Annotated in this window: 53 protein-coding genes and 2 pseudogenes (1 of these 55 cut by a window edge); 21 read left to right on the top strand and 34 right to left on the bottom strand. The window is 60.8% G+C overall.

The features are described from left to right. Positions 1–314: 314 nt before the first annotated feature. A pseudogene (locus LQD11_RS14475) lies at positions 315–442 on the top strand (IS5/IS1182 family transposase); the annotation flags it as partial. 15 nt (positions 443–457) lie between these two features. On the opposite strand, the gene LQD11_RS14480 reads toward LQD11_RS14475, so the two are convergent. The 15 genes and pseudogenes from LQD11_RS14480 to LQD11_RS14550 form a co-directional block, all read right to left on the bottom strand. Further along, complete coding sequence (locus LQD11_RS14480; RefSeq protein ID WP_276315719.1) at positions 458–814, bottom strand: glycosyltransferase; 357 nt, start codon at positions 812–814, stop codon at positions 458–460. Between the two features lie 153 nt (positions 815–967). Then, a complete protein-coding gene (locus tag LQD11_RS14485; protein WP_238618184.1) occupies positions 968–1,612 on the bottom strand; it encodes a sulfotransferase family 2 domain-containing protein in 645 nt (214 codons plus the stop codon). Between the two features lie 479 nt (positions 1,613–2,091). Then, complete coding sequence (locus LQD11_RS14490) at positions 2,092–3,471, bottom strand: flippase (protein WP_338081500.1); 1,380 nt, start codon at positions 3,469–3,471, stop codon at positions 2,092–2,094. Positions 3,472–3,509: 38 nt separating this feature from the next. Then, positions 3,510–3,848, bottom strand: a pseudogene (locus LQD11_RS14495) (ABC transporter ATP-binding protein); the annotation flags it as partial. A 345-nt stretch (positions 3,849–4,193) separates the two neighbouring features. Then, complete coding sequence (locus LQD11_RS14500; protein ID WP_238618186.1) at positions 4,194–4,736, bottom strand: hypothetical protein; 543 nt, start codon at positions 4,734–4,736, stop codon at positions 4,194–4,196. Positions 4,737–4,739: 3 nt separating this feature from the next. Continuing rightward, on the bottom strand, positions 4,740–5,129 hold the full coding sequence (locus LQD11_RS14505) for a helix-turn-helix domain-containing protein (RefSeq protein WP_238618187.1): 390 nt from the start codon (positions 5,127–5,129) through the stop codon (positions 4,740–4,742). Further along, entirely contained in the window at positions 5,126–5,536 is a 411-nt protein-coding gene (locus LQD11_RS14510) for a hypothetical protein (protein WP_238618188.1), read from the bottom strand. Before LQD11_RS14510 ends, LQD11_RS14505 begins: the two co-directional genes overlap by 4 nt. Positions 5,537–6,010: 474 nt before the next feature. Next, positions 6,011–6,352 (bottom strand): MarR family EPS-associated transcriptional regulator, encoded by a 342-nt coding sequence (locus tag LQD11_RS14515; RefSeq protein WP_238618242.1) that lies wholly within the window; start codon positions 6,350–6,352, stop codon positions 6,011–6,013. Positions 6,353–6,741: 389 nt separating this feature from the next. Next, positions 6,742–7,482 carry a retron system putative HNH endonuclease gene (locus LQD11_RS14520; RefSeq protein WP_238618189.1) on the bottom strand — a complete coding sequence of 247 codons (741 nt, stop codon included), beginning with the start codon at positions 7,480–7,482 and terminating at the stop codon, positions 6,742–6,744. Then, the gene (locus tag LQD11_RS14525) at positions 7,479–8,780 is read right to left on the bottom strand and encodes an AAA family ATPase (protein ID WP_238618190.1); all 1,302 of its coding nucleotides are present in this window, start codon (positions 8,778–8,780) and stop codon (positions 7,479–7,481) included. The genes LQD11_RS14520 and LQD11_RS14525 overlap by 4 nt, the downstream gene beginning before the upstream one ends. Continuing rightward, positions 8,752–9,117, bottom strand: coding sequence for a DUF4160 domain-containing protein (locus LQD11_RS15735; protein ID WP_238618191.1), 366 nt, complete (start codon positions 9,115–9,117; stop codon positions 8,752–8,754). Before LQD11_RS15735 ends, LQD11_RS14525 begins: the two co-directional genes overlap by 29 nt. Before the next feature lie 37 nt (positions 9,118–9,154). Next, positions 9,155–9,760, bottom strand: a complete 606-nt coding sequence (gene nusG, locus LQD11_RS14535; protein ID WP_238618192.1) for a transcription termination/antitermination protein NusG — start codon at positions 9,758–9,760, stop codon at positions 9,155–9,157. Beyond that, positions 9,760–11,367 (bottom strand): MraY family glycosyltransferase, encoded by a 1,608-nt coding sequence (locus LQD11_RS14540; protein WP_238618193.1) that lies wholly within the window; start codon positions 11,365–11,367, stop codon positions 9,760–9,762. Before LQD11_RS14540 ends, nusG begins: the two co-directional genes overlap by 1 nt. 93 nt (positions 11,368–11,460) lie before the next feature. Continuing rightward, positions 11,461–13,704, bottom strand: coding sequence for a polysaccharide biosynthesis tyrosine autokinase (locus LQD11_RS14545; protein ID WP_238618194.1), 2,244 nt, complete (start codon positions 13,702–13,704; stop codon positions 11,461–11,463). After that, entirely contained in the window at positions 13,704–14,945 is a 1,242-nt protein-coding gene (locus tag LQD11_RS14550) for a polysaccharide export protein (protein ID WP_238618195.1), read from the bottom strand. Before LQD11_RS14550 ends, LQD11_RS14545 begins: the two co-directional genes overlap by 1 nt. Positions 14,946–15,302: 357 nt before the next feature. On the opposite strand from LQD11_RS14550, the gene LQD11_RS14555 reads away from it, so the two are divergent. The 3 genes from LQD11_RS14555 (at position 15,303) to LQD11_RS14565 (ending at position 18,295) form a co-directional block, all read left to right on the top strand. Continuing rightward, entirely contained in the window at positions 15,303–16,436 is a 1,134-nt protein-coding gene (locus LQD11_RS14555; RefSeq protein WP_238618196.1) for a PEP-CTERM sorting domain-containing protein, read from the top strand. 141 nt (positions 16,437–16,577) lie between these two features. Next, on the top strand, positions 16,578–17,756 hold the full coding sequence (locus LQD11_RS14560; protein ID WP_238618197.1) for a lipocalin family protein: 1,179 nt from the start codon (positions 16,578–16,580) through the stop codon (positions 17,754–17,756). 101 nt (positions 17,757–17,857) lie between these two features. After that, positions 17,858–18,295 (top strand): low molecular weight protein-tyrosine-phosphatase, encoded by a 438-nt coding sequence (locus LQD11_RS14565; RefSeq protein WP_238618198.1) that lies wholly within the window; start codon positions 17,858–17,860, stop codon positions 18,293–18,295. A gap of 16 nt (positions 18,296–18,311) precedes the next feature. Here the strand turns inward: LQD11_RS14565 and rfaH are convergent, their stop codons facing one another. Further along, positions 18,312–18,818: a transcription/translation regulatory transformer protein RfaH gene (rfaH, locus tag LQD11_RS14570; RefSeq protein ID WP_238618199.1), complete on the bottom strand. Its 507-nt coding sequence runs from the start codon at positions 18,816–18,818 to the stop codon at positions 18,312–18,314. A 181-nt stretch (positions 18,819–18,999) separates the two neighbouring features. Here rfaH and LQD11_RS14575 point away from each other — a divergent pair, with 181 nt between their 5' ends. Next, entirely contained in the window at positions 19,000–19,851 is an 852-nt protein-coding gene (locus LQD11_RS14575) for a hypothetical protein (RefSeq protein ID WP_238618200.1), read from the top strand. Positions 19,852–19,881: 30 nt separating this feature from the next. Here LQD11_RS14575 and LQD11_RS14580 read toward each other — a convergent pair whose 3' ends face one another. Together LQD11_RS14580 and LQD11_RS14585 are read right to left on the bottom strand one after the other, a co-directional pair. Next, complete coding sequence (locus LQD11_RS14580) at positions 19,882–20,058, bottom strand: hypothetical protein (protein ID WP_238618201.1); 177 nt, start codon at positions 20,056–20,058, stop codon at positions 19,882–19,884. Between the two features lie 338 nt (positions 20,059–20,396). After that, the gene (locus LQD11_RS14585; RefSeq protein WP_238618202.1) at positions 20,397–27,869 is read right to left on the bottom strand and encodes a hypothetical protein; all 7,473 of its coding nucleotides are present in this window, start codon (positions 27,867–27,869) and stop codon (positions 20,397–20,399) included. A gap of 464 nt (positions 27,870–28,333) precedes the next feature. Here LQD11_RS14585 and LQD11_RS14590 point away from each other — a divergent pair, with 464 nt between their 5' ends. Continuing rightward, entirely contained in the window at positions 28,334–29,419 is a 1,086-nt protein-coding gene (locus LQD11_RS14590; RefSeq protein WP_238618203.1) for a polysaccharide biosynthesis/export family protein, read from the top strand. Positions 29,420–29,454: 35 nt separating this feature from the next. Further along, positions 29,455–31,803 carry a polysaccharide biosynthesis tyrosine autokinase gene (locus LQD11_RS14595; RefSeq protein WP_238618204.1) on the top strand — a complete coding sequence of 783 codons (2,349 nt, stop codon included), beginning with the start codon at positions 29,455–29,457 and terminating at the stop codon, positions 31,801–31,803. On the opposite strand, the gene LQD11_RS14600 is transcribed toward LQD11_RS14595, so the two are convergent. The 3 genes from LQD11_RS14600 to LQD11_RS14610 are packed head-to-tail and all read right to left on the bottom strand — an operon-like array spanning position 31,752 to position 36,571. Further along, the gene (locus LQD11_RS14600; protein WP_238618205.1) at positions 31,752–33,059 is read right to left on the bottom strand and encodes an HlyD family type I secretion periplasmic adaptor subunit; all 1,308 of its coding nucleotides are present in this window, start codon (positions 33,057–33,059) and stop codon (positions 31,752–31,754) included. The genes LQD11_RS14595 and LQD11_RS14600 overlap by 52 nt on opposite strands. A gap of 1 nt (position 33,060) precedes the next feature. Beyond that, positions 33,061–35,208, bottom strand: a complete 2,148-nt coding sequence (locus tag LQD11_RS14605) for a type I secretion system permease/ATPase (protein WP_238618206.1) — start codon at positions 35,206–35,208, stop codon at positions 33,061–33,063. Beyond that, on the bottom strand, positions 35,201–36,571 hold the full coding sequence (locus tag LQD11_RS14610) for a TolC family protein (RefSeq protein WP_238618207.1): 1,371 nt from the start codon (positions 36,569–36,571) through the stop codon (positions 35,201–35,203). The genes LQD11_RS14605 and LQD11_RS14610 overlap by 8 nt, the downstream gene beginning before the upstream one ends. A 395-nt stretch (positions 36,572–36,966) precedes the next feature. Between LQD11_RS14610 and LQD11_RS14615 the strand changes: the two genes are divergently transcribed. Continuing rightward, positions 36,967–37,587, top strand: coding sequence for a hypothetical protein (locus LQD11_RS14615; RefSeq protein WP_238618208.1), 621 nt, complete (start codon positions 36,967–36,969; stop codon positions 37,585–37,587). On the opposite strand, the gene LQD11_RS14620 is transcribed toward LQD11_RS14615, so the two are convergent. From LQD11_RS14620 to gvpA, 12 genes are all read right to left on the bottom strand, one after another. Next, positions 37,548–38,372 carry a GvpL/GvpF family gas vesicle protein gene (locus LQD11_RS14620; protein WP_238618209.1) on the bottom strand — a complete coding sequence of 275 codons (825 nt, stop codon included), beginning with the start codon at positions 38,370–38,372 and terminating at the stop codon, positions 37,548–37,550. The genes LQD11_RS14615 and LQD11_RS14620 overlap by 40 nt on opposite strands. Beyond that, the gene (locus tag LQD11_RS14625; RefSeq protein ID WP_238618210.1) at positions 38,369–40,549 is read right to left on the bottom strand and encodes a CDC48 family AAA ATPase; all 2,181 of its coding nucleotides are present in this window, start codon (positions 40,547–40,549) and stop codon (positions 38,369–38,371) included. The genes LQD11_RS14620 and LQD11_RS14625 overlap by 4 nt, the downstream gene beginning before the upstream one ends. Positions 40,550–40,578: 29 nt before the next feature. Next, a complete protein-coding gene (locus tag LQD11_RS14630) occupies positions 40,579–41,205 on the bottom strand; it encodes an Hsp20/alpha crystallin family protein (RefSeq protein WP_238618211.1) in 627 nt (208 codons plus the stop codon). Continuing rightward, on the bottom strand, positions 41,186–41,584 hold the full coding sequence (locus LQD11_RS14635; RefSeq protein WP_238618212.1) for a gas vesicle protein: 399 nt from the start codon (positions 41,582–41,584) through the stop codon (positions 41,186–41,188). Before LQD11_RS14635 ends, LQD11_RS14630 begins: the two co-directional genes overlap by 20 nt. Positions 41,585–41,594: 10 nt before the next feature. Next, positions 41,595–41,897 (bottom strand): gas vesicle protein K, encoded by a 303-nt coding sequence (locus LQD11_RS14640; RefSeq protein ID WP_238618213.1) that lies wholly within the window; start codon positions 41,895–41,897, stop codon positions 41,595–41,597. Beyond that, positions 41,878–42,087, bottom strand: a complete 210-nt coding sequence (locus tag LQD11_RS14645) for a gas vesicle protein (RefSeq protein WP_238618214.1) — start codon at positions 42,085–42,087, stop codon at positions 41,878–41,880. Before LQD11_RS14645 ends, LQD11_RS14640 begins: the two co-directional genes overlap by 20 nt. A gap of 51 nt (positions 42,088–42,138) precedes the next feature. Continuing rightward, a complete protein-coding gene (locus LQD11_RS14650) occupies positions 42,139–42,516 on the bottom strand; it encodes a hypothetical protein (protein WP_238618215.1) in 378 nt (125 codons plus the stop codon). A gap of 29 nt (positions 42,517–42,545) precedes the next feature. Continuing rightward, positions 42,546–42,857, bottom strand: coding sequence for a gas vesicle protein GvpG (locus LQD11_RS14655; protein ID WP_238618216.1), 312 nt, complete (start codon positions 42,855–42,857; stop codon positions 42,546–42,548). Between the two features lie 10 nt (positions 42,858–42,867). Then, entirely contained in the window at positions 42,868–43,650 is a 783-nt protein-coding gene (locus LQD11_RS14660; RefSeq protein WP_238618217.1) for a GvpL/GvpF family gas vesicle protein, read from the bottom strand. 27 nt (positions 43,651–43,677) lie between these two features. Further along, positions 43,678–44,007 carry a hypothetical protein gene (locus tag LQD11_RS14665; protein ID WP_238618218.1) on the bottom strand — a complete coding sequence of 110 codons (330 nt, stop codon included), beginning with the start codon at positions 44,005–44,007 and terminating at the stop codon, positions 43,678–43,680. A 34-nt stretch (positions 44,008–44,041) separates the two neighbouring features. Then, entirely contained in the window at positions 44,042–45,031 is a 990-nt protein-coding gene (gene gvpN, locus LQD11_RS14670) for a gas vesicle protein GvpN (RefSeq protein WP_238618219.1), read from the bottom strand. A 115-nt stretch (positions 45,032–45,146) separates the two neighbouring features. Continuing rightward, positions 45,147–45,365 (bottom strand): gas vesicle structural protein GvpA, encoded by a 219-nt coding sequence (gene gvpA, locus LQD11_RS14675; protein WP_238618220.1) that lies wholly within the window; start codon positions 45,363–45,365, stop codon positions 45,147–45,149. Between the two features lie 413 nt (positions 45,366–45,778). On the opposite strand from gvpA, the gene pilM reads away from it, so the two are divergent. The 13 genes from pilM (at position 45,779) to LQD11_RS14740 (ending at position 56,893) form a co-directional block, all read left to right on the top strand. Then, a complete protein-coding gene (pilM, locus tag LQD11_RS14680; RefSeq protein ID WP_238618221.1) occupies positions 45,779–46,747 on the top strand; it encodes a pilus assembly protein PilM in 969 nt (322 codons plus the stop codon). Between the two features lie 6 nt (positions 46,748–46,753). After that, positions 46,754–47,356, top strand: a complete 603-nt coding sequence (locus LQD11_RS14685) for a PilN domain-containing protein (RefSeq protein WP_238618222.1) — start codon at positions 46,754–46,756, stop codon at positions 47,354–47,356. Between the two features lie 3 nt (positions 47,357–47,359). Next, entirely contained in the window at positions 47,360–48,010 is a 651-nt protein-coding gene (locus LQD11_RS14690) for a hypothetical protein (protein WP_238618223.1), read from the top strand. A 2-nt stretch (positions 48,011–48,012) separates the two neighbouring features. Further along, entirely contained in the window at positions 48,013–48,369 is a 357-nt protein-coding gene (locus tag LQD11_RS14695) for a general secretion pathway protein GspB (protein ID WP_238618224.1), read from the top strand. A gap of 102 nt (positions 48,370–48,471) precedes the next feature. After that, the gene (mshL, locus tag LQD11_RS14700) at positions 48,472–50,121 is read left to right on the top strand and encodes a pilus (MSHA type) biogenesis protein MshL (protein WP_238618225.1); all 1,650 of its coding nucleotides are present in this window, start codon (positions 48,472–48,474) and stop codon (positions 50,119–50,121) included. A 17-nt stretch (positions 50,122–50,138) separates the two neighbouring features. Further along, the gene (locus tag LQD11_RS14705; protein ID WP_238618226.1) at positions 50,139–51,899 is read left to right on the top strand and encodes a GspE/PulE family protein; all 1,761 of its coding nucleotides are present in this window, start codon (positions 50,139–50,141) and stop codon (positions 51,897–51,899) included. Next, positions 51,899–53,119: a type II secretion system F family protein gene (locus LQD11_RS14710; RefSeq protein WP_238618227.1), complete on the top strand. Its 1,221-nt coding sequence runs from the start codon at positions 51,899–51,901 to the stop codon at positions 53,117–53,119. Before LQD11_RS14705 ends, LQD11_RS14710 begins: the two co-directional genes overlap by 1 nt. 293 nt (positions 53,120–53,412) lie before the next feature. Next, positions 53,413–53,817 (top strand): prepilin-type N-terminal cleavage/methylation domain-containing protein, encoded by a 405-nt coding sequence (locus tag LQD11_RS15540; RefSeq protein WP_240545052.1) that lies wholly within the window; start codon positions 53,413–53,415, stop codon positions 53,815–53,817. Between the two features lie 96 nt (positions 53,818–53,913). Next, on the top strand, positions 53,914–54,264 hold the full coding sequence (locus tag LQD11_RS14720; protein ID WP_238618228.1) for a type IV pilus modification PilV family protein: 351 nt from the start codon (positions 53,914–53,916) through the stop codon (positions 54,262–54,264). A gap of 20 nt (positions 54,265–54,284) precedes the next feature. After that, the gene (locus LQD11_RS14725) at positions 54,285–54,725 is read left to right on the top strand and encodes a pilus assembly FimT family protein (RefSeq protein WP_238618229.1); all 441 of its coding nucleotides are present in this window, start codon (positions 54,285–54,287) and stop codon (positions 54,723–54,725) included. Continuing rightward, positions 54,722–55,513, top strand: coding sequence for a type II secretion system protein (locus tag LQD11_RS14730; RefSeq protein WP_238618230.1), 792 nt, complete (start codon positions 54,722–54,724; stop codon positions 55,511–55,513). Before LQD11_RS14725 ends, LQD11_RS14730 begins: the two co-directional genes overlap by 4 nt. After that, on the top strand, positions 55,510–55,947 hold the full coding sequence (locus LQD11_RS14735; protein ID WP_238618231.1) for a hypothetical protein: 438 nt from the start codon (positions 55,510–55,512) through the stop codon (positions 55,945–55,947). Before LQD11_RS14730 ends, LQD11_RS14735 begins: the two co-directional genes overlap by 4 nt. 49 nt (positions 55,948–55,996) lie before the next feature. Beyond that, the gene (locus LQD11_RS14740; RefSeq protein ID WP_238618232.1) at positions 55,997–56,893 is read left to right on the top strand and encodes a DUF6701 domain-containing protein; all 897 of its coding nucleotides are present in this window, start codon (positions 55,997–55,999) and stop codon (positions 56,891–56,893) included. 51 nt (positions 56,894–56,944) lie between these two features. Here LQD11_RS14740 and LQD11_RS14745 read toward each other — a convergent pair whose 3' ends face one another. Further along, a protein-coding gene (locus LQD11_RS14745; protein WP_238618233.1) for a PleD family two-component system response regulator crosses the window boundary here: on the bottom strand, positions 56,945–57,253 show its end. It continues 348 nt past the right edge of the window; only the last 309 of its 657 coding nucleotides appear in the window; its start codon lies off the right edge, out of view; it ends in the stop codon at positions 56,945–56,947.

Consider the following 57,253-nt stretch of genomic DNA (forward strand, 5'->3'; position numbering starts at 1 on the left):
CAGCTTGTGACGAGCCCATCAATTCCGACTCCACATCTGAGCGTCATCCAGTTACTGAACATCCTGTCTGAGTACAACCCTCGCGCTGGAAAGGTCGCTGGAGACCGACCTGCAATTAGAATCTTAAATCCTGAAGAGGGTGACGATAGGGTTCCGTTGAAGTTTCCGAAGAACGCCGGGAAGCATTGCTCAAGAAGCTGTTCACGCCCAACACCTGGGCTATCTATCTCCCAGGTGGCAGAGGAAGAAGGGATCAGCGCGGCCACTCTGTATCTCTGGCGTAAAAATGCCTGTGATGATGGCCAGCACTGCCTGAGAATGGGGCGATCAGGGAGGGCAAGATGCCCGAAGCTGGGAGGACAAGCCGCACCAGTTGCGGCAGAAAGACCGTGACACCCGCTGGACCAAGAAGCACAAAAGGACCTTTTACGGCTACAAGAACCAAAATCTAATGGTTTTAGAGATTATCACTGGTCGACAGAATAGCCTCTTCCCAAGCGGCAAAAACTGAATCCGGATTAAATAACGGTAAGTCTATAAACGCATTTTCTGCGAACGTCTGTCGCTTTGCTGGATTCGATAAAAGATCTGAGAGAGCAGCAGACAACCCCCTTGCATTTAGAGGCTCTACTAATAGTCCATTCACTTCATGACGTACTAGTTCGGAGGGTCCAACTATATCGAAACTTATCACCGGCGTTCCAAGTGAAAACGACTCAATCACAACGAGACCAAAGCCTTCGAAACGTGAGGACAAGACAAAAATCTGTGCGGATGCATAGTCTGCAACAACATCGTATACAATCGATGCCAATGATTTGATATTTTTTTACCGTAAACTGCCCGCCAATATCGATCAAACTCAGATTGCTCTGATGCACTAATCTGGTTAAACCTACCGCTCAATACTTGAAAAAGGTCAGAAACTACAAGTCGTACCTACAACCCCTCCTTTGCAGCCCACAACCTATTCAAAACTATAATTAAAAGCACTGATATCATGAGCGTAAAGCTGCTGCACAATATCGATCATCCCGGGATTCAAGTATGCATTCCGAAAGTCGTACCTGCTATCTTGTGTGACATTCGACCTAGGAAGCTTTAATGAGCGGCCCAGCTTATTCTCTACTGCCTTTATATCGACTTCAAGATCCTCCATCTTTCCCAAGTAGTCTACAATGACTTCCTGCGTGCACTCAGGCTCACAAACAAAACGGGTCTGCGGCTGAAACACGTAATCTGCCTTATGCAAATCCTGATAAACGAGCCACTCCTGCAGAAAGCGCTCAAAGGTCGAAAATTCGGGTATTTGATATCGTTCAGGATGGGCTATACCCATTGAGTCTGTACGACCAACCTTCGCGAAACGATAGGCAGAAAGCAATCTGTCCCAAGGATTTCTTACCACAGAAAAAACAAATGAACGACTGTACAACCTCGGAAACCTTGACCTAATCTCTACTGCGGTGTAATGCCCGATGGTACGCCCATAGAGCGCTTTGTTGATGCTGGTCCCGGCTGCCTTTGGGACATGCACAAAAACAACTTTCTCACGACTCCAGTAAGGATAGCGTCGATATAAATTTAAATTTTTACGTAAATACCCCATCATGTGCATAAGTCAACCTTTTTTATCTGAAGGGCACCTCGAAAGATTAACCCACCGGAGCATCACAATGGCGAGCCTCCCACCCTGATGTATTTTCTCCATCTAATCCGGATTCCGTGACCTAAGACGCAGTTAAGCCCTGCTGTAGAAACCGAATGATGCAATTTTAATCGCATGGTGAACTGGCAAGACTTTTGATTAGGCTTACCAAGGTTCATGACGTGACTCGCAAGAGCCGTGCATGATCAAGTTGTGAAGATCATTCTTCTCACTAGTGCCGGAGGCAGGATTGTCTTGTAAAACTTGGGACAAGAACTCAAGTAGGCAGTCTATCTGTAATGAGTGACGGCACAGACATAATGATTCATGCATTTCCAGTATGCATAGAAAATAATATGGCGCTCCTGAGGACCTCATTGTCTTTTCATTGAATCTGCTGCTGATCATCTGTCTCGTCTTCCCCTTCCATATCTGGAAGTTTTTTATAAGGTGCGATTTTTAGAAACTCCCGAGTGCAAGCCTTTATTGGGTCCGATTGCAACACTCTCAATGCCCAGCCTTTTAAACACATAATATCTCAGGATCATGTTCCAGATCAGGAGTGTCATAGCAGTGGAAATTGCCGCACCATTTAGGCCGAATGGAGGGATCAGCACAAGATTCATAACAACATTACATACAGCTGCAATCGCTACGCCTCGTACCGTATCTCGCTCGTGCCCAGTCATGTTCAGCAGCATACCCACTGAACCCATGGCAGCATTAATAAGCTGTCCGATAGCCAGGATACCGAGTGCTAAAACACCAAGGCGATACTCAACCCCAAAAAGCAACTCTAGCAATGGCCCGCCAAACACTACCATCACGAGGACCGGGGGAAGAGCGAGTAATAGAATAATGCGCGCGCTCCTTGTAACCAATCGTTGTAGCCGCGCCAAGTCATTCTGCGCGTACAAGCGGGCAAAATGTGGTTGCAGTACTTGATTCATGGCGTCCAGGCCGAACACAACCAATGTAGCCACCTGGAGGACAATGCGGTAAACACCGACCTCTTCGTCGGTTCGAATCGTGCCCAGCATGATTATGTCGGTATGGGAATTAATAAGGTGCAGTCCCGCAAGCATAGCGAGCGGCACAGCAGCACGGCGCCAATAAGCCGATTCATACTGGGGCTGCGGGTTTGCACGTAGCGCTCTCGGTCTAGCGCGTAGGAGCAATACAACTCCTACCAAAAAAGCCGCTAACGCCGCTAATCCGTGCAAACCCATTACGCTGGCCGGCGTCAATACCTCTGCGTTCCACCACCACACGACCGCCAGAAGCATGGCGAGGAGAAGCCCGGGGCGCAGTATGCTCTCCGGCAGTTGTCCCAGGACAACACGACGCAGCCCCCTGAGTGCCGCCCCGCGCACATTCCCCAGCGCGATTAATGGCACCAGCGCAAACCCTACTACCAAGGTCTGCCAGCGTTGATCACCTAGCCATTCGCTGCCCAGCCAGAATGCCATTCCCCCGAGCGTCACCACTACTACAGAAAAAAGGGTTACGAAGAGGTTGCTCCATCGCCAGAGGCCCCGCATGAGTCCCCAGTTGACGTTCGCTTGGGCCTTGGCGGTTTCTCGCACGACAAGCTGCGGCAACCCGACCTGTGCGGGGATGGCTAGCAGCATGATTAGCGATAGAACGAACGCATAAACACCGTAGCCTTCCGCACCTAGAGTCCTGGCCAGCACGATAGCTGTAACGAAAGCTAAGGCTACACTGGCAAGCTTGACGACCATGCTCCCTGCGCCGCCTCGGATCAGTTGCTGCCGCAACGTTGCCGTCACATATTTACGGTCGTCCAAGCAGTTCTCAGTCACGGTATGAGCGTCAAAGATGAGGGCAACACAACAGGCTACTCGCTGAGACTGTAATGGCGCATCTCGATGAAACGGTTCATCACGTAATGGGTGAGGATGCGGAACGCGGCGGAGAAGAGCATGAGGGCGAAGATGGCGCCGCCCAGGGCCATGAGAAAGCCCTGGGTGCTGGTGAAGCGCAGGCCTTCGTAAAGACTGGAGAGGATAGCGTTGGTGTACACCACCTCGGGATTACCGAGCACGGCCAGGAAGGGCATGATGGACGCCACGCCGGCGGTTTCCAGCAGGGCCATGAGGATGACCATGGCCAGCACGAGGCTGCCCCGGCGGCGTTCTCGGGGGGTGAGCAGGGCCAGGGCCTTGGAGAACACTGTGATCAAGGTGTGGGGTCCGGGTTCATGTGGGCGGCTGTTGTGGGGGCTTTCAGGCACGCTACCGCCATCCCCGTGCACCCTTGAGTGCAAGGAGTTACCTGCCCCGTGGGCGTTTGCAAGCCCTGTGGTGCGGGTCGGCGGCTGTCATGCAGCCCGTATCTTTCATCATCGGGGGGAACTGCGAGGTAATTTCCCGGCGCATAGCTCCATCACGGGGTTGATCACGCACTCGTCCAAGCGCTGTCTTGCCGGAGCCATTCTCCCCAATACAAAGTGGCAGCCGTGGACCGAGAGGCACTGCGCAGTGCCCCCACACGCGGTAATTTTCGAGGATGACCTGGCGGAGTTTCACTTGGTGGGCTGACAGGATTCTGATGCTTCGTTGGAGTCGCGAGCCTTGAGCATATACATGGGAATGGGGATGGGGGGGATACCCATACGGGCACACGTGCCTTGTACGTATTCCCGCCAGTAAGGCCAGATGTGATAGCCCACGTTGTAGCGCGAAAATTCTTCAAGCGCGGGTTGCAGCGTTTCGTCTTCGATGCCGTCACGGATGTCGTATTCGGCGCAGAAATCCGCCGTGATCTCCAGGTACACGTCCTCTTCATCCACTGGGGCAGTTTCCGTCACACTGGCATTGTTCACAAGACGGACACCGGCCTGGAAGTGGCACATGGCTATGCGGCGCGGGATCGCTTTCGTCTGCTCCTCAAAGCCCAGGATATCGATCCTGGCGCCCGGCTTGCCACGGAACTGGGGTGTGAGATCCAGTTCATCATCAAGATACGGCGGAAGAACGCCCTCCTTGCAGCGGATGTGGCCGCCGCGCAGGTGAACCGCGCGGATACTCAAGGCCTTGGTGGCGATCTCGATGAGTGAGCGATCCATGCTTCAGGCTGCGGTCTTCCAGCAATCCATGGGATGGAGCACGTTGCCGGTTTCCGTGTAGCGGATCCTGGGGTGCCCACAGGTGAATTTTTCAACGGGCCTGAATTCCCAGCCGTCCGCCTCGGCGCCATTCAGGGAGAAATCAGGGCTTTTGCCCAGGGCGAAGCAGATATCCGCCAGGGTGCGCAGGGTCATGTTGCGGGATCCACTCAGGATCTGGGAGATGTAGCCTCTGGTGGTGCCCATGCGGGCTGCCAGGTCGGCCTTGTTGACTCCAGCCTCTTCCATTTCCTGCCAGAGTGCCTCCGTGACTTGGGTAATGAGCCGTTCCTGGGCTACTAGCCGGGCGTTTTCCGGGCTTTCGGCAGCCCAACGGTCCAGAAAATCGGTCATGTCTGTGACTCCTCAATCTTTCGCCAGTTCTCGATCACGCGATGCGTGTCCTTTTGAGCGAGCTTTTGTCCCTTCTTGAAAGCGAAGTGACTGACGTAAAACACCCCACCATGGCGATTTGAGTACCATCCATAGGCCCGGATCTTGTCCACCTTGATGGCATAGAAGTTCTTCCCATTGGGTAAGTCGCCTTCGGTATTCCAGTAATCCGGCGACCTTAGCCTGCCTGTGTCGGCCAATTGCCTGCGGCGGTTATAAAAGCGCGCGAGCCAGCTGGCATGCTTGCCGGCCTGGATTGACGAGAGGGCCTCCTGCAGACTCGGCGGCATCCAGGCCTCAGCACCGCTCCCCGGCGGCGGTTGTTCGCAGTAGCGAATGGTCAGCTTGGCACCTTGGTACTCTTCCATGGAGTTTACCAATAAGTAAACAAATGTCCAGGCTTGCGTGCAGGAGTCCGGTCAGAGGCTAGAAGGGGTAACAAGCCCGTGCTTGGGAGATAGTGCCCGCCGCCTTCCCGGGCAAAAGGCACGCTCCCACAAGGACCAGCCCCCGGACAGGACACCTCGAGCGCCCGTGCCGATGTCCGGGAAAGCAGAAAGGGACTCATTCCGCTACCAAATCTGCCCTTCCGTCCTTCAGACCCTTGATCTCGCCTCGCAGGGCGAATGCTTCGATTTGTTCCGATTGTCCTGCGGTCAGCTCAGGAAGCTCTTTGCCCACGGGCTCGTTGGCACTCTGGATGGCCATGAGGCACGCGACGATCGCCCACTCCGTAGGGCACATGCCTCCATTTGCTCCTGACTCTGTATGAAGCCTGGCTGCCACGGCGCTGCTGTCGCAGCGATTCGCTGGCAAGGCCAGCTCCACGAGGGTGAGACTTTTCAGCGCCCTGGCTTGCGTGGTTGTACGGCCTTGTCCGACTCTGTTTTCAAGTCGCTGCCCAACTCTTTTTTCAACACCTCAATCTCCCGCTGAATCGCCTCGCATTCCTTTTGCTTGCGCGCCAGGAAGGCGCGGGTGATGTGCAGCTTTTCCGTGAGGCCCTTGGGGGTGAGCAGGTAGGCGTAGGCGCGTTTGTTCTGGCTGTTGCGGAAGTTTTCGGCCTTCACCAGGCCCTTGTCGATGAGGGCGCGCAGGCTGTAGTGGGTGGCGCCCAGGCTCACGCCCAGCGCTTGTGCCAGTTCCCGCTGGGTGAGCTGGGGGTTGTCGGCCAGCAGACGCAGGAGCCGCAGGCGAATGGTATCGCTGTGGGTGTCCAAGGTGGAGCTTGGCGGGCTGGGTATTTGATGGCTTGAGGGGCTGCAGGCATGCTGCCGCCATCTTCGTGCATGTTTGGGGGATGCATGAAGGAAGCGGGTCCGGTCCCTGGGGATTCAGGGGTGGTCGCTCGACCGCGGGTGCGGTTTTGGTTGTTCAGGGTTTGAACGGTACTGTTTTTTTTGGGGGGTTTCAAGGGGGAATTTGGGGGTGGGCCTTGAGGGGTTCATCATGGCCGGTATTTCTGAATGGCGTGGCCGGGGTGCGGTGGCCCGGTAGCCGATGAACAGGATATCGTGGCGCTTGTCCCCGAGCATTCGTTTATGGGGCTGTTGGGTGCTCTAAGTGGGGGCTGTCATAACAATTCTGGTTGGTCATGTCGGAGAACATCTTCGGCAATAGGGCCGAAAAATTGTCGTGTCATGCTGAAAAAGGATTTGAGTTTTCCAGAAACAGGGGAAAGATCCACTTTCGCCAGGCTGTGCAGATCCATTTCGTTATCCAGGTGTTCGTTAAACAATTCGCTCAGCTCATCCCACCACTGTTTGCGTTCGCTCTGCAAAAATTGGCTGTTGAGATTCAGAACATCGATGGTGTACTGGGCCCGCTCGCTGTCCCACTCATTCAGATTTTCTTTGGGCACAATGCGTCCATCTGAAAGGTAAGAGAAGAATCTGGAACAATCGGGCTGATGGGGTGAGACAAATCTTTGTATATCCACAGCACCTTGTTTACCCGGTGCGTGCCCCCCGAAAAGATCAGTTGGCACACCGGCTGCCTGCTGGCGGCCTTTTAGAACCCCGATACGCTGTGCATCTATGGCACTGGCCGCGAGATTACTGTAATCAAAAGTCCGTCCCGGGTTCTGGCTTTTGTTCTCAACATGCTCGATGTGAAAGCCGATACCATAGGCGTTCGCGTCTAATTCGCTATAACAGCACAGATGGTATTGCTCATCCAGCAGATATTTCATCACTTCCGGTTTGTGATTGAAGCGACTCCATCGGCTTGTGGCTTGTGTAGTGGTTTTTGGAGGCGTTTGGTTTGCCTGATTCAGATGATAACCACCATTTCCCTGTTTTTTTATTTCCCTCATCTCTGAAGTGCCTTCTGCCTTTCAATACTGCGCTGCAGGCGCTGCAGTTGGGCGTGTTTTTCACCCAGAATCTCTTCCAGGTGAGATCTCAAGGCTTTTGCTTCACTACTTTCATAAAGCCCTTGATCCACCAATTCGGTCAGGCGCTGAAGGTCTTTTTTCTCGGCAACCGGTGGCTGTGGATCCACCAACATCACACCCTGTAGCACGGTATTGCTCGGTTCACCATAGGTTCTGGCCAGCGGTCGCTCTGCTGTCGCGCCACCCGCGGTATCACTTTGGATAACACGGATATTTTCCCGCCGAATGGTACTCAATACCTGGGGGCTATGTGTGGTTACAACAAACTGGATATGGGGAAACGCCTCGCGCAGGGTTTGAATGACTGTTTGTTGCCACTCCGGATGCAGGTGCATGTCCACTTCGTCAATCAAGGCGATACCTTGTGTCTCCTGCTGTGCCCTTGCGCCCATTTGGGGGTTGAGTTTTGCGCAACGCCACGCCATGTCGGCGACCAGAGAGACCATGGCACGTACACCGTCGCTGAGTTGCGAAACGGGTAACACGCCCATATCCGGGTGGGTCATGGCCAACTCTTCATGTTGAACACTATAGTGAAAGCCACTCCAACCCTCGTTTTTCAGCACTTTATCCACCGTGTTCCGGATGCCTTCAATCTGGTCCGGCAGTGTGTAGTTTTCGTAGGCATCCATGCTTTTCTGTTGCAATACGGCCAGTGTGGCTTTTGTCATCCACTGTTGAACCTGGGTAAAACTGGATGCGGAGCTAAAACAGTCTTCGTAACCCATGGTGCGGCTGGTGCTGAGCACTGCTTTACGGCTGATGTTTTTGTGAGCATTCCACAGACGACCGGAGCTGTAGTACGCCAATAGTGGTAAGTCGACCGGCTCCAGTCCGCGCACACGGTCCATGAGCGCTTTACCCATGTTTGTCAGCTCGGCGGCACCTTTAACCGTCGTTCGCCCTTTAGCTCCCAGCTCACGGACTACGGGGGCATTCAAGCAGTCCAGGGTTGCTTCAATACGAACCGGGAAAACTTGCTCATTATCCGAGCGGCCTTGAAGACGCTGGTATCTGGCATCACGGTATTCGATGGACTTGGATTTACCCAAATCAAAAGCTCCAACAAACGTGCCCAGTGCCACCGTGGCTGCATCCAGCACGCTGGTTTTTCCCTGGCCATTCCTGGCAGCCAAAACAGTCAGTTCTGGATGAAAAGTAACCTCCAGGCTTTTAAAGCGCCGGAAATTAGTCAGTGTCAGCGTGTCGAGCTTCATTTGCCTGGCTCCTCAGGGAGCGGTCTTCGATGGAGTCCGGGCTTTTCGGCAAAATAACTGCTCCCCGTGGGAGCGGGCCTGCCATCAAGCCGTCCTGGCGAAGCCCCGCCCATGCCAAGGCCATTTTCGTCTGCCACTTCGGAAGATTGCCTTCGATAATCTCGCATGTGCGAATGTCTACCGTCGCTTTTTGCTGCCCATGGTAGACGTGAAGGCAGGGACTGCCAACTGACCTGCCATCGGGAACCGGAGAACTCGCCTCCTGCCGGCGATGCGCTGCGATAGTAGCGCCCTGGCGATGCTTTATGCCCGCAGCCTTCGCGGGCGAGGCCCGCACCCAGCCTTGGTGTCACACGGCTGGCTCCCAGGGGGGGCTATGGAGCGTGCGTAATGGCGTCGATGGGGACAGTGACGGGGCTGTGCTGGCCCAGGAGGGTCATCATCACGGTGACGCGGTCCTTGGCGCAGGTGGAGATGATGCCAGTGTGGCCGGCCAGGGGGCCGTCGGTGAGGCGGACGGTGTCGCCGGGCCTGAAAAGGCTGGCGGCGGTGTCCGGGTCCAGGTGCTGCAGGGTCTGTTCCAGGGTGTGGAGTTCCTGGAGCAGACGGGGGGCGATGGTGGCCGGGGTGTGGCCAAAGCAGATCACTCGGCTGACGCCGCAGGTGCTGCGGACGGGGGCGATGCCCTGCTGGGGGTGGGCGGGGCTGAAGAAGGCGTAGCGCGGGAAGTAGACCTCGCGGACGCGGGTCCAGCGGCGTTGGCGACGTTTCCAGCAGGCGTGCAATGGCAGGTAGGTATGGTAGCCCTGCTCCGCCAGGTGGCTGACGGCGATGTGTTCCTGGCGCGGCTTGGTCTGGACCACATACCAGGGGGTGCCGGTGTTGAAGTCCCGAACAAAGGTGCCGATGCCGGGATCACGCACGGAGGCGCGGGTGTCGAAGCGCCGTTGGGTCGGGCGGGTTTGCGTAGCGGTCGGCATCAGGTGTCTCCCTCCGTCTTGATGCGTTCCTGTGCGGCCAGCCCTTGGGGGCGGGTTTTGGGAAGTGCCTGGGGATCAGGGTGGGAGAGCCAGTCCATGTCCCGTACCTGGCCGTCCACGATCAGGCCGCGCTGGACGAAGGCGTGGGCTTCGAAAACCAGGGTGCAGGCATGGTGGATCCGCCGGTCGCGGCAGCGCTGGTTGGCGTTGCGGGCCAGGTTTTCCTGGCGGGGGTCGTTGTCGCGCTTGCGGGCCACCAGGGCGCGGACGGTCAGGTCCTGGTGGATGCTCAGGTTGTTTTTCAGGCGCCGGGTGTAGCGGGTGACGGCGTCGGAGTTGGCTTCTTCGTCCTCCAGGGGGATCTCCACCAGGGCGTAGCGGATGCCCGCCTGGGGGGTGCCGGGATTGTGTTCATAGATCCGCAGGCAGAAGGTTTCGCTGGGGTCCAGTTCCTCGGCCAGGGCGCGCATGAGGGCCTTGGGGTCGCGGGCAGCCTTGTCGCCGATGTAGATCCCGGTGGTGGTCGCCGGCACCAGTGTCATCCGGGTATGCAGGCGGCGCAGCGTGGGGACGACCCGCCAGGGGCGGACGGTGAGGTAGAAATACCCCGCGAACAAGGCCAGGAAGCCTGCCAGCATGAGCCATTCCGGGACACCCGCATGGAGCAGCACCAGGCCGGCGGTGGCAAGCACCAGATGCAGCAGGGTGATGAACGCCACTGCGTGATCCACCCGGAATCCGGCCCGCTGCAGCAGGTGATGCAGGTGGCTGCGGTCGGGGGTGAAGGGGGAACGGCCCAGCCACAGGCGGCGCAGGATCACGCTCAGGGTATCCAGCAGGGGGATGACGAACAGAGACAGGGCCGCCACCGGCTGGATCACACTTCCCTCCCCCTGGGACAGGCCCACCAGGATCCAGGCAAACAGCAGGCCCAGCAGCATGCTGCCGTTGTCGCCCATGAATACCCGGGCGCAGGGCTGACCGTGATGGCGCAGGTTGAAGTACAAAAATCCCGCCAGTCCGCCCAGCAGGCACAGCACCAGCATGTAGTAAGGAGAGCCGCCGGCCAGGGCGATGAGCACGGCGATCAGGGCCATGGTGACGAAGGACAGGGTGCCCGCCAGACCGTCGATGCCGTCCATCATGTTGAGGGCATTGATGCCGCCCACGGTGGCAAAGAGGGTGAACGGGATGGCCAGCATGGCCAGGTGCAGGGGGTGGCCGAGCAGGAGCGGCCCCAGGTCGATCAGGATCACGCCGGCGCCCAGGGTCATGACCAGGGCGGCGCCGGTCTGGACCAGCAGGCGAAGGCGAAACCCCAGCCGGATGAGGTCGTCGGTGAGGCCGGTGATGAAGATGGCGAACGCCGCCGTGGCCATGAGGAGCCACTGGAAGCGCAGTTCCGGGTGGGTCTGGTCCAGGATGACCACCCCCAGGGCAAAGGCACTGAGGATGCCGAAGCCCCCAACGAAGGGAGTGCTGCGCTTGTGGGCCTTGTGGTCCCCGGGATGGTCCACCAGACCATAGGCCTCTGAAAAGGCCATGGCCAGTCGGATGGCGGCCACGGAGAAGAGCGCGGCGGCCCCAATGATCAGCAAATCCAGCACGTTCTGTCTCCTTGGAGCATGTCCGTTCTCCGGCACTCCGACGGCGGGGTCGAAGGTGACTGCATAAATCCCTGACAGGGGCGCTTGATCAGGTCATGACCGATAGCCGTAGCGATACACGTAGCCGCGATACCCGTAGCGGTAGCGCTGGCGATTGACGTCCAGGTCGTTGAAGATCACCCCCTTGACGTTCACCCCGGCCTGGGACAGGCGCTTGACCGACTGTTCGATTTCCTGGATCGGATGCCGCCCTGCCCTGGCCACCAGCAAGGTGGCGCCGCCCAGGTTGCGGGCGATGATGGCGGCGTCGGACACGGCCAGGATGGGCGGGGCATCGACGATGACGATGTCGAACATGCCCGAGAGGGTGTCCAGCAGGCTGGTGAACCGCTCGTGCATGAGCAGTTCCGAGGGGTTGGGCGGGATCTGGCCGGTGGTGACTACCTTGAGTCCGTCCTGGGGCGTGGCGCGGATGATGCGCGGCAGTTCGATGGTGCCGGCGATGTATTCGGTGACGCCCCCTTCCCGGGAGATGGAAAACTCCCGATGCATGTGGCCCTTGCGCAGGTCGGCATCCACCAGCACCACGGTCTTGCCGGACTGGGCCAGGACCACGCCCAGGTTCTTGGAAATGAAGCTCTTGCCCACGCCCTGGGAGGGGCCGGTGATGAGCAGCGAGCCACGGGAGGAGTCCAGCAGGGCGAAGTGGATGGTGGTGCGCAGGCTGCGCAGGCTTTCCACGGCATCGTCGGTGGGGCGGGTGATGGCCAGCAGTTCACCGGAGATGCGGCCGCGACGGGATTGCCGGGAGATGTCCTCTTCCGCCTTGCTGTGGGGAATGGTGGCGTACACGGGCAGGCCCAGGTGTTTTTCGATGGTTTCCGGGTCTTCCACCACCACCCGCAGGGCGCGGATCAGGAAGACCAGGCCCAGACCGGCCATCAGGCCCAGGAGCACGCTGATGAGCAGGATCCGCTGCTGGCTGGGGGCCACCGGGCCACGGGAGACCACGGCGGAATCGATGATGCGGGCATCGCCCACGGTACCGGCCCGGGCCACGCGCAGTTGCTGGGCGCTGTGGAGCAGGCTGGTGTAGAGGGCGGTGGAGACTTCCACGTCCCGGCGCAGGCGCAGGGCGGTCTGCTGGGTGTCCGGCAGTTCGGAGACCTGGCCTTCGAGCTGATTGCGCCGGGTGCTCAGACGGCGGATCTGGGCATCCAGGGCCACCATGCGGGGGTGTTCCGCGGTATAGCGCTGGCGCAGTTCTTCCCGCTGCTGCTGGAGGCGGATGATGTCGTTATCCACCTCGACGATCGATCCCAGCACACTGCGGGTTTCCATGGTGAGGTCCACGGAGCCGCGGGTCTGGCGGTAGTTGTTGTAGGCGGCCTCGGCGGCGTCGAGCTGGCTCTTGAGCAGGGGCAGCTGGGATTCCAGGAAGACCAGAGTGTTTTCCGCTTCGGCGGAACGGTGTTCCACGTTCTGGCGCACGTAGGCGTTCATGATCTCGTCCAGCACCGTGGTCAGGCTGGCGCGGTCGGGGCCACGCAGGGCCAGTTCCAGCACGCCGGACCCCCTGCCCCGTTCCCGGACCTCGAACTGGCCGCGCAGGGCATCGATGGCGGCACCCCGGCTGCGACGGCCGACGATGAATTCCGTGCCGGGGCGGGCATGGAGTTCGGAGACGAAGATCTGGATGTCGCTGCCGGTGGCGGGTTCCCCCACCCGGCCGGTGACCAGGATGCGGCTGTCCCGATCCCGCAGGGTGTACATGCCGTTCTGGCCGGTGAGCAGGGTCATGCCCTGGCCGATGCGGCTGGGGGGCACTTCCAGGCTTTCGATGCGGATGCGCTCGCCGCCCCAGGCGTAGCGTTCCATTCCGAACCGGGCTCCGGCCAGTTCGCTGCCGCCGTGGCGTCGGGCGAAGGCATCGCCGAATACGGGGGGGTAGGCCGGCCGAGCGAAGATTTCCAGCCCCAGGCGGTCCACCACCCGGCCCAGGATCATGCGCGAGCGCAGGATTTCCAGTTCGGCGCTGACGGTAACGCTGTCAGACATGATGGCCTGCACATCCTGCAGGGCGGAGAGGCTCTTGCCCTTTTCCTCCACCTGCAGCAGGGCATCGGACCGGTAGATGGGGGTGGCGGTGAAGGCGGAGAAGATGCCGCCGCACAGGGCCAGGGCGGTAACGGCCGCGATGAGCCACTTGTACTGCAGGACCGTGCCGATCAGTTCGCCGATGTGGATGGTGTCGCCGTCGTCTTCCACCGGCGCGGCGGGCGGATGGCCCACGCGGGGTGGTTCGTTGACGGGGGTATGCGGCGGGGGACGGTTCATCACTGACGCCCCCCGAACAGGGGATAGCGCACGCCGCTGACGGTGTTCAGCAGGCTCCAGGTGGGCTGGATGTTGGCGATCACCCGGTTGAAGCGAACGATGTCGGCCACGTCCACATAGACGATGTCACGGGGCTGCAGGTGGAAGCGTTCCGCCAGCAGCAGGGCGTCGGGGGATTTGGCGTTGAGATGGTAGAGCCGGGGTTGCCCGCCCTCCTCGTCACGCATGACGAAGATCCAGCCGGGGTCGGAGCGGTCCTGGTCGACGAAGCCGGCATCGCTGAGCACTTCGGCCAGGGTGGCGCGGCGACGGTTCATGACGTAGGAGCCGGGGTTTCTGACCTCGCCCAGGACGAAGATCTTGTTGAACTGGCTGTCGAGCACGTTGACGATGTCGCCGTGCTGGAGCAGCGGGTTCTGGGTGATGTCGCCGTCCTCGTACAGGGCCTGGACGTTGACCCGGTAGGTGGCGCCGTCGCGGGTGAGCAGCACATTGCCGTGGTCGGCCTGATCACTGAAGCCGCCGGCGCGGTTGACGGCTTCCAGCAGGGTCATGGGGATGTCGTCGATGGCCTGGATGCCGGGTGAGGCCACCTCCCCCACCACGTAGACGCGCTTGCTGCGAAAGGAGACCACGCGCACGTCCAGTTGGACCCGTTCGATCACCCGGGAGAGGTGTCGGATGAGGACCTGGCGCAGTTCGCGCACGGTCATGCCGGCCACTTCGATCACGCCCACGTAGGGATAGAAGATGGTGCCGTCCTCGGCCACCAGGGTGCCGGCCTGTTCGGCGGAGCGGAAGGAGCCGGCGGGGATGGTCAGTTCCGGGTGGTCCCAGACGATCACGCTGATGATGTCGCCGGGGCCGAGCCGGTAGTCCTGGTGTTGCAGGCCGAAATCCGGCAGGGCGGCGCCCATGACCTGGGTCTGGGCGGCGGCGGCGCGTCCGGGGAAGGCGCCGATGCCGTTGTTGAGCTGCTGGATGATCAACTCGGCGGTGATGGGCCGCACGCTGATGTTGGCGGCGGTGAGTTGGTCGTCCTGGATCACCGGCAGGGGGATGGATGAGGTATCCCGCATGCCGCTGGCGGTGGTACCCGGCGCCACGGCACAAGCGGACAGGCTGAGGATCAGCCCGATCGGGATGACGAGGGCAAGCCAGGCTTTCCAGACCCGACCATGGGTATTCCCGGGCTTGACCCACGAGGTCGCCGCCTGCCCGGGGCAGTGTCTAAGCCACATCCAAGCACTCCGCATTGAGATGGTTCCATCAGGCTATGTCGGGACTGCGCCTTGCCCACGGGTCACCGGGTTTCCGGTTGTGCCGTCGTTGGCCTGGGCAAGGGGTATGCCTCCGCTGAAAGTGCTGGGAGGTGATGTACCTGGGCAGTCCGTTCAGTTTTCAGTAGCGGCTATCGCTCAGCAAGAGATGGGCCACTTTTTGTATTTTTTGAGGAATGATTGGCTTTTCAGAAGGTTATGATTTTTTGAGGACTGAATAATAAAACAGTCAATCGGTGGGGCCGCTGGTATTTGTAAAATATTCTGACATTATTTGTGTGGGTATTTATCTATACAAAGGTTTACGAGCATCAGTGCATGGTTGATGAGTCGTCGCCCTCCTGCATCGTCATGCCCGCGAACGCGGGAATCCATCAGCTCCGGGATAAACCCCTGGACTCCCGCTTTCGCGGGAGTGACGGTGTTATTCCCGCGAACGCGGGAATCCATCATTGGGCACGGATTCGCCCCAAGACATGTCGACCTTTTTTACACCTACTTTTTTTAAAGTCTTTCCCTATCGAGCAGCGACGGGAAAATTCCTTTATTTTCAAAATGAATGATGGAATGGTACAAATTTTGCTGACCGCACGGCTGTACATGAGCTTTGCACTCACGAATCAAGGACAAGGAAAGGAAGAACGCATGAAAAAGCTACTGACTGCGGCATGCATGACCACCGCTCTGGCGGTCGCGGCACCGGTTTCCGCGGGCTGGATCCCGGTGACGGATAGTTTGACTGGGAACTTGTTGATTTCAGGACTGAATGATAGTGATGGAGCGTTCACTATCACGGCAACGAATCTTGTCGGGGATGTCAATTTTGTTGCCCTGCCGGAGACCCAGCTGAAGGGGGTGTATGTGAAGGGGGAACTGGATTTGTATGCGCCACTTCCATTACCGCAAACAGCTCCAATCTTTTCGGTCACCTCTGCCGGCTTCATGAATATCTTCAAGGGCATGCTCGGGATTCCGGATCCAGGATTGAGCGGCATGGAGATTATTCCGCTGTCATTTGGTCCACTGTCAACCCAAACCGGATTCGGCTCTTTCGATATTGTTTATGATGGTTTCACAAGCAATGCCTTCATTACCGCGATCAACAATAGCATCGGGACCATGCTGGTCAATACACAGGGATCAGGGGTCGTGACGGTTGATTACACCTACAACGGCAACTCTGTGAACCTGGAGATTTCCGAGACATTTGCGGACTGGATGGGGTTTGAGCGCCTGCTTGATCTTGCTGGTGCGTATTTGAGGGAATCGATTGTTGACGCCCTCTCACCTCCTCTTAATGCTATGGTCCCCCCCTACACCGGCATCATCGCCGGTGGATTTTCGCTAACCAATGCAGAGATCAAGTTCGTGCCCGAGCCCGGCAGTCTGGCCCTGTTTGGTCTGGGTATGGCCGGTCTGGCGGCTGCGGGGATGCGGCGGCGGCGCGTGTAGGAGCAGTCCAGCCTTTGGGAGCAGTTCCTGACTCCGAGGGCAGTCCCGACCGTGCGGGAGTTCTGACTCTGTGGGCAATCCTGCCCCTGTGGGAGCGGACCTGAGAAGGCCCGCTCCCACGGCCGAGAGGAAATCAAGCGGATGACTCAGGAAGGTCAAACCACACCCCGACGCAGCGGGCGTTCCCGACATTCCAAAAAACGCCTCCCCCTCTGGCGGCGATTCCTCGGTCCCTTCATTGCCCTGACCCTGATCGCCACGGTTATCCTGCTGTACTGGGTACTTCTGGTTCCAGGCCCGGATGGTCAGGCACGGCATCACCACGAAACCCCCATGCCGCCGGCACGGGAACGCACTTCGGCCCTGCCGCCGCTCGTGCTCCCCCGAGATGAAGCCCCCCATGTCAGCGCCACCGAATGGTGGTACTACAGCGGCCACCTGTTCGGCGAACAGGGCGAGCATTACAGCTTCCATGTCACCGTCTTCCTGCGCGACGGCATCGTGCGACATACCGTCTTCCATGGCTCATTCACCGATCATGACAACGATCGCCGCCATACCGCTCAGCACCGTACCGCCGGTATCCCATCCCCGGTCAACGCCGAAGGTTTCGATTTCCGTTATGCGGACTGGCGGGTATCGGGGTTTGGTGACGACCATGTGGTCATCATGAACGAGGACGCATTCCATCTGACCCTGGCCCTGACGGACCCCTGGCCGCCAGTCTTGCACAAAGCTCACGGCTCGGCCACCCCGGGCCTGCTGGACTTCGGGGACGCGGGCATCAGCTATTACTACTCACGACCGCGCATGCGGGCCCGGGGGCAGGTCCGGGTAGGCCGGGACGCCCCGGTCCCGGTGACCGGAGAGGTCTGGTTCGACCACCAGTGGGGGGATTTCGAAGCCACCAGGCTGGGCTGGAACTGGTTTGCCCTGCATCTGGAGGACGGCACGGAGCTGATGATTTACGAACTCTACGATCAGCACGGCAGCCCGCTGACGACCCTGGGTACCCGTTCCCGCCAGGGACTTTCGGAAACGATTTCATCCGGAGATATCCGGGTTCGCAGCCTTGGGGAATGGACCAGCCCGCAGTCGGGTCTGCGTTATCCCGCGGCCTGGGAGATCGAACTGCCGGAGGGTCGATTGCAGATCGAACCCTTGCGTGAGAACAGTGAGTTCGACGGTCGGGAGAGCATCTTCATGCTCTACTGGGAAGGCGGGGTGCGAGTCAGCGGTGCCCTGGAAGGCATGGGTTTTGTGGAAATGAGCGGCTACGACGGTATCGTCCCTGCCCCCGGCATCACCCATGACCATTGAGCCGCCAGTGCCATCCTTGTGTGCCGGCCTCTGCCGCACACGTTTTCGTTCGACATGTTAAAACACTGTCTCACCCTCTGAATCAGACCTTCGCTGGCCCCATGTTCAAACACTTGCTGATCCTCTGTACCGGTAATATCTGTCGAAGCCCGTTTGCCGAAGCCTGTCTTAGGCAACAGTTGGAGACGGCGGGGCGGGATGTCCGTGTCGAGTCGGCGGGGATCGGGGCGCTGGTGGGTCATCCGGCGGATGAGATCACCCGGCGGCTGGCGGCGGATCAGGGGTTATCTCTGGAGGAGCACAGGGCGGTGCAGGTGACCGAGGATCATGTCCGCCGGGCGGATCTGATTCTGGTGATGGAGCCGGTGCATCGTCAGTATCTGCTGGAGCTGTCCCCTTCCGCCCGCGGCAAGGTCTTTTTGCTGGGGCATTGGTCGGAGCGGGTGATCGAGGATCCTTATCGGCGGTCGGAGTCGGTGTATCAGCGGGTCCACGAGGAAATCCGGCAGGGCGTCGGGGAGTGGCTTTCCAGGGTGTAAGGCCGGGCTGGGCGGGTCAGGCAATCCTTCGGATGTCTTCCAGGTTGATGCGGGCGCGGGTCTGTTTGCCTAGCCAGTCCAGGAGGATGAAGACGCGGGTTTCTCCGGAAAGGGTTTCGAAGATGCCTTCCAGACCTTCCAGCGGGCCTTGGGTGATGACCACCCGCTGGCCGGGTTGGGGGAGATCCGCCGGCAGGTGATGACAGCCGGTGGCCGGGTCTTCCCTGCCCCGCAAAAGGCTGATGATGCCGGCATCGATGTACGGGTATTGCTCGCCGAAACGGACCAGGCTGGTGACGCCCACGGTGGAACGGATGGGTGCAATGCTCTGGTCCTCGTGGCTTGGGGCGGCGAACAGGTAACGGGGAAACAGGGCCTCTTCCAGCTCACGAATCCGCCCCGCGCGACGAACGCGACGCTTGAGTCGCGGCAGGTAGATCCGGTAATCCTGCGCCCGCAGTCTCGATGCGGCCAGGGCTTCCTGCCTGGGTTTGCAGTAGACCAGATACCAGTGATTCAGCATAACGGCATGCATTGTTCCTACACGAACATTGAATCCAGGATAGCGGCTACTTCTCACCCGATGACGGCAACATCATCCATATTGGTTGATTTTTACTTCCATGGCGGACTCAAATTCACTATCTCGGGGAGCGACCCAGGGTGGACCATGATGGCTAAAACCGATTGGAGTTTTGTGCCTGATGAAAGCGCTGACCATCCACCGTGGTATCTGTCGTGATCGCCTGAAATCCTCTGCCCTAGTGACCCTGCCACTGATGTGCTCAGCGCTGTGCGCCGCCCCGGTGGCGGCAGCCGGTACCGAGCTGACCGAGGCGCAGTTTCTGGACTCCCTACGATTGCTGGCGGCGCCTCCCCCACCGCCGCCGCCGCAGGCGGGGCAGTTTGGCGTGACCTCCGGGTTCGGCATGCCTCACGGGACGGTCTTTGCCGCCGGAGTGCTGACGGATCGTCGCGAGCGCTCCGCCGCCCGGGATTACGACGGGTCTGCCGGCGTGGGCCTGGGGCTGGGTGATGCCCGGCAGTGGGTGGGTCTGGATGTCACGCTGGGCATCATTAGCACCACGCCTTCCCAACTGGGTGAGGACGGCAACTTGAATCTGAAGCTGCACCGTCAGCTCCCGGGCCTGACAGCGGGTGGGGTGTCGTCGGTGGCGCTGGGGGTGGGCAACCTGATGCGCTGGGGCGATGCCCGGGAGGCGGATCAGAATCGCTATGTGTCGGCAAGCACCCTGCTGGATCTGTCCACCTCCGGAGGGCGCCCGATGCCGGTGATGCTGACTGCGGGGTACGGCACGGCAATCAGCGGCCTGGGTCGCGATGAGGATGGTTTTTTCGGTGCCGGGGTGGGGCTGACGTCACGTTTTTCCGCCTCGGCCTCGTGGGTCGGTGACGAGTGGATCACCGGAGTGACCTATCTGGAACGTGATCTGAACCTACAGGTCACCCTGGCCGTGGGAGATGTCACCGACCGCCTAGGTGAGGGGCAACGCTACATCCTGGCGGTGGGGTTTGTGTTCGGCAACGTGTTTTAGCCATGCATCTGGTATCCGACGCAGTCGGGTTTACCTCGACTGCGCCTGCTTGATGTCGTTGAGAAGTCGCTGCAGGGATTCGCGCACTTCCGGGCTGTGATGTGGCTGTTCCAGTGCCTGTTCCACCAGAGTCGAGGCCTGGCTGAGACCCTGGGGCGTGAGCTGGGATACCGGAAAATCAAGCACGGCCGGCGGTAACACGGGCATGTCGGCGGCACGCGCAGGCCCATCCCCTGCCCTTCCGCCTCCGGTATCGGGAGTTATCACCGGCGGTGATAACTCGGTCCCCGGCGGAGGCCCTACCACCGGCGGAGGCCCTACCACCGATGGGGGTGCTACCACCGATGGGGGTGCTACCGCGGGCGGGGGCGGGGGCGGGACGGGCACCACGATGATGGCCTCCGGGGGAACGACGGGGACCTGGCCGCCCCAGACAGGCACCACCGGCAGGATGACCAGCAGGCCGATCAGTCCCAGTCTGCATCCGGGCCGCGTGACGCCCGGGTGCAGGGAGGGTTGCGGTTTTTTCACCAGGGAGTTGGGCATCACAGTACCTCGGGTTGCGTTGGAACATCATGCCAGAGGCAGGGGCCCTCCAGACAGATGGGCTGAGTATCGAAAGATCCCGCCTGGGTCGTGTCACCGCCGGAAAGATCCAGCAGATAGGCTTGGCCGTCATCACCCTGTATCCAGAGCTGGCCGGCGTCCTCGGTCTGGAGTTCCGAGTCCAAAAAGGCCATGAAGGTGCCACCCTGTGCCGCGTCGGAATCGGTGCTCATGGACATCATTGAGATCATGGACATCATGATCGGTGGTACTTCCACCAGCCCGATGTCTGCACCCAGCGTGAGATCCAGCTGGCCCTCCAGGAAGCCCCGAATGACCACATCCGCGTCCCAGCCCGTGAAGTTATTGCCGGCCGGCACCGTCACCACGGCCTGGAACTCGCCGTAGCCGTCGATAAGCTCGCGACGGATATCCAGTCCCAGTTGCTGGATGGTACCGGTGCTGTCCACCCACTCGGTGACGAACTCGTTATCGATGAACGATACTGTGCCCTGCAGGCCGCCGGACAGGGCCACACCCTGGATCACACCCTCGTAGGTGCTTGCCGGGGCGCCCAGTTCTGCCAGCCCCTGTTGTACCCAACTGGTGGACTCAGACCAGTAGAGCTTGTTTTCCTGCAGCGTCAGCCCCTCCAGGTGGCCGCGTATCTCCACCAGGGAAACGATGTCACGAATGGAGTAGATCTGGTCGACGGCCACATCGATGATGTTGTCAATAATCACCAGGTTTTCGGCGCTGTGACCCTCGTTGAGGGAGACCACAATGACGCCGTTGAAACCCGACTGGGCGCGACCGGCCCCAAGGATGCCCATCGGATCGGCGTTGACAAAATCCACGAACTCGTTGCCCTGAATCAGGAAGTTGTCGAAGCGGTACGGCGTCTCGCCTTCTCCGAAGAGCTGGAGGCCGCCGCTGTTGTAGGCGCCTTGGTTGTCGATGATGCGCACATCGTCGTTCTGGCCCTTGAACTCCATCCAGAAGTTGCGCCCGAAGAAGAGTACGTCGTCGTCTTCACCGCCGTAACCGTTGGGTGTGCCGTAGCCCGGCGGCCGCGCATAGCCATAGCCGCTACCTTCCTCGAAGAATTCCGCCAAGCCGTCGAAGTTGGCGCCGCCCGCGTGGAGGCCGTGGTAGAAGGCGTTCCCGCTGATTTCCACATCCTGCAGGGAAGACAGGTACAAATGCCCTGCCGCCGGTCGCCAGAAGACGTTGTCGGTGATGCTGGATGCTTCCAGGCCGCCCAGATAGAGGGCGCCGCCGACGCCTCCCACTACCCCCCCGAAGAGGTTCCCGGATAGGGTCCAGCCGGTGGCTACCGGGGGGCCATCGTAGCTACCGCCCATGAAGCTGGGTGCCTTGTCGCCCACATAACCGGTGACGTAGCTATTGCTCAGGGTGAAGTTGTCCAGACCGTCGCCACTCAGGATGCCGGTATCCCAGGTGAGCGGGCCGTTGGCGTGGTGCAGCCGCAGGCCGTCCAGGGTCACATCCGGGGCTGCAATGGTGATCTTGCCGTTGATCCAGGCTTCCGGGTGCTCACGGACATCATCCTGCAGGTCCGGTAACGGTTTGCCCTCCTCATCACGGGGAATCGGCGTCTGGTTGGGTCCGATCAGGGTGAGCGGCTTATCGATGCGAATGTCGCCGATGTATTCACCCGACGCCAGTCGCAACACGTCACCGGCCTCGGCGGATGCAATGGCTTCGCCAAGGTCCATGAATCCGGTGTTCTGGGTCTCGTTGATCACTTGCACCAATGGCTGGGTACCGGTCACCAGATTCAGGTCGATCTTGTCCAGATATGTCCGCAGTGCAGCCAGCTGATCGTCCGCCAGGCCAGTGGTGTCCACGGCGACGGAACGGGGGTCCACCGCATCGCTGCCCAGCAGAGCCGTGATGGTCAGGGCGGTATCAGTCGAGGCCAGGGACAGATGACTCACGCTGTCGAGGCTGCCGATATTGTCCGCCAGGACCTGCCGCTGGGCGGCGTTCATGCCCTGGGCATTCACGTTGACGGTGGCGGTATCGGCCAGGGCGTCGCCCAACAGGGCATCGAGCTGACCCGCGGACTGGGTGCTGCTCAGGTTCAGGGTGCCGCCAAGGCCGGCGGGCGCTAACTTGGCAATGGCGTCCGCCACCGCGTTGAGTTGTGCGGATGTCATGCCGGTGGCGTTGACCGTCGCTGATCCCGCCGCCACGGCCTCGCTGCCCAGCAAAGCCGTGATGGTCAGGGCGGTATCAGTCGAGGCCAAGGACAGATGACTCACGCTGTCGAGGCTGCCGATATTGTCCGCCAGGACCTGCCGCTGGGCGGCGTTCATGCCCTGGGCATCCACGTTGACGATGGCGGCATCGGCCAGGGCGTTACCCAACAGAGCATCGAGCTGACCCGCAGACTGGGTGCTGCTCAGGTTCAGGGTGCCGCCAAGGCCGGCGGGCGCTAACTTGGCAATGGCGTCCGCCACCGCGTTGAGTTGTGCGGATGTCATGCCGGTGGCGTTGACCATCGCTGATCCATCCGCTGCCGCAGCGCTGCCCAGCAGAGTCGTGATGGTCAGGGCGGTATCGGCCGCCTCCAGGGACAGGTTGCTCAAACCGTCGAACCTGTCGATATTGTCCACCAGGGTCTGCCGCTGAGTGGCGTTCATGCCCTGGGCATTCACGTTGACGGTGGCAGCATCGGCCAGAGCGTCGCCCAACAGGATGTCGAGCAGGCCAATCGACGCCAGGGTCACTGACAGGGTGCCCACGAGTCCTCCCACGGCCACCTTGTCGATTCGATCTGTCACGGCGCCCAGCTGTGCGGTATCCATGCCATCAGCACGGACAATGGCTTCGCCGGACTGGCGCAGGTCGAGCACCTCGATGATCGACGCTACAGAATCGTCGGCAGTGAGGATCTGGATCGCTTCCAGGGGCGGACGATCAACGGGGGCAACCTTGCCGATGAACTGACGCAGGGCATTGATCTGCGCGGGTATCAGATCCGAGGGGTCCACCTGGACACTGACCGACCCATCCGCCACCGCATTGCTGCCCAGTAGAGCATTGATAGCCCGGACCGAATCGGCCACCTCCAGGGACAGGTTGCTCAGGCTGTCAACCCCGGCCACATTGTCCGCCAGGGCCTGCCGCTGGGCGGCATTCATGCCTTGGGCATCCACATTGACAGTGGCGGTATCGGCCAGGGCGTCGCCCAGCAAGGCATCAAGCTGACCCGCGGACTGGCTGCTGCTCAGGATCAGGGTGCCGCCAAGACCGGCAGCCGCTACCTTGGCAATGGCATCTGCTACCGCGTTGAGTTGTGCGGATGTCATGCCGGTGGCATTGACCGTCGCTGATCCATCCACCGCCGCATCGCTGCCCAGCAGGGTCGTGATGGTCAGGGCGGTATCAGTCGAGGCCAGGGACAGATGACTCACGCTGTCGAGGCTGCCGATATTGTCCGCCAGGACCTGCCGTTGGGCGGCGTTCATGCCCTGGGCATTCACCAGCAAGGTTGCATCCGGATTGGTCTGCTGGCCCAGCAAGCCCTCCAACTGCGACAAGGTTTGCTCGGCGGAAAGCAGCAGGGCGGCATCCGCCTGGATAATGAAACTGGCATTGGCAATGTCGGCACCGGCGGCCAGACTGAGCACGCCGCCCGACACCGTCACCAAGGCAGCACCCAGATTCCCGCTGAACTGCGGATTGTCCGTGGCATCCAGTTCCGCCGTCACGGTCCCGGTGGTGAGTTGGGAAAGATCCGCATCCAGCGCCCGTTCCAGGCCGGTGATGCGGACGGTCCCCTCACCCAGGATACCGGCATCGGGTATCTGCGCGAACTCGATCACCACAGTGGTTCCAGAGGCTACGGACAAACCGCCCTCGCCAAGAGAGTCGACTTGGCGCAGGTCCAGCACGCTCCCGTCACCATCCACTCGAACCCGACCGGTCTCCGGCAGGCGGCCCGTGAAGGTCACCTCGGTGTCGTCGGCCAGGGCCAGACGCAGGCTGCCGGTCATGGCGGACAGATCCGCCTCCGGTGTCTGCGACAACTCACGGACAGTGACCGTACCGCCCTGAATCTCACGTGCATCGGCCTGACTTGCGGTCAGGCTGAGTGCTTGACCGGCGGCCACGGTCAGGGTCAGGCTGCCAAGCACACTGCCCGAAGACAACGTGGTGTTGGCGGTGATCTGGGTCGTGAAAGTCTCGACCGCGACACCGCTCAGGTCCAGGTCCACACGTCCGCTGCCCAGTGACGAGAGCACCACCGCGGTGCCTGCTTCTCCCACGATGTCGCGACTGCTGGCTTGGCCGGCACGCAGGACAAGGGTCTGTCCAGGGGCCAGACTTACGTCAGCCACCCCCAGTAGGGTTCCCGGGGCCAGGGTCACCATGTCATCCGCCAGATACGCGGTGACCATGGCGTCAGGCCCGGCCTGAATCTGGGTGAGATCGCGCTCCTCGGCACCCAGGTCCCTGATTTCCAGGACCCCGCCCGGGTCCACCTCCATGTAACGGCCATCGGCCTGAGCGGCCGTGACAATCAATTTGCCACCCGCTTCCACCCCCAGCCGCAGGGTATCTCCAAGATCCGCGCCGGTCAGGTCAAACGCATCACCTTCTCCCACGTTGAGCGAGAGATTTTCCACCGTGATCTCCGACAAGTCTGCCGTCAGCACGCCCCGGGCAGCGGTGAGTTCGACGGTACCCGCACCCGTCACACGGACGCCATCGGCCAGGGCCAATGGCAGTTCCAGCGCTACATTCTCGTTGACCCACAGATGGTACTCACCCGTGTCCAGGGTAGCGACGTTACCCAGATCCTGCAGGGAAAGGTCTTGCCGGATGGTGACCGTGTTGCCCAGAACAATACCGGTGATGATCTCGCTGCCCGGCTGTTGGGCACGGATGGCCTCCACCAGGGTCTCCAACTGGCTCCAGTTGAACACCGTGATATCGGCACTGAACACCACTTCCTGATCGAAACCCTCCACGGCGGCCTCGCCGAGAAGGACGCGCACCGTGGACCCGGCAACGGGCAGCACAAGCCGTCCGGCATCCACATCACCCTGGGTGAAATCCGTGAATTCCAGGGTGGGTGGCCGCAGGCCACCGGGCTGGAAGTTATCGCCGAATGCCTCCTGCAGGTCTATCGGCATGGCGGGGTCCGCCTCACCGATCACGCGCAGGCTCCCTGCGCCGGCCAGGCTGCTGAACTGTTCGGCATCCAGCAGGCTCAACAAGCCCTGGAACTGTTCCACCGATAACGTCAGGGCAGAGTTGATATTGAAACGGATGAGTGTGCCGCCGGCGGCCTCGTCCACCGTCAGCGTGGCCTCGGCCAGAGACACGGCACCACCCAGGGCCTCAATGGTGTTGTCACCCCCACCAAAGTCGATAAGACTGCCGGTGCGCAGTGCCACAGCGGCACCGGCCGGTGCGTCATCACCAAAATCAAACACCAGGCGGTCGTCGCCGCCACCCAGCACCATGCTGACGAGCAGTTCGGCGGGGGGATCGGCCAGCAGATCCAGTCCGGTGACGTCGATGATCACCGTGGTGGCCTCATCGGCGCCGATGAGGCCTTCACCGGCACTGAGCTGCTCCATCTGGGCTGCCGTGAGCAGCAGGGTGGTACCGCCGGGCAAGGTCAGGATGGTCACGTCCGGCGCCAGATCGGCCGCCCGGATGTCCACACGGGCGATCTCGACATTCAGGGCCGCCAGTGCCTCCGGCGTGAGTTGTGCGGCACTCAGGGTGCCGCTCAGGCTCAGGGTACCGGCACCCGCCACTCGGGCACCGGCGGCCAAGTCCTCCATCTCCAGGCTCAGGGTCTGCCCGGTACCCACGGTGATGTCGGCCACTTTGGCGAAGTGGGTCTGAATCGCATCCAGCCTGGCGGCCGGCATGCCGGTGGTATTGACGGTGACTGAACCGTCAGCCACGACATCACTGCCCAGCAGGTTCGTGATCAGATCGACCGTGCTGTTGGTCTGGGTCAGGCTGAGGTTGTTGATGGCCTCCACCTTGTCCAGGTGGTCCGCCACAGCCTGCAGTCGACCAAGCCCCATGCCCTCGGCATCGACCGTGACTGAGCCATCGGCCACGACTTCACTGTCCAGCAATGCCCGGATCAGGGCCGAGGTGCTATTGGCTGTGGTCAGACCGAGATTGACGATCGCATCCACCTGAACCAATGCAGCTTCGACGGCTTCCAGCTGCTCGAAGCCCATGCCGGCCGCATCCACGGTGACCTCTGTTGCCGCATCCACGCGGGACAGCAGGGACTGCATCTGTGCGGGATTCTGGGCCTGGGTCAGCAACAATTTCCCGGTCAGGCCATCGATTGCCAGCTTCGCCAGGTTGTCGGCCACCAGGTTGAGCTGCGCAGCATCCATGTCGGTGGCGTTGACCGTCGCTGATCCATCGGCTACCGCATCGCTGCCCAGCAAAAGATCCATGGCAACCACTGAATCCCCGGCATCCAGGGACAGGTTGTTCACACCATTGAGGCTGTCGATATTGTCCGCCAGGACCCGCCGCTGGGCGGCATTCATGCCCTGGGCATCCACATTGACAGTGGCGGTATCGGCCAGGGCATCGCCCAGCAGGGCATCAAGCTGATCCGCGGACTGACTGCTGCTCAGGTTCAGGGTACCGTCAAGACCGTCAGTCGCCACCTTGTCGATCCGGTCGGCAATGGCATTGAGCTGTGCCGGTGTCATCCCGGTGGCATTCACAATGACGGTGCCGGGCTCGGCGGCATCCATCCTGCTGATGATGGTCGCAGTGTCATCGTCTGCGGTCAGGGGCGGCAAAGGATCTGGAGCGTCCGGTGGGACCACGGGGGCAAGGGGAGTGCTGGATGACCCGGACGAGATGGAGGCGATGGCAGCGACCGCCCCCATCACCCCCAGGGCAACATGCGTGGGGTCAAGATCCTGCAGGGTCCACGGGGTGTCCGCTGCCGGCCACAGACCCAGCATTTCCAGGCCAGCCTGGCCCACATGAGGCGCTCCCTCAACCCATGTGATGGTATCCGCGGCAAGGGGGACGACGCTTCCATCCTCCATCAGGACTCTGACCGAACCATCCGGGTGAGGTATCACCTCCACCACCCCCGGTAACTCGCTCAGGGGCACCGGGTCCGGTGCCGCCACGGTCCCTTCGAACGTGTTATCGGCAATCGGCAACCCCTGCTCCGCCAGCCAGGACTCGCTTAGATAGGGCACATCTTCGACGACGGTCATCGCTTCCGGCCCGACCCGGATCGACCGACCTTCTTCAAGCGTCAGCAGCAGCCCGCCGTCATCCTGGAACTCCAGATCCAGCAGCCCCCCCACCCGCCAGGCCGGTACCATCCCTTCAGGCGTCATCTCCGTGGCCTGGGCCAGCAAGGGCGCCAGCAACACCCCGTTCACTCCGGCAATCAGCGCACCCTGCCGGTGTCGTTGCAACCACATCCGTACCCATTTCAGCCGGCTATCAGAGCCGGCACCGCTCATCGGAACGATCTCTTCAGCAGAAAGATTGCGTTGAACAGTCGGTGTACGAATGATCGGTGCCATGAAGTCATCTCCCTATTTACTGAATTTCGGCTTTATATGAATGACTCTATGTGAATGACTCTACCGCCCCCCTCGGCGGGCTGTGGAACAAAAGCCACCATCCCGGATGGTTGTTGCCTTTGGCACTCAATCGGTCGACGAATTGGAGGCAACGTGTCCCATGCAACCTGTCCAGGGGTTGCCCGGATCGCAGCCCCCTCCACATATAGAAACCTCCACTTCGGATGCTTTGCCGCCATCACCGGAACTCTAAATGGTCCGGCAAGGATAGAATCCTCAACCTTGTAATCATCCTTCAAAGAGGCGGGCTCATGTTCGAGTGGCTGCATCCGCAGAGGTCGAGGATTGCCTTGGCTCTCATGTTGCTGACCATGCTGTCGGGTTGCACCCTGGTACCGGGAATGACCATGCCCACGCCGGGACAACTGCTACACAGTGCGGGGCCGGATGGTGTCTACGAGACCAACAACGGGCTTTTGGTGGAGGTGATCCCCATCACGACGACCCTGACGGAGACCCGTCGCGATACTCCCCCTCGCGCCGCTCTCTCCAACCTCCCCCTGGCAACGGTCGACGCCTTACGCGGCGATTATCATATTGCCCCCCGCGATGAACTGGAAATCACGACCTGGGGCCATGAGCAGCTCATGCTCATTGAGCGGGAGCAACAACCTCGCCATGTGGTCGCCGCCGACGGCACGATCTTTTTTCCTTTCATTGGTCGCGTGGAAGTGGCCGGCCTGTCCGCCAAGGACGCCCAGGGGCTGATCACCCGGAAGCTCTCCCGTGTGTTCGAGTCACCGCAGGTGGACGTGCGGATCGTGAGTTTCCGAGGCCGCCCGGTCAGGGTGATGGGTGAGGTGAACACCCCTGGGCAGGTCTTCATTGCCGATCAGCCACTGACAGTGATGGATGCCATTCACCAGGCGGGCGGTCCTACCGAGGATGCCGACCTGCGCCGTGTGCTGGTATCGCGCAATGGCGGCAATTTCCAGGTGGATCTGCTATCCACCCTGGAACTGGCGGAACTGTTCAACAGCCTGGTTCTGCAGGAGTCGGACCTGGTCTATGTGCCGGATAACAGCGGCTCCCGCGTCTACGTGCTGGGCGAGGTCTCCCGCACCACCGGCCTCACCCTGCCCCGGGCCGGCCTCACGCTCACTCAGGCACTGGCCGAGTCCAGTGGCCTGAACCCCAGCACTGCCCGCGCCGGTAGTGTGTACGTGCTGCGCGGCAGCAGCGAAAGACCCCAGGTGTATTACCTTGATCTGCGCCGTGCCGACGGTCTCTTGCTGGGAGACCGCTTTGCCCTGGCGGAGCGAGACGTGATCTTTGTGGATGCCGCTCCGATCACCCGCTGGAATCGTTTCATCAATCAGCTGCTCCCCACGCTGGTGATATTGCGCGAAACCGACCGCGGTCCCATCAATCTGGGATCAAACTGAAAGCTTGGTCAAATCCAGAAAGCGACTGACGACTCATGTCATATAAACCGGAAGACAAGCCCCGTACCAATGAAGGCTCGAACATGGATCATGTCACGGTGGGAAAACCTGTGGAGACGGACGGGGATACCATTGACCTGAGTCAGATCCTCGACTTCCTCCTGCGCGGCAAATGGCAGATCATCGGCGCCATGGCGGCCGGGCTGATGGCCGGCGGCTTCCTGTCCTGGCAGAACCTGCCCAGTTACGAGTCCAGTGCATTGCTGCAGGTGGAACTCAAGACCCCCATGTTCGCCTTCCAGCTTGATACGGACTTCATGCCCGAATCCCGGGGGATTCCCACCGAGATCGAGATCATGCAGTCCCGCATGGTGCTGGGCAGAGTGGTCAGTGAACAGCGCCTGGACATGGTGGTCAGTCCGTTGTCGCCCCCCCTGCTCGGCCGCCCTCTGGCAGGTGACAGCCTGTTGCTCTCCCTCCCGTTGCTGGGCGGCTGGCTGGTGCCCTATGCCGGCTACAATGCCGCTCCGGAGGTAGCCACCTTGGACTTCGAGGGTCCCTGGCAGGAGCGAATGGTGATCCTCGAAACCCTCGGCGACGGGCATTTCAACGTATGGACGGCAGACGAAAGTCTGCTGCTCGCCCGCGGAACGGTGGACGCCCCCCTCTTCATCACCCGGGGAGATCAGCATCTGGCCCTGCGCGTCCATGCCCTGGAGGCCTTGCCGGGTACGAAGTTCCAGTTGCGCCAGCGCTCGCATCTGGCCGCCATCCGGGATCTGCGAGGTCGCATGAACGCCCGTGAACAGGGGCGACAGACAGGACTGGTGAACCTTTCCGTGAGCGCCGAGACACCGGAAGCGGCGGCGCGCATCGCCAATGCCATCGCCAACGCCTATCAGCGCCAGCATGTGGAGCGCCGCTCGGAACAGGCGCGCGCCACCCTGGCCTTTCTTGAACAGCAGATCCCGGGCCTGCGCCGGGAAGTGGAGTTGTCGGAACAGGCACTGATCGAATTCCTGCAGAGTGAGGGCACCGTGGATCTGGACCGGGATGCCTCACGGGTGCTCAACCGGCTGGTAGACCTGGATACCCGTCTGACGGAACTGCAGAGCGCCCGGGAAGAGTCCTTGCTGCGCCTGACGCCGGAGCATCCTCAAATCCAGTCCATGGACCGTCAGATCGCACGGCTGCGTCAGGAAATGGGACAGATGGAGCAGGAAGTCAGCCGACTGCCGGCCTCCCAGCAGCAGTTGCTGGCACTGCGCCGTGAAACCCAGGCCGCCACCGAAATTTACGTGAACTTCCTCAATACCGCCCAGGAGTTGGAAATCGCTCAGGCAGGCATCGTCGGCTCGGTGCGCATCATCGATCCCGCGGTGCAAGAGCACCGCATCGTGGGCACCAGCACCCAGCGCATCCTCCTCATCACCGGACTGCTGGGAACCATGCTGGGCGTGGGTCTGGCCTTCCTGCTGCATGCGGCCGGACGCCGGGTGCACGACCCCGATCAGCTTGAGCAACTGACCGGTCTGCCGGTCCATGGCGTGGTACCCTTGAGTCGCCTGCAGCGGCGGCTGATGCGCGATGCCCGCCAGGGTGAACAGATTCATCCTCTCCAGGAGATCGACGAGGAGGAACCCGCGGTGGAAGCCATCCGCAGCCTGAGTACCGGCCTGAGAATGGCAAGACGACAGACCGCGCGGGCCACCCCCATCGTGATCACGGGACCGCGCCCGGCCGTGGGCAAGTCCTTCATGAGTATCAACCTGGCAGCCGTCCTGGCCCAGGGCGGTGCCCGCGTGCTGGTGATCGACGCCGACCTGCGGCGACAGTCGCTGGATCCGTATCTGCCGCCGGAGCATCGCTCGATCGGCCTGACCGAATACCTCTCCGGTGAGTGCAAGCTCGAAGATGCCGTGCTCGATCTGGGCAGTTCCTCGGGGGTATTGCGGGTATTGGGTGCCGGCAAACGGAGGACACGCTCCTTCAGCCTAATGATGAGTCCGCAGTTCGACAACCTGCTCAAGGACGTGGCCGATGACTACGACTACATTCTGATCGACACCCCGCCGGCCCTGATGTTTGCCGATGCGGCGGGTCTGGCACGCCACGGCATGGAAGTGCTGGTGGTGCTGGAGAGCAGCGGCCACGGGCTCAGGGAAGTGGAGGAGACGGTCAAACGCCTGCAGCGGGCCGGCGGCCAGATACTGGGTTTCGTGCTCAACCGGTATGTGCCCGTCTCCCGGGGGGCGGGATATCACGGCTACTACGGATATTCCAGTTACCGCTATCGCTACCGCTACGGCAACCGCTATGAGCGGACGATCCCTCAGTCACGAAAGGCCCGATCACGCACCTTTACCACCGGTTCCAACAGATAAGCCAGAACGCTGCGCTTTCCCCCCAGGATATGTACCTCGGTCACCATGCCGGGGATGATGTCCAAGGGTAGGCCGTCGGCGTCGTACAGGTAGCCCTCGGTCCGTACCCGCACCGGGTAGAGCCTCTCTTCCGCGTGGGGCACCTCCACTGCATCCGCCCCCAGGGTGATCAGTTGCCCTTCCAGGGCGCCGTAACGGGCAAAGTCGTAGGCGGTGATATGCACCCGCACCCGCTGGCCCGGGTAGAGAAAGCCGATGTCCTGAGGACGGATGTGTGCCTCCACCAGCAGGGCATCGTCGGCGGGCACCACTTCCACCAGGGGGTCGCCGGGCCGGGCCACCCCGCCTACCGTGGTCACGTGCAGCTGGTTGACCACACCGTCCACCGGCGAGCGGATCCGGGTGCGGGCTACCTGGTCGGCCTTGGCCGGCAGGATCCGCCCCAGTTCGGCGGCTTCGGCGGTGGCCTGACTCAGTTCCGCCAACGCCCGGGCCTGAAAGCCACGGGTCAGGGCCTGCTTGCGCTCGGCCACCTCGTCGATGGCCGCCTCCAGACGCACCAGGCCGGCACGGATGCGCTCCCGTTCCCCCTCAAGCTCGTTGAGGGTGCGCCGGATCTGCAGCAGAGACAACTCCGGCTCCAGCCCCCGTTCCACCAGCGGCTGGATCAGGTTGCGCTCTGCCCAGGCCAGTTCAAGGCCAGCCGTCATGGTGCGTAGCGCCACCTGCTGCTCTGCCTGCTCCTGTTCACGCTGACGACGCTGTACCGCCAGCACCTGTAGTTCCGCCGTCAGCTCCGCCCGCCGTCCTTCGAACAAACGGGTCTCACCGTCCGTCACCTCGGGGGCCAGGACCTGTAGTTCCGGGCTGAATGCCAGCGGGGTGTTGCCGATCTCGGCCTGCAGCCGCTGCATGCGTGCCTGCAAGGTATGAAACCGTTGCAGACTGCCCTCATAGTCCCCTTCCAGCAAACCGCCCCGCAGCTCCAGCAGGACATCTCCAGCCCGGACCCGGTCGCCCTTGGTGACCCGGATTTCCTGCACCACGCCCCCCTCCAGGCTCTGCACCACCTGCAGGCTTCGTGACGGCACCACCTTGCCCTGGCCGCGAGTGACTTCATCGATCTCGGTGAAATGAGCCCACACCAGGGCAATCACCAGGAACAGCACCATCACTCCCAGCAGGACGCTGCCGCCGAGGGAGCGCCCCATGCCCTGATCGCGCAGGAAGTCATCAAAATCCCGTTGTCCGCTCATGTCATGATGTCCTGATCTTCCGTGGTACCGGATCCTGTGCTGTCGCCGGGTTGCGCAGGACACGCTCGCGAGGGCCGTCGGCCACCACCCTGCCCTCGTCCAGCACGATCACCCGGTCCACCAGCGCCAGCAGGCTGGTGCGATGGGTGACCAGGATCAGGGTGCGATCCCTGGGCAGCGCCCCAAGACGCTCGATCACGCCCTTTTCGGTCTGCACGTCCATGGCGCTGGTAGGCTCGTCCAGCAGCAGGATGCGGGGATCCCCCAGCAGTGCCCGGGCCAGGCAGATGAGCTGGCGCTGGCCACCGGACAGGCCTTCGCCCCGCTCCCCCAGCATCAGGTCATACCCCATCGGATGCCGGGCCAGGAATTCGTGGGCACCGGCCTGGCGGGCGGCCGCCAGGATGCGGGCATCATCGGCGTGAGGATGGCCCACGGCGATGTTCTGGCGCACGGTGCCGCTCAGCAGCCAGGCCTCCTGCAGTACACTGCCCACATGGCCCCGCAGATCGGCCGGATCCAGCTGGCGCAGATCCGTGTTATCCACCCGCACGGCCCCCTGGTCAGGTTCATAGATACCCAGCATGAGACGCGCCAGGGTGCTCTTCCCGGACCCCACCCGCCCCAGCAGGGCCACCCGTTCGCCGGGTTCGATCACCAGGTTGATCCCCCTGAGGGCAGGCTGGCCCTGATCCGGATAGGTGAAATCCACATCCTGGAATTCGATCCGGCCCCGCAAATCCGGACGGCTCAGGAAACGGCGTCCGCTGGGGCGCTCACTGGGGAGTTTCATCAGTTGGTCGATGGCCTGGTAGGACTGACGGGCCTGGTTGATTCGGGTCATGGTCTGGGCCAATTGGGCCAGGGGGGCAAGAATGCGGCCAGTGAGGATGACGGCGGCGATCATGGCGCCCATGGAAATCACACCGTCGGCAATCAGGAACACGCCGAAAACGACGATGGCCACCTGCGCCCCCTGCTGGGCAAACGCGGTGGCATTGAGGGCGAACTGCTGGATCGCCCGGGCACGCCGGCCGGTGCCCGACTGATCCCGCACGCTCTCTTCCCAGCGTTCGCGCACCAGTGGCGCGGCCCCGATGGCCTTGATGGTTTCCAACCCGGTGACGGTCTCCACCAGAACCCCCTGTTTGCTCCGCCCCTGCTCGTAGGCATCGCGGGAGATCCGCACCAAAAAGGGCTGCAACGCCAGCCCCATCAGCAGGACCAGGGGTACCGCCAGCAACGGAATAAGATACAGCGGGCCGCCAATCAGGGAGATCACCCAGATGAACAGCAGGATGAACGGCAGGTCCACCAGGGCTACCAGCGAGGCAGACGCAAAGAAATCCCGCAGGGTCTCGAACTCCCGCAGGGTGCTGGCAAAGCCCCCCGCCGAACCACGACGGGAGCGCATCTGCAGGTTGAGCACATGATCGAAGATACGCCGCCCCATGCGCATGTCCGCCTTCTGACCGGCGGCCTCGATGAAGGCGGCGCGCAAGGTCTTGACCAGAAAGTCGAACACCAGGGCAATTCCCACTCCCAGGGTGAGGGCAAGGAGGGACTCCATCGCCTCGTTGGGCAGCACCCGGTCATAGACCACCATGATGAACAGGGCCGTGGACAAGCCCAGAAAGTTGGTCAGGGCCGCCGCCAGCATGACCTGGACGTAGGTCCAGCGATTGCTGGACAATGCGCTCCAGAACCAGTGACCACCCGCATCCTCGACCGGGGTTGCGCCGCTGCCGGGTCGGTGACGGGGGCGAACTGCAATGACCCGTCCACCGCTCTGTGCCTGCAATGCCTCCAGGCTGCGTTCCACGGGGGTATCGCCGAAGACCGGATCGAACACCGCCACCCGGTCCTCGTCCAGTCGCGACAGCACCACCACCGCGCGCTGCTCTCCCAGACACACCACCAGCGGGAACAGGTCATCGGACAATTGCCGCAGGTCGCGACGCCCCAGTGCCGTGGTCAGGCCGAAGCGGTCGGCGGCGTCCAGAAAGGCCGCCACGTCCATGCCCGGATCCAGCCCCACCTTGCCGGCACGGATCGCGCCGGCGGACAGGGGCATGCGGAAGTGTTGCGACAAAAACAGTAGACACTGTTCCAGATCCGCCGTCACCGCGTTTGCCTGGTCGTCATTCATCCATGCCCGCTCCCATGCTCTGGCTCGGTGTCACGGCGTCGATCTGCAGGGCGTCGAGCAAGGCGCCGGCCACCGCCAGCTGGCGGAACCGGGCCAGGTCCAGCGCCACCCGCAGATCCACCAGCCGCAACGAGGTCTGGAATAGATCCCGCTGGGCATCCAGCAGATCATTGAGACTGCGCCGGCCGATGCTGAACTGGGCCTCATAGGCCAGCACCGCCGCCTGATCGGCCTGGAAGGCCTGATACTGGGCCGCAAGTTCACTGCCCAGGGCACGGACCTCGGCCTCGGCGCCATGCCACTGGTGCATGAGTTCACGCTCCAGTGCCTGCCGTTCCCAGTGGGCCTGGCGCTCCCGCTCCCGGGCCTGGGCCAGACGGGCACCAGCGGCGCCGCCGTTGTAGAGGGCGTAGTCGACCGTCACAAGCAGGGCCAGATCGGTGTCGCCCTGATCACTGCGATCGACATCGAAACGACGTCCCTGCAGGTCCAGTCGCAACTGGGGCCAGCGTTCTCCGGCAGCGGCCCGACGCTCACCCCGACCGGCTTCGATACGGGCCAGGGCCTCGTGCAGGACGGGGTTGTCGGCGGTGGCCTGCGCCGTTGTCAGGTCTGCCATGAGCCACGGAGAAAATTCGAACTGCGGTCGCGGCAAGGGGCCGGGGCGGCTGAAGAACCAAGCCTCATAGATGGCCGCCGCCTGCTGCCGGCGACCCGAGACGGCCACCTGGCGGGCACGGGCGTCAGCCACCCGACTCTGGGCGCGCAGCTGATCTGCCCGGGATCCGGCGCCACCGGCCACCCGCTCCAGCACCCGGGCCTCGATCGCCTCGTGGCGGGCCAGGTTGATGTCCGCCAGGGTCTGATGGGCCTGATGCCGAGCCAGGTCATAATGGGCACCGAGGGCGTCCAGGACGAACTGCTCGGTCATGGCCCGGGTATGCCACTCCTGTGCCATGAGCCGGCCACGAGCAGCCTGCAGACGGCCCGACGAGGCGCCGAAGTCATAGAGTCGCTGGGACACGCCGGCCACTGCACCCACCCGGGAGCCGCTGTCGAAGGCACGCCGTTCCGTGTGACTCAGGCTGCTGCGCTGCTCCAGGCCCACATGAATCCGTGGCAGCCACTCGGCCCGGACCTCCCGCACCCCTTCACCGAGTTCCTCGCGACGGGCCTGTTCCCGACGTAGGGAAGGCTGCAGACGCACCGCCTCGGCCACCGCGTTGCGCAGGGCGATTTCCTGGTCGGCATCGACCAGGACCGGCGTCCACCAGGATTCCACCAGATCCTCCCAGGCATCGGCGAAAGCGGGCCACGGGAGGAAACATGGAATCAGGACGAGCGTCAGCGGTAGGAGTCTCATAGGCCATCCTGGCGGACTTTAACGTGAGCGGATTCGCGGACAACCCGGATTTACCAGGAAGGCCTGCTCGTCTGCGGCCAGGAACGCAAGATCGTCGGCGAGATGGCGGCAAAGGTTAGCCGGAATGATCCGCCTGGACCACGTTTCATTGCTCCAATATGGAGCCTTTGGCATGGATCGAGTCAGTATCAGCCATTCAAACCGAATAAGCCGATCACCGGGGCATCGCAAAATCTTCCATATCGGTTGATGATGCCGTAGGCAGGCGTGGCCTGATGGATAACATGGAATCTCACGTTCATCGTCAACGTGGATCGCAGCCAGGGGTGGTTTTGACTTGGGCGGATTCGCGGGCGACACTGCGGGCTCGTCCCATCCAGTGTTTTTACGTCCCGATGACCAAGAAAGTACTTATTCTCGTTCCCGTGTTCCACTCCCTGGCCGACCTGGGTTCCGTGGGGGAGCATGTCGAGCAGCAGCGGGCGGCGGCCGGTGGGATTGACGCCGTCCGGGCGCAGGAAGCCAAGGTGGAGCAGCTCTGGGACGGCATCGAGCAAGCCCTGATGTCGGTCATCCGCTTTACCGGAGTACCTATGGAACAGGTCCGGATTTACCAGGATGGCCTGCCCGTCTGCGACCAGGAACGGAAAATCGTGGACGAGGTGGCGGCCAAGGGCAGCCGAAATTATCAGCTGGTGGCACGACTGACTGATCAGGGCGCGCAGTTGACGGGTACCGAGTCAGCGACGCTGTTACAGCAGGAACTGGCGCTACAGCAAGCCCAAATGGCCGATCAGGGTGAGCCCGCCGCCGAGACGCGGGCGACAACATCACGCTTGCTGCAGGAGCGGGATGCCTTCATCGCCCGCCGCATCCAGGAGACGTTGCAGACGGGAGAGTTGGGGGTGCTGTTCATCGGGCTGTCCCACGATGTGCCGTCTCACCTGGGTAACGAGGTGCATGTGCGACCGCTGTTTCAGGTCCCGGCAGCCGTATCCGTCAGTTCCCGGCAGTAGTTGTAGGGGGGCCAGGGTCCCTGCACCACCAGAATCAGGCCCTCTGTCCGCACCTGGTCGGCCAGTGCCAGTGCCTGTGACTGAAACGCATCGGAACAGTCGGTGTCGACGAGAAAGCTGTGATTGAACACCATGGGCTCATCCCGGCCGGCTGCTTCGCGACCATGGAGGGATAACGGGGCCGCCTCTTCGGCCATATGGGCCAGTTGGGCCACGATTTCCCTACCGAAGTCTTCCATCTGTTGACGAGCCTGCCCGGCAATGATCGTGTCGAGCTTCTTCATCAGCAGATAGCGCTTGCCCGGAGACTCCGGCAGCGCGCGGATCCGGGCGCGGATATCCGGGTCTTCGGCCTTGATGCGATCCTGCACGCACGCTGCGTCCATGAAGCCCTTGATGCTCCATTCGGATTTGTTATTGAGGCGCTGGAACTGCCCTTCGATGGCGGCGTGATGACCGGCCAGGAACGCACGCAGGCTGTCCGGGGACTGGAACAGGGTACCGAACTTCACCGGCAGCACCGGCCCCAGGGCCATGATGTCCTGCACGGTACGGGCATGCGCCACGGCACGGGGACCCAGCCAGGCCAGGGATTGCAGGTTTTCATCACTGAACTGGTCGGCATCCACCCGGCCATACAGGGCGACGATGCCCTCGTGCTCCAGGCATTCCAGTAACACCGGCACCCTGTCCCCTTCCGAGGCCCACGCCGACGGTGCCGGCAGGGCGTCTGCATGGATAGAGCCGCCACGGGCCAGACAGTAGAGATAGAGCGCCTCGGTCATCGTTTCATGGACTCCAGCACCTCGTCGAAGTGGGCTTTCTCCAGGATGACCTCGCAGTCACTCTGATCGGGACCACGGGCCACGCACTCGCGCACGGCTTCCATGGCCGCCCGCTGACACAGTGATGCCAGATCGGCGCCGCTGAAGCCTTCGGTACGGCGGACGATCTCCTTCAAATCCACGTCGGCGGCCAATTGCTTGCCGCGGGTATGCACATTGAGGATGGAGAGGCGAGCCGCACCGTCGGGCACGGGAATCCGCACATGGAGATCGAAGCGGCCCGGACGTAGCAGAGCCGGATCGATACGGTCAGGCCGGTTGGTGGCGGCCAGTACCAGGACGTCGTCGAGCTTTTCCACCCCGTCCAGTTCTGCCAGGAACTGCCCCACCACCCGGTCGGCCACGGCATTTTCACCGCTGCCACGGATCGGGACCAGGGCATCGATCTCGTCGAAGAAGATCAGGCAGGGGGCGACCTGGCGGGCCTTGCGGAAGACTTCCCGCACCGCTGCCTCGGATTCGCCCACATAGCGGGAGAGCAGAGCCGCACCCTTGATGGAGATGAAGTTCATCTCCGTGGGCTGGGCGCTGGCCTGAGCCAGCAGGGTCTTGCCGCAACCTGGCGGCCCGGAAAGGAGAATCCCCTTGGGAGGATGGATGCCGGCCTTGCGGAACAGATGGCGGTAGCGCACCGGCCATTCGATGGCTTCCTGGAGCAGATCCTTGACGTCTTCCAGCCCACCCACGTCGTCCCAGGTGGTGACTGGCACCTCGACGAACACTTCGCGCAACGCGGATGGCTCCACCTCGCGCCGGGCAACGTCGAAGTCCTGCAACCCGACTTCCAGGGCCATCAGGGTGTCCGGCGAGAGGTCGTTCACCTCCAGTTCGATCTGCGGAAACACCCGCCGCAGGCAGGCCATGGCCGCTTCCCGGCACAGGGCCTCCAGATCGGCGCCCACATAGCCGTGCGTGAGGGCGGCGATGTCTTTGAGGTTCACGTCTTCCCCCAGGGGCATGCCCCGGGTATGGATTTCCAGGATCTGCAAGCGCCCCGGCAGGTCAGGGACCGGGATGATGATTTCGCGGTCGAAACGACCCGGGCGGCGCAGGGCCGGATCCAGCAGATTGGGCAGGTTGGTGGCAGCAATGACGATGACCTTGCCGCGCCCTTCCAGTCCGTCCATCAGGGCCAGTAGCTGGGCCACGACTCGGCGTTCCACCTGCTTTTCCCCGCCCAGATCCTCACGCTTGGGGGCAATGGCGTCGATTTCATCGATGAAGATAATCGAGGGTGCGCGGCGCTGGGCTTCCTCGAAGATCTGACGCAGCTTGGCCTCGGATTCACCGTAAAACTTACCGATGATCTCCGGTCCGCTGATGTGCAGAAAGTGCGCATCGGTCTCGTTGGCGACGGCCCGGGCCACCAGGGTCTTGCCGGTGCCGGGGGTGCCGTGGAGCAGGACGCCCTTGGGTGGGTCGATACCCAGTTTTTCGAAAACCTGGGGATAGCGCAGGGGCAGTTCCACCATTTCCCTGACTTTATGCACCACAGGACCAAGCCCGCCCACATCCTCGTAAGAGAGGCCGGAGGCCTTGGGTCTGCCCTCCCCCGAATTGTCCTTGTCGGTGCCGCGGGAGATGCTCAGGCGCGTGGTCGGGCCGATGAAGACGGGGCCCGGCGGATTGGCCTGGACTACCACAAATTCCGCATGCCGGTTGCCGAACAGGGTGGCCCGGATCCGGTCCCCCCGCAAAACGGGGGTACCGTCCAGCAGGCTGCCAATGTATTTCATGTCGCGCTGGGCGGGCACCACATCGGTGGGTTGGAGCACGATGCTCTGCGCCGGGGCGGCCTTGACCCGACGCAGGATGACAGCATCATCCAGGGAGACGCCCGCATTGGTGCGGCTCAGCCCGTCCAGTTGCACCCGGCCCTGATCCCGGTTTTCCTTGAACGCGGGCATGACGCGGCAAATGGTGTTGCGTGCGCCCACCACCTCCACGATATCTCCGATCTGACACCCCAGGGCCTGCAGGTTGGCAGGGTCGATGCGGGCGATGGCCCGTCCGGCATCGCGCTTGGCAGCATCGCTGACCTTCAAGCGCAGGCCCGGATCAGGGTCAGCTGGATGGCTATCGGACGGTCTGCTGGAAGTCCCGGTGAGCGTGGTCATGGTGGTTGGGTCGTTCCTTCAAGGGCGGTTCATTTGGCCAGGCGGATTTCGGCAATACCGCCGTTGCAGGAGCGGGTCATGGCTTCGGTCCCGAACCCGCGAGGCAGCAGGATTTCCTTGTGGTATTTCTTGTCACCCCGCTCGGCATGAAGGACGAGGATGTCCTCGTTGAGTTCGAGACTCAGATCCTCATCCAGGATACCGGGGACTTCGGCCACCACCAGGACGTGGTCGTCTTCATCGAAAACGTCCACCAGGGGCTCACGAATGGACTGGATCTCCACCTCACCGTCATCGGGATTGCGGCGAACATTGCCGAAGGTGTTCACCTGCATGTCGCCCTGGTCGTGCCCACCGATGCCCACACGGACAGAGACGCCGTAGACGCCCCTCGCACCGGTGCCGCCGGTATCACTGAATTCACCGCTGCGATGGACCTGACCACCGGCTTGCTGGGCCTTGTCCACCAGGTCGCCCAGTTGGCCGAGCATGCCGGTGACGGTACCGAGCAGGTTACCGCCGATGGAGACGGAAGCCTGGGACTTGCCCTGCTCTCCCTCGCCGGCGCTGCCAAAGAGCATGTTCAGACGGCGGGAAATCTCGTCGAGACGTTCCCTACCTTCAGCGTACTTGTCGTCATCCGGCTTGCGGGTCATGGGTTACTCCTCCTCCCTTGACGGGATTGTGTTCGGCGGTAGCAGCCGGCCGTTGGGCCAGTGCGGTCTCCAGTTCCCGGATGCGCTGTTGCATGCGCTCCAGTTGTTGCTGGTTTTCCGTGGCTTCGACAGGGTTGAGGTAGGGATTGGAAGCCCACCAGTTGATGCCCATTTCCCGGGCTTTGTCCACGGAACAGATGAGCAGACGGATCTGAATCGTCAGCAGCTCGATGTCCACGAGCTTGATCTTGATGTCTCCGGAAATGACCACGCCCTTGTCCAGGATGCGTTCGAGGATATCGCCCAGCGTGGCGGTATCCATGGCATGGGGCATGCGCTGGGAGACACGGGTTGGAGTCTGCTGCACACTGTGGCTCAAGTCGTCGTCCTCAAAGCAGCTTGCCCAGAGGGCCAAGATCCAGGTTGAGATCCTCATCGGTGAGGCCGAACTGCTGTTTGAGCTGCTGCATTTCCTCTTCCAGTCGCATGAAGGTGAGTCCAAGCCGTTCTGCGTCCTCATCGCTGAGACCACCGGCCTCGATACGCCGCAAGGCCTGCTTTTCGAGCAGCTGGCGGACGAGTTCTATAAGGGTGAGAGCAAGCTGGCCCAGCCCCTTGTGCATGTCATCCGGGTTGAGGGTGATGCGCTGCGACGGCAGCGCATCACGGAGTTCATTCGTGACTTGAGACATGGACTGACTCCTCGGCGGCAACGGGGGCCGGTTTTTCCCGCAGGGTTTCCACTGAGGCAACCACCGCGGTCAGGCCTACATAGACCAGATGGATATCGGCAACCGATATGATGATTTCTCCGGAGACCACGACGCCCTTTTCCAGTACCTGATCAAGTGCTTCACATAATGAGGGGTTGTCTCGTGGCATCGACGCCTCTTGCGAACCGGTCGGTGTTGATCACCGAGCTGGGATGTAAGTTCAGGACTGGCTGTTCCAGGCTCTCAGTCGCTCATAGATGCCCAAGGCGATATGACGGCAATCGGTTTTTTCATAGAAATCAGCCAGTTCCAGCAGCAACTCGACGGCACGTGCAGCCTGTGACGACTTCGGGTATTCATCCAGCAACTGCCAATACAGATCAACGGCCTGTTCCAGTTTGCCTTCCTGCTTGAACTGACAGGCCATGTCGAGGGTTCTATCCAGCAGGATCATTTCCAGATTATTGACCCGAGCTGTATCTCCCGGGGTGGCTGCCGGTACTTCGGACAAACCTGCTTCAGCGAGATTTTTTTCAGCGACATTGGTCAATTCCACATCAATGAACATGTCACATTCCTGCTTGGAAGTGCCAGACATGGTTAAGCTCCTTAGACATATGATGAAATTCAGTTCGAGGCTTGGGTGAAATCGTCTTTCGCGGTGCTTTCACCCTCATCGGCTTCCTCGTATTCGGTTTCATCCTCTTCATCCCTTTCATCCTCTACCGGACTCTGGGTCTCTGCCCAGATTTCATCCAGACGGTCCAGGAGTTCCGCTTCATGGGCTTCGAAAGCCTCTTCGCTGATTTCACCGGCCTCCAGTTGTTCATAGAGCGAGGTTAGCGCCTGGGTGATTCGTTCGGCCTCACCTTCAATCTCTTCACGGGCACGATCATGAATCTCGCGAAACAGCGCGAACAAGCCCTTGGCCGGGGACATGAGGATGTCATCAAGAAGAAGCACGGAGCCTCTCGGCATCGAACCTGACATCGATGAAGTTGAAGGGTGCCCACGGACCGGAATAATTGAAGGACACTTCATTGCCGAACTGGCTCGCCGCCTTGACCACCGCATCTTCAAAAGGCTTGACTTGGTCACGGCTCACCAGACAGGCGAGATTCATGATTTCGTGATCATTGCGCGGATCATTGCTACGGACCTGCACACTCACCGCTTCAAGCAGTGGTTGCACCTTTTCCAGGCAAACTCGTCGGTCTTCATTCAACAAACGATCGAATATCCGTCCCAACTCCACCTTGGCATCACGACCGGGGTCTCGCTGCGAGCCGAAAATTTCGTCGCGCAGTTTTTTGAGTTCAGGGTGGGTGTTCATGATGTATTCGTAGATATTGGATACGTCGAATTTGACGCGCAGCCCCATTTCCACCTTGTCATGGAAATAACGTACCTGCTCCAGCAGGGTGTCATGCTCTTCGCGCAACAGGGATCGAACGGCACTTTCTCCGGCGGCAATGGTGCCGAAAGCCAATGGCAGGCAGGAGGTACCGACATCCGTGAGTTGCTTGATCACGCCGTTATGCACCACAAGGTTAGCGCGCTGCGGTCGCAGGCGAATCTGATCGGTTCTACTGACCAGCGCAGCCAGCTGATTTTCGACGATGCAACGGACCTCTGCCCCCTGCATGCCGATCTTGCCCAGAGAACGGGCCTGGTCTGCCTCAATGATGGCATAAATATATAATCTCGATTTTGATTTTATTGTAGTGGCCATCTTGTTGACTCAGTTTGCAGTAGCCGATCAGTAGTTCAATGTACGCGTGCGTACTCGCAAGCCGGGCATCAGTCCTGCCGTCGCCGACATGCTCTCATTGCCTTTGACGGCGGGGATCGCATCGGGACGCTCCACGAACTGGTAGAGCAGTGCTGATTTGTTAGTGATCGATTCCAGGCGCCGATTGATCTCCTGATTGCGGGCCGCCATCCGCTCCTGTTCCAGCACCAGCCGTTGCCGCTCGATTTCCAACATGGCAAGTTCCATGAGGGCTCCACTGGAACTGCGTGATCGGCGGTGATCGACGATGGATGAAAGGGTCTTGACCTGAGAGGGACTCTTGATGGGCGATTTCATGACGGCAATCCTCCAGGGGGGTGATGGCTCCGTTTCAGGCGTTACCGGCCTTGGCCATGACTTTGGCCGTCTCTTTTGAGGATTTGCCGGCGGTTTTGGACTTGACCGCCCGCGGCTTCCTGCGCGCGGCGGGACGGCGGCAATGCTCATCGATCAACTCATCCAGCATCTGGCCGCCCAGATCCTTGTCGTCATGCCGGATCTTGACGCACTCGTCCCCGATGACGTCATGACACAACTGCCGGAAACGCGGGTCGGCGGCGTCCACGGGAGTCCCTCGCGCGGCCATCACCCGGGCGATCATCAGACAGGCACGAATGGTGGGGCGGGAGTTGTTGACCCCAAAGTCACGAAAGGCGCGAACCATGGAGACAATGGCCCGGGCCTGGTCGAGGGGTAGCCCGGACGATGACTGCGTGACACGGACTTCAGTGTCCAGATCCGGATGGTCGATTCTGAGGGTGAACATGCGATCCAGCAACGCATCCTGGGTCTTGTGAACGCCGGCATATTCCTCCGGGTTACTGGTGAAGATCGCCGTGAAGTTGGGATGTACCTGCAACAGGTTGTCGCCCTTGTGCACCCCCGGCAGGTTGAGCAGTCGTTCCTCAAGCACGGAGAGCAGGACGTTGTTGGCTTCCGGCCTGGAGCGAGTGAATTCGTCATAGATCAGGGTGAAACCGTACTTGCAGGCCGACGTGAGGCGATTGTCCACCCACTGCCGGCTGACGCGCTCCTCACGCTTGACCACTGAGCTGATGTAATTGTCGAGTACGCTGGAGGTGCGATAACCGCTTTGCGAACCCACGAGATCGGAGGACCCGAACTCATCATCACCATGAATCAGGACCACCTGTCGACCCAGCTGCGCAGCCAGATGCATGGCCATGACGGTCTTCCCGGTACCGGCGGGACCGCAGAAATGCACGGCATAGCCCGCATGAATGTACTCCAGTGCACGCTCGGTAATGTCCTTTACATAAGGCGTCTCGATGAAACTGGAACTCTTGTCCAGACTCAACAAGGTTAGTTCACTCGGGCTACCCATCCACTGAAACCTCTCACTGCATTGGCAAGAACTCCCACAGATATGATCTGTAGGAGTTCGTATCAAAGAATCAGGCCAGGCCTGATTCAGCTTACTCGGCTACAGCCGCATTGGCTGTCAGGCCGATGGCCTCGGCATACTTGAGATAAGTTTCCACGGAAGCGACCACAACGCGGGCCTCAACGGAAAGCAGCTCAATACCGACCAGGGAAACCTTGACCCAGGCATCAATCACGATGCCCTTATCAAGGATGCGGTCCACCACTTCTGCAAGACTGGCAGAATCAGTCGTCTTTTGGACACTAGCCATGTCAGTTCTCCTTCACATTGGTATCAGATTCAACACAAATCCAAGGCTTTGTAAGACCAAAGCCTCGAGAATCAACTTATCATAAGTTCATGTTTGATAAAAACTGAAACCATAATCCAAAACGGTACAATCCAGAGCATTCATTTCATATTCATGAATTAATGGCGGACTCCTGATCCAGTTCTTGCACTAGTCATTACTGAATCTACACCATAGAGCGGTTTGGGCCACTTCGTATTGATCCAATATGGAGTATTTGACATAGGTCGCTTTATAAGTAAAACCCTGAACCGGACAACAGAATTACCGGGGCATCGAAAAATCTTCCATATCGGTTGATGATGCCGTAGGCAGTTGCGGCCTGATGGATAACATGGAATCTCACGTTCATCGTCAACAAGGAAGGCATACCTGTGCCGACGCTCAACCGATTCTCGCCTTCCAGATACCGGGTCGGCCTGCATCAGGAGCCCCGAGGACTGGCGATGGCCGTACTGGATACCGGCACCGGCCAACGTCCCCGGCTGGTGGACTACGGCTGGTGGCCGGGTCAGGACATCCAACGGAACATCCAGACGCTGGGCGATCAGGTCCGGCGCAGTCATCTGCGCAAGGCACGTACCCATTTCGTACTGGCCCCCAGTGAATACGCCTGCATCCTGCTGGAAGAACCCCGGGTCGAAGCGGGGGAACTGCAGGAAGCCCTGCGCTGGAAGCTGGTCGATGCCCTGCCCTATCCGGCCGACGAGGCCGTGATCGACACCTTTCCCACCCCGCTCCAGGACAAGCGCGGGGGTGGTTCGACCATGATCCAGGTGGTGGCGGCCCGGGATTCGCTGATCAGTGAGCGTGCCCGCCAGGTCCAGGAAGCCGGTTTTCGTCTGGAGACGGTGGATATCCTGGAAATGGCATTGCGTAACCTGGCCGTCCGTCGCGATGGCCGTCACGATGTCCATGCCGTCGTGCACGTGGGCATGGATCGGAGCCTGATCGTGGTGATCCGGGATCGCCTGCTGTTTCTCACCCGCCGCCTGCCGCTGGGTTACCGGCAACTGGACCAGCCAGACCTGCCGGTACTCGACATGACGGAGGCATCCTCACCACCCACCCGTGTGTCCGAACAGCGGCTGTGGGATGAGATCTGCCGTTCCCTGGAGTATTACGAACGCCATGTCGCTGGTGGCGGTGCCGAGCATGCACTGAGTCTGATCACCGGGTTTCCGGGGGACGGGGCACTGGTGCAATGGATGCAGCAGGAGACCCGCATGAGGCCGATGAGTCTGGAAGATCTGCTGGAGATCCCGCCGGACACCCATATCGACCCTCAGGCCCACGCCCCCCTGATGATCGCCGTGGGCGGCGCCCTGCGCCTGGAGGACTAAGACGGCATGAAACAAAGCATCAACCTCTACCGGATTCATAACCCTGGACCACGGGTGTGGATCTCATTACGCAACATGCTGCTACTGGCGCTGATCCTGGCCTTGGTGCTGGCCGTGCATACCGGACTGCAGACCCGGGAAGCGACGCTGCTGAATCAATCCCTGGCCGACATGCGCGCCCGGGAGCGGCAGTTACAGGAAGACTTGCAACGGTTGCGGGAATTGATCCCTCCCCAGACGCGAGCCGACAACCTCCAGGCCGATATCGATGCGATGACGGCCCGCCGTGAACGGCTGGAGCGAAGCATCGAAGTCCTGCAACTGCACCTGCCCCGGGCCGGGGTGGACCTGCGGGCACCCCTGCAGGCGTTGGACCGTTCGAACCAGTCCGGGCTCTGGCTCACCGGCGTGACCCTGGACGACCAGGGTCGAGGCTTGCGCCTGGAAGGCCGAGCCCTGGCTTCGCGCCTTGTGCCCGCCTACCTGGACCGCATGACCCGGGAACCGGCCCTTGCAGGTCTGCGCTTTCACCAGGTCCGCGTCCAACAGGCCGAAAACGAATCCCCCGGTGTGCAGTTCGTGATCTCCACTCGACCCGAAGGTAACTGAACCATGTCGTTCATTGCGCGGTTTGCTGATCGCATCAACAGTTACAGCCTGCGTGAACGCCTCCTCATGACTTTCCTGGTGTTGATAGTGCTGGTACTGGCGTGGGACCGGGTGTTCCTGCATCCGCTGGAACAGCGCCGTCTCGACAAGCAGGCAGAGATGCAGCAGATCCAGACCCGGGTGGAAGACTTGATGACGGCGATCCAGCAGCTCGCCCTCCAGCCCGAAGATCAGACCGAGGCTGGGCTGGAAGCCCGGCGCGATGCCCTGCGCACGGACCTGGGGCAGCTGGAGCAGCAACTGCAAACCCTGCACCGAGGATTTGCCTCCCCCCGGGAGGCCATCCGAGTACTGGCCGGTCTGCTGCGGGATCGCCCCGGGGTCAGCGTGGTGGAACTGGCCAACCTGCCGCCGGAACCCTTGCGGTTCGAGCGCGGCGACGAGGGCATCCCCACAGGCATCTTCATCCATCGTTTGCGCCTAGTGGTGGAAGCCGATTTTGCCGCCGTGGTGGATTTCATGGGACTGGTCGAAGACCTCCCCGACGGGGTCTTCTGGGAAACACTGCAGCTTGAGGTACCCCAATGGCCGATCAATCGGGTGAGCATGACCCTGTACGGTCTGTCCGCAGACGAAAACTGGCTGGGGCTATGAAGATGAAGACATCCGGCCGAGTCGCCGTAGCCTTGCTGAGCACGGGTTGTCTTGTCCCGGCCCTATCCCTGGCTGACCCGACCCGCCCTCCGACCCCGCAGGAACTGCGTGCCTGGCAGGGCATGCTGGATGCCGAGCAGGCGACCACCCGGGGGTGGGTCCTGCAATCGGTGCTGATGGCGCCGCAACGGCGCATCGCCATCATCAACGGACAGCGTGTCGGGGTGGGTGAAACCGTGGACGGTGCCCGGGTGATCCGGATCGAAGCCGCGGCGGTGGCACTGAGCCATGAAGGCCGGGACATCACACTCCGGTTGACTGAAGTCCATGCCGTCGACATCCGCCCTTCGGGGCGATAAGCCTACGGTTCGACAAATAGAGATGAATTCATGAAGCAACCCGCACCTTCATCCCCCCGTGGGAGCGGCCCTCGGCCACGAACGAACCCGAATCGCACCCGCATGACATGGCTACTGATTCCTCCCCTGCTGGCCCTGGTGGCGGGCTGCTCCAGTATCCAGGAACGCTCGGCCAAGACTGCGGAAGCCATCGACACGGCCCTGAATCTCGACGCGCTCACAATGCCCGTCCCCCCGGTCGAAGCCCGGACACCCGCACCGGCCCACCGTATCGAACCCGAACCGGAACCCATGCCGGCCTACGAACGCTTCGACGTGGTGGTCCGCAATGCACCCGCCCGCGAAGTGCTGATGAGTCTGGTGGAAGGCACCGACACCAACCTGGTGGTGCATCCGGAAGTAGACCAGATCATCTCCCTGGAATTACGCCAGGTCACCCTGCCCCAGGTGCTCGAAGTGATGCAGGAAGTCTACGGACTCGAATACCGACGCAACGCCTTCGGCTACACCGTGCGCCCGCCGCGATTGGAAAGCCGGATCTACCACGTCAACTATCTGGACGTGCAGCGCAGCGGACGCTCCAGCATCCGCGTCAGCTCCGGCCAGGCCACCGAAACCGTCGGTACGGACAGCAACTTCACGGGCCGCCGCACCACCGCCGGCGATGACGAAAGGGGCCTGAGCACCCGCATCCAGACCGATTCCGAATCCCGGTTCTGGAACGACCTGTCCGCCAGCCTGGAAAACATCATCGGCGATCAGGACGGACGCAGGGTCATCGTCAACCGCCAGTCCGGCGTGGTGTCGGTGCGGGCCATGTCCGATGAACACCGCATGGTGGCCGAGTTGATCGAGGCGGTCCAGGGCAGCGTCCAGCGTCAGGTGATCCTGGAAGCCAAGATCGTCGAAGTGGAACTGCGCGACGGCTTCCAGTCGGGCATCAATTGGGCGGCCCTGGGCCGCATCGACGGCCGCTCCGTCGCCGCCGGACAGTTCAATGGACCGGCCCTGCTCGATGAAGGCTTTGCCGCCACCCGGGGCCGCACGCTCGGCGCCCTGGCCGAGGACTTCGACATCACCCTGTTCGGCGGCTCCACCCTGGTGGCCGCCGTTGCCGGAGACTTCGCCGCCCTCATCGAACTGCTGGAGACCCAGGGCCGCACTCAGGTGCTGTCCAGCCCGAGAGTGGCCACGGTCAACAACCAGAAGGCAGTCATCAAGGTGGGCCAGGACGAATTCTTCGTCACCGACGTTTCCGCCCAGACCGCCACCGGCACCACCGCCACTACCCGTGCCAGTTCGGTACAGCTCACCCCCTTCTTCTCAGGGATCGTGCTCGACGTCACCCCCCAGGTGGCCCCCGATGGACAGGTGATCCTCCATGTGCGGCCCACGGTGAGCGAAGTCACCGAACAGATCCGCAACATCACCATCAGTGACGAAGAAGAACAGATCCTGCCCCTGGCCCGCACCACCGTGCGCGAATCCGACAGCATCGTCCGCGCCCGCAGCGGTCAGGTGGTGGTGATCGGCGGCCTGATGCGCGAGTCCACCCGTCAGCAGCGGGCCGGCACTCCCGGCCTGAGCAGCCTGCCCATCATCGGTCGTGCCTTCTCCAGTCAGCGGGAAAGCGCCGTCAAGACCGAACTGGTGATCCTGCTACGCCCCATCGTGGTGGCTTCGGATCTGGAATGGGACCGCCAGATCGATGAGCATCGCCGGCGCATGCAACAACTGCAAGCGGGGGAATGATGGTAGAGCCACACGCCATGCCCAGCAACAGAATCGGCGAACTGCTGTGCGCCTCCGGAGTCATTACCCAGGCCCAGCGGGATCAGGCCCTGAGCCGACAAGCGCGGGACGGCGGCCGTCTGGGACACATCCTGATCGAGATGGGCCTGGTGAACGAGCAGGACCTGCTGCAGAACCTGAGTCGCCAGGCGGGGCTGGCCTGGGTGGATCTGAGACAGTTTCAGTTGTGTTCACGCACGGTTCGCCGCCTGCCCGAAGCCCATGCCCGCCGCTTTCGCGCCATCCTGCTGGAGGATCTGGGCCATGCCGTGCGGGTAGCCATGGCCGACCCCACCGACCTGCTTGCCTGCGACGAGATCCAGCACCATCTGGACCTACCCGTCGAACCGGTACTGGCCAGCGAAGCGGCCGTGCTCGACGCCATCGACCGTGTCTACCGGCGCACCGACGAAATCCACTCCCTGGCCGAGGAACTGGGCCAGGAAATCTCCAGCCGGGACTACAACCTGTCCGATCTGGGCCTGAACCAACCGGCTCAGGATGCGCCGGTCATCAAGCTGCTGCAATCCCTGTTCGCGGATGCGATCCAGGTGGGGGCTTCGGACATCCACATCGAACCCGGTGACCAATTGCTGAGGATCCGGCTGCGGGTGGACGGTCACCTACAGGAACAGGTGATCCCCGGGGACCGCATCACCTCGGCCCTGGTCACCCGCATCAAACTCATGGGCATGCTCAATATCAGCGAACGACGCCTGCCCCAGGACGGCCGCTTCACCATCCGGGTGAAGGATCAGCCCATCGACGTGCGCCTGTCCACCATGCCCATCCAGCACGGCGAGTCGGTGGTCATGCGCCTGCTGTATCAAAGCGCTGCGTTGCTGGACATGGGCAACCTGGGCATCCCCGACACCATTGCCGGAAAGGTGCGCCGGATCATCCAGCGCCCTGCCGGCATGTTCCTGGTGACCGGCCCCACCGGCTCGGGCAAGAACACTACCCTCTACGCCGCCCTGAACGAGATCAACACCCCCGACCGCAAGATCATCACCGTGGAAGACCCGGTGGAATACCAGCTGGCGCGGATCAACCAGGTGCAGGTAAGGGAAAAGATCGGCCTGGACTTTGCCCGTACCCTGCGCACCGTGCTGCGCCAGGACCCGGACGTGGTCATGGTGGGCGAAATGCGCGACCAGGAAACCGTCCTGATCGGCCTGAGGGCAGCCATCACCGGCCACATGGTGTTTTCCACCCTGCACACCAGCTCCGCCCCCGAGAGTATCAGCCGGCTGCTGGACATGGGCGCCGAGGGTTACATGCTGGCAGCAGCCCTGGATGCGGTGATGGCCCAGCGGCTGGTACGCCGGGTATGCGAGCACTGTGCCAGGCCGGTAACCCCGGATCGGCATCAGCAGGCCTGGTGGCGCCATCACCGTAGCCCGTCGGCGTCGGACAGGGTCCGCTTTCAGACCGGTGCAGGCTGCACCTTCTGCGGCAATACCGGCTACCGGGGCCGCATCGGAGTCTATGAACTGCTGGAAATGGACGAGGCCCTGACCGACGCCCTGCGACGAAGGGACATCCGGGAATTCATGCACCGGGTTCGTCACTCCCGGGACTACCGTCCCCTGCTGCAATGCGCCCTGGACTACGCCGAACAGGGCATCACCACCCTGGACGAGGTCATGCGTCTGGCCGGCGGTCTGGACGACCACCGGGAGGCGACGACAATAGAGCCGCCGCAAACGCTCCTCAGCCTGCGTGGAGGCCTATCCTGATGCCCGAGTTCCTCTGGCGCGCACGCAACAGCGCGGGCACGGCTCAGTCGGGACGGATGGAGGCCGGTGAACGCCTCCAGGTGGCCCGCCGCCTGATGGAACGGGGCCTGACGCCGATCTCCATCGAGCCGATGCTCGAACGCCCCCCGGAAGTGCGCGACTGGCGGCACTGGCTGGGCTGGGACAGGCCATCCCTGGACGAGTTGGCGCTGTTCTGCCGGCAAATGTACACCCTGACCCGGGCCGGCGTGCCGCTGATCCAGGGCTTGGGCAGCCTGGCCGCCGCCACCCACAATTCGTTACTCAAGCAGGGCATTGAACAGATCGCCGAAGCCCTGGGGGAAGGCAGCACGCTGGCGGAAGGCATGATGCGCAGTCGCAACGTGTTCCCACCCATGCTCATCAGCGTGGTGCGGGTGGGCGAATCCAGCGGCAACCTGCAGGAATCCTTCAACCAGATCGCCCATCATCTGGAACAGGAGCGGGATTTTCGCCGCCGGGTGGGGAGCGCCCTGCGCTATCCCTTCCTGGTGGTGGCCGCCATGCTCGCCTCGCTGACGGTCATCCTCACGTGGGTGATTCCCACCTTTGCCGACTTCTTCACCCGGCAGGGGGTATCCCTGCCCCTACCTACCCGGATCATCATCGGCGCATCGGACCTGATGATCACCCTGTGGTGGCTCCTGGCCCTGCTGCTGGCGGCCGGCTGGATGGGCTTTCGTTACTGGGTGGGCACCCGAGACGGCCACTTGGCCTGGGACCATACCAAGCTGCGCATCCCCCTCTTCGGCGACATCCTCTTTCGCAGCACCATGGCCCGCTTTGCCCGCGCCTTCGGCATGACCATCCGTTCCGGCGTGCCACTGATACAAGGACTGACGCTGGTGTCCCAGTCCCTTGAAAACGAATACATCGGCAGCAAGGTGAAGCGCATGTGCGAAGGCATCGAGCGCGGCGACAGCCTCTCCCGCACCGCCCAGTCCACCGAGCTGTTTTCTCCCCTGCTGCTGCAGATGATCAATGTGGGAGAAGAGACCGGTGATGTGGCGGCAATGCTGGAAGAAACGGCCGATCATTATGAACGTGAAGTAGACCATGAACTGAAGAATCTATCGTCATTGATCGAGCCGATCCTGCTGTTATTCCTGGGCATGGTGGTACTCGTACTGACACTGGGGGTATTTCTGCCCATGTGGGATCTGGGGCGAGTCACCCTGTAATCGATTCATCGCAAACGAAGGTAAAACCATCATTGAAGTACATCCATCAAAGCCCACAAATACCACCATTTCAGATATTTTTCATAATTGCCGTTTTTGGCTTTGAGTTAATCTAAACTCAGTGCGAATGCAGCATGACTCGGCAACAGGACTGCATGAAGAGCATTTCTAATCAGTGAAAACAAAAATAACCATGAACTGAAAGAGGAAGTTCTAAAATCAAACGGAAAAGCCGATCATTGATGTCGCATGAATACACGGAAATCTCAACTCAAAGAAGAGGACAACCCGGCATGAAAGGCATTCAGACTCAGAAAGGCTTTACGTTGATCGAGCTGATTATTGTGATTGTCATTATTGCGTTACTGGCTGCGGTAGGTATACCGAGATTTACGGATCTTTCAGAAGGTGCAAAAAAAGCAACAGCACAGGCACTCGCTCAAAACCTCAACTCTGCGCATAGCATCAACTATTCTGCCTCCTTGATGCCGGATCCTTTTGTAACGGTTAAAAATATTAGTGATTGCAAGGATTCAGGAATTCTTCTTGAAGATGGCATTCCCAATGGATTTAAAGTTGGAGAAAAACCAATACCTAACACTGCCCCTTGGATCACGGACTGCAACATTTGCTTGGTTAGTGACAGTTCTTGCACAACTATTTTGGCAACCTTCACAGGAAGATACGTACAACGATAACCAGTAACACCATAAAATTTCCAACCATAAAAAAACCGATCCAAACAAATGGAAGCAAGGGATCTGCTTCCTTGGATTCAATCAAAAGACTGCAACATGCCACATGTACTGCCGGGATCGAAGCGAGAACAAGGATTCACCCTGATAGAAGCCGTCATCGGCATCACCCTGATCGGCATAGCCGCAACCCTGTTTCTGACGCTGTCCGGCCCCATCCTGTCCCAGGGAGAGCCCTGGCATCAGAGTCAGGCAAGACATGTCGCCAGGGCACATATGGATGAGATCCTCCGAAAATGTGAAAAACCCGATATACCCAGTGATACGGGCTTCACCGTCACCATAGCACCAAGCAATTTCCATGAAAACGCAGGCCCGGTCTCCATCACCGTGAAACACGAAAGATCACCGGCATCCATCACCCTGCAGGGTTTCATCAACTGCATATGACAGGGCGAAAAAATTTCCAGATGTCTCAACACGGCCTCACATTACTGGAAATGCTCCTCATCATGGTGCTGATCGGCGCTCTGGCCGCCGTTGTCTGGCCAAAAATCAATATTGACGGCTTCCAGGATTACCGATTCGCCAATGAACTGACCCAGGCCTTCAGGGATGCCCGTCGCATCGCATCCGATACCGGAAAAACGGTTTGCATGAAGCTCGATCCTGATGGATACGAAGTATTTTTTTGCCATGATCCTGACGATACATACCCCATTCCCCACCCCTCACGGCCTGGTGATTACTCCGGAACGGGCAATATCATTGATCCGAAAGATCCGCTGGAACTGAAATTCAACCCGTTGGGGCTTCATCAACCGGTCGATGCCGCCGTCACTGTAACAATCAGGGGCGGCCATACCATCGAGATTCAGCCGATCACCGGTTATGCGCGAACCCTAAGATGACCCTTCTCCCCTGCCACAGTCGCCCACGCCGGATCAGACACCCTGATTGCAGGGGCTTCACCCTGCTGGAACTGATCCTTGCCATCACGCTGGTCGGCATACTGGCGGCATTTTCCCTCACATTCCTGATCCAGCCGGTTCGGTTCATGGTGGAATCCAGTCTTCGTGCCGAGCAGGTGGATACCGCGGACATGGCCATGTCCCTCATGACCCGCGAATTGCGGGGTGCCTTGCCCAACAGTATCCGGATCCATACTGACGAAAATGCTCTGGAGTTCATTCCCGTGCTCGGTGCCGGTCGTTACCAGCGATATGGACAATCCGCCTTGAATGTGACGGCAAAAGAAGGTGACTTCGGGTTTCATGGTTTCATACCGACAGACCTGCAGAACGCCTGTAATTCCGATTGTCGGATTTCCATTTACAACACCGGGCAGACAGGCATGGATGCTTATTATTGCGAACAGCTTGCCAGGGTTTCTAAAATCCATCCTGACCGAATTTCATTTGAAGAGGCCGCATTCAGGACACACTCGCCCCAGCAGCGCTTCTATCTCGTGCGCCATGCCGTCAAATATGTCTGTGACAAAGGTGAACTGAGGCGTCGGACATTCACTCTCTGTGATGCCCCAAAGACCCCGACTGACGCCCTTCTGGCAACCGGTGTGAAATCATGCGACTTTTCATACAACCCGATGCAAGGTCTTGTAAAAATGGAACTGAATCTCTCGCATAAGGGACAACCCCTGTCCCTGTTCACCCGGGTACAGGTCTTGAATGCGCCATGAGTCCGCTGCCTCATACCTTCAGCCAGGGCAGCCCTTCCACCCAGTCAGGGGGCGCTCTCATCACCGCAGTTATCATGATCACCCTCCTAAGCGTGGTCGGTGCCGTCCTTGCCCAGATTGCATCTCAACAGCATGCCTCCCAGTCCAGGGCGTTCATCGCGGACCAGGCCTGGTATGCGGCACTGGGAAGGCTTGAGAAGGCAAATGTCGAACTGCGAAATAATCCGAAGCAATGTCCTACTGAAGTAGAACAGGATTTCCTCGACACAGGTTTGTCGACCACTCTGATTTGCCTTTCGTATCCGGATATCGAACCGGATCTCACCCTGTATGACCTAATGGCCAGCGCCTGCCATTCTGATGCAATCATCGGTTCTGACATATGCCGAACCGCAAGATCACAGCTTATCGTCCCAACGTCCCAGAACGACTGATTCCAAGGCCCATCCATTCATGCACTGCAAGCCCTTTCGAACAGCCGGCATGTTCCTCATCCTGCCGGCCATGATGTTGACGTCCGCCGTAGGGGCTGAATTCGTGATTTCAGATCCGCAGCTTGTCAACCGGGCTGAGTCCAGGTTCAGCCTTCCGGAGTGTCCGTCAGTCTTCACCTATCTGGGTGAGGCAGTCTGGGTGGATTTCACGCTTGAATGGGATGGAGATGAAGAGCAGAGGCCTGAGATTGGCGGAGAAAACCTGATTTTTGACATCCTTCTGGATCCAGAAGACGAAAACATTATCAAAAAACAGGAAGTGACTGTAGGCAACTGGAATGACAAAAAGAGTCGGGTGACTCTGAAGATAACCACCAGCAGGCAAGATCCGACCAACCTGACTGCACAGTTGACGGTGAGTATCAAAAATATTGCTGATCACTCCCTACGGGATGCGCCGGTTAAAGTCGGAACGACACAGCTCAGACTGGGCCGCCTCAGACTGGACAATGACCTTGGAGCGCGAGGTCCACTGGTGGTTCGCTGGCAGACGGAGTACTGGGATGACGAGGGCTGGATGCCCAATATTGAAGATGAATGTACCGCTTTTAATCCTGCCGATGTTCGCTACCGCACCACTCTCACGGGGGAGGAAGGCTCTGCCCTACCGGAAGCGGGTTCCCCTGTACCCCTGAATAGCCATAGCCTAAATAGCCATAGCCTAGCTGGACGGCTTTCTAATGATGATGAGAACTGGCGGCTCGACCTTTCCGGGGGCGCAGGCAAGCTGGGTTTCCGCCGTCTGGAGGGTGATGAGCCGGACTGGCTGGAGGTGAGATTCGACCCTGAAGGCATCAAGGATGTGTTCGGCGAGGTGGAATGGGCGCGATTGTCATTTGGACTTCATGCCGGTGATCGGCGTCGGGTATTCACCCTGGAGCCATGAGCCTGTCCAGGACCTCATGTGGAAGCGAGCCTGTCCTGCCGCAGGTGGATGTCACGCCCTGAGCAGTACCACCGGATAGGTTGATACCGGCAGGTCCGCGTTCTTTTCCACCGCCTTGATCACCTCGGCATAATTGCCTTCCGGCAGATCTTCGCCCAGCGATGCCTTGACATCGTGCCGAGCAAAATAACGATTGATCTGAATGGCTGTGTCCAGATAGCTTTCGGGCAGCATGTGGCTGCGGAGACGGGTGATGCCCGCGCCTCTCACCACCGCTTCGGCAATTTCATCCCCGTTCACCGGGGACGGCAGCAGGTCATCCACCTGTTTGCGAAAGATCCGGCGCAGGGTTGCCTGATC

The organism is Ectothiorhodospira shaposhnikovii (assembly GCF_022227765.1).
Classification (GTDB): Bacteria; Pseudomonadota; Gammaproteobacteria; order Ectothiorhodospirales; family Ectothiorhodospiraceae; genus Ectothiorhodospira.

What these genes read in the sequence shown, in the direction of transcription:
- mshL (WP_238618225.1), top strand. Translation starts at nt 48,472, where the DNA reads ATGACATGGCTACTGATTCCTCCCCTGCTGGCCCTGGTGGCGGGCTGC.
- LQD11_RS14560 (WP_238618197.1), top strand. Translation starts at nt 16,578, where the DNA reads ATGACTCAGGAAGGTCAAACCACACCCCGACGCAGCGGGCGTTCCCGA.
- LQD11_RS14655 (WP_238618216.1), bottom strand. Translation starts at nt 42,857, where the DNA reads ATGTCCCCGGCCAAGGGCTTGTTCGCGCTGTTTCGCGAGATTCATGAT.
- LQD11_RS14705 (WP_238618226.1), top strand. Translation starts at nt 50,139, where the DNA reads ATGCCCAGCAACAGAATCGGCGAACTGCTGTGCGCCTCCGGAGTCATT.
- LQD11_RS14620 (WP_238618209.1), bottom strand. Translation starts at nt 38,372, where the DNA reads ATGACCGAGGCGCTCTATCTCTACTGTCTGGCCCGTGGCGGCTCTATC.
- LQD11_RS14510 (WP_238618188.1), bottom strand. Translation starts at nt 5,536, where the DNA reads ATGGAAGAGTACCAAGGTGCCAAGCTGACCATTCGCTACTGCGAACAA.
- nusG (WP_238618192.1), bottom strand. Translation starts at nt 9,760, where the DNA reads ATGCCGACCGCTACGCAAACCCGCCCGACCCAACGGCGCTTCGACACC.
- LQD11_RS14615 (WP_238618208.1), top strand. Translation starts at nt 36,967, where the DNA reads ATGACCAAGAAAGTACTTATTCTCGTTCCCGTGTTCCACTCCCTGGCC.
- LQD11_RS14485 (WP_238618184.1), bottom strand. Translation starts at nt 1,612, where the DNA reads ATGATGGGGTATTTACGTAAAAATTTAAATTTATATCGACGCTATCCT.
- LQD11_RS14725 (WP_238618229.1), top strand. Translation starts at nt 54,285, where the DNA reads ATGTCTCAACACGGCCTCACATTACTGGAAATGCTCCTCATCATGGTG.
- LQD11_RS14640 (WP_238618213.1), bottom strand. Translation starts at nt 41,897, where the DNA reads ATGTCTCAAGTCACGAATGAACTCCGTGATGCGCTGCCGTCGCAGCGC.
- LQD11_RS14650 (WP_238618215.1), bottom strand. Translation starts at nt 42,516, where the DNA reads ATGTCTGGCACTTCCAAGCAGGAATGTGACATGTTCATTGATGTGGAA.
- LQD11_RS14720 (WP_238618228.1), top strand. Translation starts at nt 53,914, where the DNA reads ATGCCACATGTACTGCCGGGATCGAAGCGAGAACAAGGATTCACCCTG.
- LQD11_RS14740 (WP_238618232.1), top strand. Translation starts at nt 55,997, where the DNA reads ATGTTCCTCATCCTGCCGGCCATGATGTTGACGTCCGCCGTAGGGGCT.
- LQD11_RS14600 (WP_238618205.1), bottom strand. Translation starts at nt 33,059, where the DNA reads ATGAGCGGACAACGGGATTTTGATGACTTCCTGCGCGATCAGGGCATG.
- LQD11_RS14590 (WP_238618203.1), top strand. Translation starts at nt 28,334, where the DNA reads ATGTTGCTGACCATGCTGTCGGGTTGCACCCTGGTACCGGGAATGACC.
- LQD11_RS14610 (WP_238618207.1), bottom strand. Translation starts at nt 36,571, where the DNA reads ATGAGACTCCTACCGCTGACGCTCGTCCTGATTCCATGTTTCCTCCCG.
- LQD11_RS14660 (WP_238618217.1), bottom strand. Translation starts at nt 43,650, where the DNA reads ATGGCCACTACAATAAAATCAAAATCGAGATTATATATTTATGCCATC.
- LQD11_RS14695 (WP_238618224.1), top strand. Translation starts at nt 48,013, where the DNA reads ATGAAGACATCCGGCCGAGTCGCCGTAGCCTTGCTGAGCACGGGTTGT.
- LQD11_RS14710 (WP_238618227.1), top strand. Translation starts at nt 51,899, where the DNA reads ATGCCCGAGTTCCTCTGGCGCGCACGCAACAGCGCGGGCACGGCTCAG.
- LQD11_RS14630 (WP_238618211.1), bottom strand. Translation starts at nt 41,205, where the DNA reads ATGACCCGCAAGCCGGATGACGACAAGTACGCTGAAGGTAGGGAACGT.
- LQD11_RS14525 (WP_238618190.1), bottom strand. Translation starts at nt 8,780, where the DNA reads ATGAAGCTCGACACGCTGACACTGACTAATTTCCGGCGCTTTAAAAGC.
- LQD11_RS14505 (WP_238618187.1), bottom strand. Translation starts at nt 5,129, where the DNA reads ATGACCGATTTTCTGGACCGTTGGGCTGCCGAAAGCCCGGAAAACGCC.
- LQD11_RS14580 (WP_238618201.1), bottom strand. Translation starts at nt 20,058, where the DNA reads ATGCCCGTGTTACCGCCGGCCGTGCTTGATTTTCCGGTATCCCAGCTC.
- LQD11_RS14595 (WP_238618204.1), top strand. Translation starts at nt 29,455, where the DNA reads ATGTCATATAAACCGGAAGACAAGCCCCGTACCAATGAAGGCTCGAAC.
- LQD11_RS14625 (WP_238618210.1), bottom strand. Translation starts at nt 40,549, where the DNA reads ATGACCACGCTCACCGGGACTTCCAGCAGACCGTCCGATAGCCATCCA.
- LQD11_RS14500 (WP_238618186.1), bottom strand. Translation starts at nt 4,736, where the DNA reads ATGGATCGCTCACTCATCGAGATCGCCACCAAGGCCTTGAGTATCCGC.
- LQD11_RS14735 (WP_238618231.1), top strand. Translation starts at nt 55,510, where the DNA reads ATGAGTCCGCTGCCTCATACCTTCAGCCAGGGCAGCCCTTCCACCCAG.
- LQD11_RS14665 (WP_238618218.1), bottom strand. Translation starts at nt 44,007, where the DNA reads ATGAAATCGCCCATCAAGAGTCCCTCTCAGGTCAAGACCCTTTCATCC.
- LQD11_RS14545 (WP_238618194.1), bottom strand. Translation starts at nt 13,704, where the DNA reads ATGAACCGTCCCCCGCCGCATACCCCCGTCAACGAACCACCCCGCGTG.
- LQD11_RS14575 (WP_238618200.1), top strand. Translation starts at nt 19,000, where the DNA reads ATGAAAGCGCTGACCATCCACCGTGGTATCTGTCGTGATCGCCTGAAA.
- LQD11_RS15540 (WP_240545052.1), top strand. Translation starts at nt 53,413, where the DNA reads ATGAAAGGCATTCAGACTCAGAAAGGCTTTACGTTGATCGAGCTGATT.
- LQD11_RS14685 (WP_238618222.1), top strand. Translation starts at nt 46,754, where the DNA reads ATGAAACAAAGCATCAACCTCTACCGGATTCATAACCCTGGACCACGG.
- LQD11_RS14520 (WP_238618189.1), bottom strand. Translation starts at nt 7,482, where the DNA reads ATGAGGGAAATAAAAAAACAGGGAAATGGTGGTTATCATCTGAATCAG.
- LQD11_RS14605 (WP_238618206.1), bottom strand. Translation starts at nt 35,208, where the DNA reads ATGAATGACGACCAGGCAAACGCGGTGACGGCGGATCTGGAACAGTGT.
- LQD11_RS14585 (WP_238618202.1), bottom strand. Translation starts at nt 27,869, where the DNA reads ATGTGGTTGCAACGACACCGGCAGGGTGCGCTGATTGCCGGAGTGAAC.
- gvpA (WP_238618220.1), bottom strand. Translation starts at nt 45,365, where the DNA reads ATGGCTAGTGTCCAAAAGACGACTGATTCTGCCAGTCTTGCAGAAGTG.
- LQD11_RS14690 (WP_238618223.1), top strand. Translation starts at nt 47,360, where the DNA reads ATGTCGTTCATTGCGCGGTTTGCTGATCGCATCAACAGTTACAGCCTG.
- LQD11_RS14565 (WP_238618198.1), top strand. Translation starts at nt 17,858, where the DNA reads ATGTTCAAACACTTGCTGATCCTCTGTACCGGTAATATCTGTCGAAGC.
- LQD11_RS14730 (WP_238618230.1), top strand. Translation starts at nt 54,722, where the DNA reads ATGACCCTTCTCCCCTGCCACAGTCGCCCACGCCGGATCAGACACCCT.
- LQD11_RS14550 (WP_238618195.1), bottom strand. Translation starts at nt 14,945, where the DNA reads ATGTGGCTTAGACACTGCCCCGGGCAGGCGGCGACCTCGTGGGTCAAG.
- LQD11_RS14555 (WP_238618196.1), top strand. Translation starts at nt 15,303, where the DNA reads ATGGTTGATGAGTCGTCGCCCTCCTGCATCGTCATGCCCGCGAACGCG.
- LQD11_RS14645 (WP_238618214.1), bottom strand. Translation starts at nt 42,087, where the DNA reads ATGCCACGAGACAACCCCTCATTATGTGAAGCACTTGATCAGGTACTG.
- rfaH (WP_238618199.1), bottom strand. Translation starts at nt 18,818, where the DNA reads ATGCTGAATCACTGGTATCTGGTCTACTGCAAACCCAGGCAGGAAGCC.